The 57,671-nt window shown below is 33.9% G+C and carries 42 protein-coding genes (1 of these 42 running past the window's edge); 19 read left to right on the top strand and 23 right to left on the bottom strand.

Annotation, left to right across the window (positions count from 1 at the left end; genetic code table 11):
- The 5 genes in view from AAC069_RS16185 to AAC069_RS16165 are tightly spaced (at most 59 nt apart) and all read left to right on the top strand, a layout consistent with a single transcriptional unit that may run on beyond the window.
- On the top strand, window positions 1-2,576 hold the 3' portion of the coding sequence (locus tag AAC069_RS16185; protein ID WP_339921478.1) for a gliding motility-associated C-terminal domain-containing protein. It extends 2,509 nt beyond the left edge of the window; the window shows 2,576 of its 5,085 coding nt (coding positions 2,510-5,085); its start codon lies beyond the left edge, outside the window; the stop codon is at window positions 2,574-2,576.
- 59 nt (window positions 2,577-2,635) lie between these two features.
- Window positions 2,636-3,544 carry a type IX secretion system membrane protein PorP/SprF gene (locus tag AAC069_RS16180; protein WP_339921477.1) on the top strand — a complete coding sequence of 303 codons (909 nt, stop codon included), beginning with the start codon at window positions 2,636-2,638 and terminating at the stop codon, window positions 3,542-3,544.
- Window positions 3,545-3,554: 10 nt separating this feature from the next.
- On the top strand, window positions 3,555-3,947 hold the full coding sequence (locus AAC069_RS16175) for a flagellar motor protein MotB (protein WP_339921476.1): 393 nt from the start codon (window positions 3,555-3,557) through the stop codon (window positions 3,945-3,947).
- Between the two features lie 31 nt (window positions 3,948-3,978).
- Entirely contained in the window at window positions 3,979-4,653 is a 675-nt protein-coding gene (locus AAC069_RS16170) for a hypothetical protein (RefSeq protein WP_339921475.1), read from the top strand.
- 54 nt (window positions 4,654-4,707) lie between these two features.
- The gene (locus AAC069_RS16165) at window positions 4,708-6,645 is read left to right on the top strand and encodes an OmpA family protein (RefSeq protein ID WP_339921474.1); all 1,938 of its coding nucleotides are present in this window, start codon (window positions 4,708-4,710) and stop codon (window positions 6,643-6,645) included.
- Window positions 6,646-6,707: 62 nt separating this feature from the next.
- Here AAC069_RS16165 and AAC069_RS16160 read toward each other — a convergent pair whose 3' ends face one another.
- From AAC069_RS16160 to AAC069_RS16130, 7 genes are all read right to left on the bottom strand, one after another.
- Window positions 6,708-7,211 (bottom strand): CAP domain-containing protein, encoded by a 504-nt coding sequence (locus AAC069_RS16160; protein ID WP_339920058.1) that lies wholly within the window; start codon window positions 7,209-7,211, stop codon window positions 6,708-6,710.
- A gap of 505 nt (window positions 7,212-7,716) precedes the next feature.
- Window positions 7,717-8,220 carry a CAP domain-containing protein gene (locus AAC069_RS16155; protein WP_339921473.1) on the bottom strand — a complete coding sequence of 168 codons (504 nt, stop codon included), beginning with the start codon at window positions 8,218-8,220 and terminating at the stop codon, window positions 7,717-7,719.
- 345 nt (window positions 8,221-8,565) lie between these two features.
- Window positions 8,566-9,219: a Yip1 family protein gene (locus tag AAC069_RS16150; protein ID WP_339921472.1), complete on the bottom strand. Its 654-nt coding sequence runs from the start codon at window positions 9,217-9,219 to the stop codon at window positions 8,566-8,568.
- 40 nt (window positions 9,220-9,259) lie between these two features.
- Window positions 9,260-9,970 (bottom strand): DUF3307 domain-containing protein, encoded by a 711-nt coding sequence (locus AAC069_RS16145; protein WP_339921471.1) that lies wholly within the window; start codon window positions 9,968-9,970, stop codon window positions 9,260-9,262.
- A complete protein-coding gene (locus tag AAC069_RS16140) occupies window positions 9,964-10,569 on the bottom strand; it encodes a transcriptional regulator (RefSeq protein ID WP_339921470.1) in 606 nt (201 codons plus the stop codon). Before AAC069_RS16140 ends, AAC069_RS16145 begins: the two co-directional genes overlap by 7 nt.
- Before the next feature lie 154 nt (window positions 10,570-10,723).
- Window positions 10,724-11,170, bottom strand: a complete 447-nt coding sequence (locus AAC069_RS16135) for a YhcH/YjgK/YiaL family protein (protein WP_339921468.1) — start codon at window positions 11,168-11,170, stop codon at window positions 10,724-10,726.
- A gap of 117 nt (window positions 11,171-11,287) precedes the next feature.
- A complete protein-coding gene (locus tag AAC069_RS16130) occupies window positions 11,288-12,484 on the bottom strand; it encodes a hypothetical protein (RefSeq protein WP_339921467.1) in 1,197 nt (398 codons plus the stop codon).
- A gap of 194 nt (window positions 12,485-12,678) precedes the next feature.
- Here AAC069_RS16130 and recG point away from each other — a divergent pair, with 194 nt between their 5' ends.
- The 8 genes from recG to AAC069_RS16090 all read left to right on the top strand — a co-directional run bounded on the left by recG (window position 12,679) and on the right by AAC069_RS16090 (window position 25,208).
- Window positions 12,679-14,784 carry an ATP-dependent DNA helicase RecG gene (recG, locus tag AAC069_RS16125; protein ID WP_339921466.1) on the top strand — a complete coding sequence of 702 codons (2,106 nt, stop codon included), beginning with the start codon at window positions 12,679-12,681 and terminating at the stop codon, window positions 14,782-14,784.
- Window positions 14,785-15,089: 305 nt separating this feature from the next.
- Window positions 15,090-16,148: an efflux RND transporter periplasmic adaptor subunit gene (locus tag AAC069_RS16120; protein ID WP_339921465.1), complete on the top strand. Its 1,059-nt coding sequence runs from the start codon at window positions 15,090-15,092 to the stop codon at window positions 16,146-16,148.
- Between the two features lie 76 nt (window positions 16,149-16,224).
- Window positions 16,225-19,320 (top strand): efflux RND transporter permease subunit, encoded by a 3,096-nt coding sequence (locus AAC069_RS16115; protein ID WP_339921464.1) that lies wholly within the window; start codon window positions 16,225-16,227, stop codon window positions 19,318-19,320.
- Window positions 19,321-19,324: 4 nt separating this feature from the next.
- Window positions 19,325-20,635 carry a TolC family protein gene (locus AAC069_RS16110; RefSeq protein ID WP_339921486.1) on the top strand — a complete coding sequence of 437 codons (1,311 nt, stop codon included), beginning with the start codon at window positions 19,325-19,327 and terminating at the stop codon, window positions 20,633-20,635.
- 416 nt (window positions 20,636-21,051) lie between these two features.
- The gene (locus tag AAC069_RS16105) at window positions 21,052-21,945 is read left to right on the top strand and encodes a hypothetical protein (RefSeq protein ID WP_339921463.1); all 894 of its coding nucleotides are present in this window, start codon (window positions 21,052-21,054) and stop codon (window positions 21,943-21,945) included.
- A gap of 500 nt (window positions 21,946-22,445) precedes the next feature.
- Window positions 22,446-23,303, top strand: a complete 858-nt coding sequence (locus tag AAC069_RS16100; protein ID WP_339921462.1) for a bestrophin family ion channel — start codon at window positions 22,446-22,448, stop codon at window positions 23,301-23,303.
- Between the two features lie 502 nt (window positions 23,304-23,805).
- Window positions 23,806-24,048 (top strand): DUF1059 domain-containing protein, encoded by a 243-nt coding sequence (locus tag AAC069_RS16095; RefSeq protein ID WP_339921461.1) that lies wholly within the window; start codon window positions 23,806-23,808, stop codon window positions 24,046-24,048.
- Between the two features lie 242 nt (window positions 24,049-24,290).
- A complete protein-coding gene (locus AAC069_RS16090; RefSeq protein ID WP_339921460.1) occupies window positions 24,291-25,208 on the top strand; it encodes an AraC family transcriptional regulator in 918 nt (305 codons plus the stop codon).
- A 1-nt stretch (window position 25,209) separates the two neighbouring features.
- Here the strand turns inward: AAC069_RS16090 and AAC069_RS16085 are convergent, their stop codons facing one another.
- Both AAC069_RS16085 and AAC069_RS16080 read right to left on the bottom strand, forming a co-directional pair.
- On the bottom strand, window positions 25,210-25,584 hold the full coding sequence (locus AAC069_RS16085) for a DUF779 domain-containing protein (RefSeq protein ID WP_339921458.1): 375 nt from the start codon (window positions 25,582-25,584) through the stop codon (window positions 25,210-25,212).
- Between the two features lie 107 nt (window positions 25,585-25,691).
- Entirely contained in the window at window positions 25,692-27,197 is a 1,506-nt protein-coding gene (locus tag AAC069_RS16080; RefSeq protein ID WP_339921457.1) for an aldehyde dehydrogenase family protein, read from the bottom strand.
- 264 nt (window positions 27,198-27,461) lie between these two features.
- Between AAC069_RS16080 and pheT the strand changes: the two genes are divergently transcribed.
- Entirely contained in the window at window positions 27,462-29,882 is a 2,421-nt protein-coding gene (gene pheT, locus AAC069_RS16075) for a phenylalanine--tRNA ligase subunit beta (RefSeq protein ID WP_339921455.1), read from the top strand.
- Between the two features lie 123 nt (window positions 29,883-30,005).
- Here the strand turns inward: pheT and AAC069_RS16070 are convergent, their stop codons facing one another.
- The 12 genes from AAC069_RS16070 to AAC069_RS16015 form a co-directional block, all read right to left on the bottom strand.
- Window positions 30,006-30,560 (bottom strand): fasciclin domain-containing protein, encoded by a 555-nt coding sequence (locus tag AAC069_RS16070; RefSeq protein WP_339921453.1) that lies wholly within the window; start codon window positions 30,558-30,560, stop codon window positions 30,006-30,008.
- A 429-nt stretch (window positions 30,561-30,989) separates the two neighbouring features.
- On the bottom strand, window positions 30,990-32,771 hold the full coding sequence (gene rpsA, locus AAC069_RS16065; protein WP_091093673.1) for a 30S ribosomal protein S1: 1,782 nt from the start codon (window positions 32,769-32,771) through the stop codon (window positions 30,990-30,992).
- 406 nt (window positions 32,772-33,177) lie between these two features.
- Window positions 33,178-34,431: a nucleoside permease gene (locus AAC069_RS16060; RefSeq protein WP_339921452.1), complete on the bottom strand. Its 1,254-nt coding sequence runs from the start codon at window positions 34,429-34,431 to the stop codon at window positions 33,178-33,180.
- Window positions 34,432-34,502: 71 nt separating this feature from the next.
- Window positions 34,503-35,198 (bottom strand): (d)CMP kinase, encoded by a 696-nt coding sequence (gene cmk / locus AAC069_RS16055; protein ID WP_339921451.1) that lies wholly within the window; start codon window positions 35,196-35,198, stop codon window positions 34,503-34,505.
- Between the two features lie 7 nt (window positions 35,199-35,205).
- Window positions 35,206-36,225, bottom strand: a complete 1,020-nt coding sequence (porQ, locus tag AAC069_RS16050) for a type IX secretion system protein PorQ (protein ID WP_339921450.1) — start codon at window positions 36,223-36,225, stop codon at window positions 35,206-35,208.
- Between the two features lie 172 nt (window positions 36,226-36,397).
- Window positions 36,398-38,848, bottom strand: coding sequence for an endopeptidase La (gene lon / locus AAC069_RS16045; RefSeq protein ID WP_339921449.1), 2,451 nt, complete (start codon window positions 38,846-38,848; stop codon window positions 36,398-36,400).
- A gap of 237 nt (window positions 38,849-39,085) precedes the next feature.
- Window positions 39,086-40,393 (bottom strand): MFS transporter, encoded by a 1,308-nt coding sequence (locus AAC069_RS16040; RefSeq protein ID WP_339921448.1) that lies wholly within the window; start codon window positions 40,391-40,393, stop codon window positions 39,086-39,088.
- Between the two features lie 139 nt (window positions 40,394-40,532).
- Window positions 40,533-41,351: a M48 family metallopeptidase gene (locus tag AAC069_RS16035; protein WP_339921447.1), complete on the bottom strand. Its 819-nt coding sequence runs from the start codon at window positions 41,349-41,351 to the stop codon at window positions 40,533-40,535.
- 90 nt (window positions 41,352-41,441) lie between these two features.
- Window positions 41,442-43,841, bottom strand: coding sequence for a glycoside hydrolase family 31 protein (locus AAC069_RS16030; protein ID WP_339921446.1), 2,400 nt, complete (start codon window positions 43,839-43,841; stop codon window positions 41,442-41,444).
- A gap of 202 nt (window positions 43,842-44,043) precedes the next feature.
- A complete protein-coding gene (glgB, locus tag AAC069_RS16025) occupies window positions 44,044-45,951 on the bottom strand; it encodes a 1,4-alpha-glucan branching protein GlgB (RefSeq protein WP_339921445.1) in 1,908 nt (635 codons plus the stop codon).
- A 67-nt stretch (window positions 45,952-46,018) separates the two neighbouring features.
- Window positions 46,019-47,299, bottom strand: a complete 1,281-nt coding sequence (locus AAC069_RS16020) for a glucose-1-phosphate adenylyltransferase (RefSeq protein WP_339921444.1) — start codon at window positions 47,297-47,299, stop codon at window positions 46,019-46,021.
- Complete coding sequence (locus AAC069_RS16015) at window positions 47,296-48,717, bottom strand: glycogen synthase (RefSeq protein ID WP_339921443.1); 1,422 nt, start codon at window positions 48,715-48,717, stop codon at window positions 47,296-47,298. The genes AAC069_RS16020 and AAC069_RS16015 overlap by 4 nt, the downstream gene beginning before the upstream one ends.
- 188 nt (window positions 48,718-48,905) lie before the next feature.
- Here AAC069_RS16015 and AAC069_RS16010 point away from each other — a divergent pair, with 188 nt between their 5' ends.
- The 3 genes from AAC069_RS16010 to AAC069_RS16000 are packed head-to-tail and all read left to right on the top strand — an operon-like array spanning window position 48,906 to window position 50,838.
- Window positions 48,906-49,772: an alpha/beta hydrolase gene (locus AAC069_RS16010; RefSeq protein WP_339921442.1), complete on the top strand. Its 867-nt coding sequence runs from the start codon at window positions 48,906-48,908 to the stop codon at window positions 49,770-49,772.
- A gap of 28 nt (window positions 49,773-49,800) precedes the next feature.
- Window positions 49,801-50,190 carry a peptide-methionine (R)-S-oxide reductase MsrB gene (msrB, locus tag AAC069_RS16005; RefSeq protein WP_339921441.1) on the top strand — a complete coding sequence of 130 codons (390 nt, stop codon included), beginning with the start codon at window positions 49,801-49,803 and terminating at the stop codon, window positions 50,188-50,190.
- Between the two features lie 6 nt (window positions 50,191-50,196).
- Window positions 50,197-50,838 (top strand): endonuclease III, encoded by a 642-nt coding sequence (locus tag AAC069_RS16000; RefSeq protein ID WP_339921440.1) that lies wholly within the window; start codon window positions 50,197-50,199, stop codon window positions 50,836-50,838.
- 260 nt (window positions 50,839-51,098) lie between these two features.
- On the opposite strand, the gene AAC069_RS15995 is transcribed toward AAC069_RS16000, so the two are convergent.
- Complete coding sequence (locus AAC069_RS15995) at window positions 51,099-52,718, bottom strand: amidase (RefSeq protein WP_339921439.1); 1,620 nt, start codon at window positions 52,716-52,718, stop codon at window positions 51,099-51,101.
- Window positions 52,719-52,858: 140 nt separating this feature from the next.
- Window positions 52,859-55,852: a histidine kinase gene (locus tag AAC069_RS15990; protein ID WP_339921438.1), complete on the bottom strand. Its 2,994-nt coding sequence runs from the start codon at window positions 55,850-55,852 to the stop codon at window positions 52,859-52,861.
- 342 nt (window positions 55,853-56,194) lie between these two features.
- On the opposite strand from AAC069_RS15990, the gene AAC069_RS15985 reads away from it, so the two are divergent.
- Together AAC069_RS15985 and AAC069_RS15980 are read left to right on the top strand one after the other, a co-directional pair.
- The gene (locus tag AAC069_RS15985) at window positions 56,195-56,542 is read left to right on the top strand and encodes a transposase (protein ID WP_339921437.1); all 348 of its coding nucleotides are present in this window, start codon (window positions 56,195-56,197) and stop codon (window positions 56,540-56,542) included.
- Window positions 56,543-56,564: 22 nt separating this feature from the next.
- On the top strand, window positions 56,565-57,518 hold the full coding sequence (locus tag AAC069_RS15980; RefSeq protein ID WP_339921485.1) for a transposase: 954 nt from the start codon (window positions 56,565-56,567) through the stop codon (window positions 57,516-57,518).
- The last annotated feature ends 153 nt before the right edge of the window (window positions 57,519-57,671 follow it).

The following is a 57,671-nucleotide window of genomic DNA, read 5'->3' as shown; positions in this document are numbered from 1 at the left end:
CATATACATTCACCGTAACTAATCCGGGTAATGTAAGTTTACATAATGTAATGGTTGCTGACCCTCATGTAGGCTTATCTGCTATTGCTCTTCAAAGTGGTGGTGATGCCAATACTAACAATATTTTAGAGGTTACTGAAACTTGGACTTATACTGCAACTTACACAGTAACTCAAGCTGATATCGATACAGGGAAAATAACCAATCAAGCTTCGGTTGATGGTTTTGCTCCTGATGAAACGAAAGTGACTGACTTATCTGGTAATGGATCTACTACTAATGAAGAAAATATAATACCTATTTGTACTACACCTAAAATTGCCATTGTAAAAACCAATGACATTCAAATTGGAGAAAACGGATGTGCCAACCTAGTCGTAGGTAGCATCGTAACATATACATTCACCGTAACTAATCCGGGTAATGTAAGTTTACATAATGTAATGGTTGCTGACCCTCATGTAGGCTTATCTGCTATTGCTCTTCAAAGTGGTGGTGATGCCAATACTAACAATATTTTAGAGGTTACTGAAACTTGGACTTATACTGCAACTTACACAGTAACTCAAGCTGATATCGATACAGGGAAAATAACCAATCAAGCTTCGGTTGATGGTTTTGCTCCTGATGAAACGAAAGTGACTGACTTATCTGGTAATGGATCTACTACTAATGAAGAAAATATAATACCTATTTGTACTACACCGAAAATTGCCATTGTAAAAACCAATGACATTCAAATTGGAGAAGACGGATGTGCCAACCTAGTCGTAGGTAGTATTGTGACCTATACATTCACCGTAACTAATCCGGGTAATGTAAGTTTACATAATGTAATGGTTACTGACCCTCATGTAGGCTTGTCTGCTGTTGCTCTTCTAAGTGGTGGTGATGCGAATACTAACAATATATTAGAGGTTACTGAAACTTGGATTTATACTGCAACTTACACAGTAACTCAAGCTGATATTGATGCGGGAAAAATAACCAACCAAGCTTCTGTTGATGGTTTTGCTCCTGATGAAACGAAAGTGACTGACTTATCCGGTGATGGAGCAAATACTAATGAAGAAAATGTAATACCAATTTGTTCTACACCTAAAATTGCCATTGTGAAAACCAATGACATTGTAGTTGGAGAAAACGGCTGTGTAACTCTAGCCTTAGGTGATATCATTACTTATACCTTCACCGTGACTAACCCTGGTAATGTGAGCTTACATAATGTAGCCGTTCAAGATCTTCATCCTGGTTTATCCTCTATTGCTCTTATTAGTGGTGATGCCAACACTAATAACATATTAGAGGTTACTGAAACTTGGATTTATAGAGCGACATACGCGGTAACTCAAGCTGATATAGATGCTGGAAAAATAACCAATCAAGCTTCCGTTGATGGCTTTGCTCCTGACGAAACAAAAGTATCTGACTTATCTGGTAGTTCTGAAACTAACAATGATGCAGATGTACTGGTTATATGTACGACACCATCTATTACTATAACTAAAGACGGAATGTTCAATGATTCAACATCACCTAAAGGCATAACAAATCCGGGGGATACAATCACTTATACTTTTGTTATAAAAAACACAGGTAATGTAACCCTTACTAATGTAACTATTACTGATCCATTACCTGGAATAGTAATCACTGGAGGGCCTTTAACATCACTAGCTGCCGGTGCTTCTAATAGTACTACTTTTATCGGTACTTATACAATCACACAAGCGGATATTAATGCGGGTGTTGTTTACAATCTAGCAACAGTTAGTGGTACTCAACCTTCTGGAACGGTTGTGACCGCCACTTCAACTGACCCTACGCTATGTACTATTTGTCCGCCTAAACCAGACTGTACAGGTCCTGATTGTGCAAACTACACCGTGACGCCGTTACCAAATCTAAAAGTTACTAAAACGGCCACTGTTACTACTCGAGGTAATATTGATGAAGTATATAGCTTTGTTGGAGATGTGATTAATTACAACATACGAGTTGAAAACACAGGCTACATGACGATTCTTAACATTGTTGTAAAAGATCCTTTGACAGGACTTAATAATACGATTGCAACATTGGCTCCCGGAGAATACAAAGATTTTAGTGAAAGTCACACCGTAACTACAGCAGACTTAAAAGCAGATTCAGTGCTTAATATAGCCACAGCAGATGGATTGACGCCAACGGGTTCTCCAATCCATGCCGAAGATTCGCTAACTGTTGAAAAAGCTTCTGTATTAGGTTGTGAAAGTATTCTCGTCCATAATGCCTTCTCTCCAAATGGAGATGGAATTAATGAAATGTTTGTCATTGATGGCCTTGAGGATACTATATGTTACCCTGAAAATACAGTTGAAATCTATAATCGTTGGGGAGTATTAGTTTTTGAAACTCAAAACTATAATAATCAAACTAATGCTTTTGATGGATACTCAAGAGGTAGAACCACAATTGATAAATCATCTGGCTTACCAACAGGAACCTATTTCTATATTTTGAAATACACTTCCGTTGATCTAAATGGTAATATTCAAGCAAATCAAAAAGACGGGTATTTATACCTTACAAAATAAATATAACTTAACATAATTCCTGAGGCTTAGCACCCCTCAGGTATAAAAAAGGAAACCAAATGAAGACAAGAATAATATTATTCGCTTTGCTGTTTACTGGAGTTGTAAGTTATGGCCAACAAGACGCTCAATTTACACAATACATGTATAACACAATAAATATTAATCCAGCTTATGCTGGATCAAGAGGAGCTTTGAGTATTTTTGCGTTGCATCGAACCCAATGGGTTGGGTTAGACGGTGCGCCAGTTACAAATGCAGTATCTGTAAATACCCCTTTTAACAACAGTAGGTTAGGTCTTGGTGTGTCTGTTATTAATGATAAGATAGGTCCAACGCATGAAAATACCATTTCTGCCGATCTATCCTACACTATCCCAACCTCTGAAAAAGTTAAACTATCTTTTGGTATTAAAGCAACAGCCAACTTATTTGATTTGGATGTAACCCGGCTAAACCCTGTAGATGATGACCCTAGTTTGCATGACTATAATAATAAGTTCTCCCCTAATATTGGGGCAGGGGTTTATTTGCATTCGGATAAAGCTTATGTTGGATTATCAATACCGAATTTTATAGAAACAAACCGATACGATGACAACGAAGTAGCTATTTTTAAAGAAAAAATAAATTACTATTTGATAGCTGGTTATATACTTGATTTGAATAACTCCATAAAATTCAAACCTGCTTTATTAACTAAAATGGTAAAAGGAGCACCACTCCAAGTAGATGTGTCAGGAAACTTTATGTTTAATGAAAAATTCGTGGTTGGAATAGCTTACAGATGGAGCGCTGCTGTAACTGCCATGGTAGGCTTTCAAGTATCAGAAGCCCTATATTTGGGTTATGGATATGATTTGGAAACCACTAATTTAGACAACTACAACTCTGGCTCACATGAAATTTTCTTACGCTACGAATTATTTAGAAACAATAATAAGATGACTACTCAACGATTTTTTTAAAATAATTATTATGAGGAAAAAATTAATTTTTTGCACAACAATAAGCCTTGTTTCATTTAAGATTCATTCACAAAATGAAAAGGTTTACATAACCGACAAAATAAATGCTAAATATGCATACATAGATGCTACACAAACATATGAAAGAGTGGCTGCAAAAGGCTACAAATCTGTAGATCTATTTCAAAAATTGGGAAACTCCTATTATTCAAATTCTAGGTTAGACAAAGCGGCCAAATGGTATGGAGAATTATTTGCCATAACTTCTGATTTAGACCCGGAATATTACTCCCGCTATGCTAAGTGTTTGATATTTATCGAAAAAAATGAGCAAGCAAATGAAGTCCTATATAGATTAAAGCAAAAAATAGCATTAGAAGAACTCATAAAACTGAAAAAATAATAATGAAGTAAAATCTCAAAAAATTATTATCATGAAAGGCTGCCAATTATATTTAATTTTAATATGCTTTTTTTCTTACAGTAGTTTTTCACAAAAAGTGAAATTAAATGAATCTGCAAAGAAAATGGAAGGTATAAAAATTAATGCTGATAAACATTCAGAAATCGAAGCCCATACTATAAATGCAGCCAGTTCCTACCATGTGGTTGAAAAAATAAATATGACTTTTGGTGGTTATACTACGACCTATACAGTATCAGATCTAAGTCAAGTTAACACCAATGATTTGGGGCCAAACAATACGAGAGTTGTTACCCCTCACTTTTCAGAAGATAAACATCTCACAGATAACCAAATCGAAAAGCTTACTGACTCAATAAAACAAGCCTTTATCCCTATTGATCCAATTGTAAAGAAAGATTTAAAAACAAATACGGACTTTGTTTATGTTAATCCTTTACAAACTTATGAAAGAGTAGCAGAAAAAGGATATAAATCTATAGACATGTTTAAAAAATTAGGGAATGCCTATTTCTTCAATGAAAAACTAAAGGAAGCTGCTAGGTGGTATGGAGAATTATTTGCCATGACAACAGATCTAGAACCAGTCTATTATTATCGTTATGCCCAATCGCTTAGATTCACTGGTGAAAAAGAAAAAGGTGATGAAATGATGGCTATATTCGATGAAATGTTAGAAAAATAATACAGATAAAAAAAAATAAAATTACAACCAACGATTCTTCTAAAAACAATTATTATGAAAAATAACATACTCTTTTACATAACTATAATAAGTGTTTTTTCATTAAACATTTATTCCCAAAAAGCCAGAGTAGCCGCTGCTGATAAAAAATATGACAACTATGCTTTTGTAGATGCCATAAAAACCTATGAAAGAGTCGCAGAGAAAGGCTATAAATCCGCTGATATGTTCCAAAAACTGGGAAATGCCTATTACTTTAATGGGGAACTTGAAAAAGCAGCACAGTGGTATGGAGAATTATTTGCAATGACTACTGAGGTCGAACCAGCTTACTATTATCGCTATGCACAATCTCTTCGTTCTATTGACGAAAATGACAAAGCGGATCAGATTATGGAAAAGTTTGATAAAATGTCTGGAAACGACAGTAGAGGAGAGCTTTTTGCAAAAAACGAAAACTATATGGACGCCATTAAGGCTAATTCTGGAAGGTATAAAGTAGAAAATGCGGGGATTAATTCTCCCTATTCAGATTATGGAACTACTATTTATAACAATAAAATCGTATTTGCCTCTGCAAGAGATACTGGAAGCTTAGGTCATAGAAAACATACTTGGACCGGACAATTCTTTACAAAATTATATGTGGCAGATGTTGGAGAAGAAATGAGTTTGGGAAGCCCTGCCAAGTTTGAAAAGTCAATAAACTCTAAGTTTAACGAATCAACTCCAGTCTTTACTAAAGATGGAAAAACTATCTACTTCACGAGAAATAACTATCTCGACGGTAAAAAAGGAAAAGACGGAAATGACAACACCTTAGTAAAAATATACAAAGCTAGTTTAGAAAATGAAAAATGGGTAAATATTACTGAACTTCCATTCGACAGTGATAATTACAGTACGGCCCATCCTGTTTTAAGTCCTGATGAAAAAACAATGTATTTCGTTTCTGATATGCCGGGAACTATAGGACTTTCTGATCTATTTAAAATACAAATAAATGAGGACGGAACTTTTGGTAACCCTGTAAATTTAGGTCGCCCAATCAATACTGAAGGAAGAGAAACATTCCCATTTGTAAATGCCGACAATGAAATTTATTTTGCTTCTGACGGCCATCCGGGTCTAGGAGGACTAGATATTTTTGTGTCTAAAATTAATGCAGACGGTACTTTTGGAAAGGTTCAAAATGTTGGTATGGATGCCAACTCTCCTAAAGATGATTTCGGATATTGGATTGATACCAAGTCCAGAAGAGGGTTTTTCTCATCAAACAGAAGCGGCGGACAAGGTTATGATGATATTTATAAATTCCTAGAAACTAAAAAACTCCTTTGTGAACAGGAACTATTTGGAAAAGTGACAGACACAATCACTTCTGAAATTCTTGTTGGGGCTAAAATCAGTTTGTTTGACAAAAGATTCAATCCAATGGGAACTGTAAAAACAGATGATAAAGGAGTTTATACTTTTACTGTTGAATGCGGAAAAACATATAATGTAAGAGCTGAAAAAGAAGATTATACAACCAAAGAAGAAAGTGTAACTATTGCCGACGAAAATGGAAAAACAAATTTCGATATCGCATTAAAAAAAGCGCAATGTAAAGTTACTGTAGGCGATGATTTAGGTAAATGCTTTGGTATTAAAATGATCTACTTTGATTTTGACAAATCAAATATTCGACAAGAGGCAGCTATAGATCTGGAAAAAATATTAGATGTTCTGAATCAATATCCAAAAATGAAACTTGATATCCGTTCCCATACAGACAGTCGTGGCTCATACAAATATAACGAAGCGTTATCAGATAGAAGAGCTAAGTCAACCATTAACTGGTTAATTACAAACGGAGTGAATAAAAATAGATTAGTAGGGAAAGGCTACGGTGAAAATCAACTTGTAAACAAATGTTCTGACGGCGTAGAATGTACTGAAGAAGAACACCAACTCAACAGACGTAGTGAGTTTCTTATAACGGAGTTATAAAAAAATAGCCAGAATGTCAATCTCAATTGACATTCTGGTTATCTAAAACTAAACAAACATATTTATATTTTTGCGAAAATGTTGGTGTAATATTTTTTACCTGTTACAGGATTTTCTCTTATTGAAATTCCAAAGTGAGTAAAATTACCAACTATATTTTCTTTGTGACCTGGGCTATTCAACCAAGCATTGATGGCTGCTTGAGGAGTATTATAATTATAAGCTATATTCTCTCCTACTGTTTTAGCTCCTAGTGCTTTTATTATATTTTCAGAACGATCTACAAAACCATCGTGATTTACCACATTATTAGAGATCATATAATTATCGTGTCCTTCTGATTTAACAGAGATAAAATTAATTGGTTCTAATGCGCTAAGACCAACACTTACTCTATAGTCATTGATCAGTTTCATTGTTTCTAATTCGCTAGCAGTATACGTATAGTTTACAACAACTTGTGATTTTGCTTCTACTGTAGATGCTTCAGAAGCATCTGAAGAACATGAATTTAAAGTAAAAATAACTGCTGTTAAAAGTATTGCTTTAAGTAAATTTCTTTTCATAATTCAGTAGTTTAAGTTTAAAGTAGATTGTGGGGCAAACTTCTTTAATGTTGTATTTAGTATGTGTTCTAATTCTTTTCAAACATACATACAATTCCGTTAAACAGACTAAAATAATCGACAAAATACACGTTTTAATTTAAAATATAGTATTTAACTTACTTTTATGACAATTAAAAGTTAAAAGTATACAACCTTAAAAGGAATTGCTTTTAAAATGGAACCCACGAATTAAATTTAAATGAAGAAGATAATTTTTCAATCTATAAATTAAATTCGATGAGATAGTGTTTACCACATCTAATTTAAAGTAACATTATATGTAGCGCTTTGATATTGTAGAAGCTCTTAGTATTTCTGCGTATACTTAGTAAATACCAGCATAACAGCTGCTGCAATAAATATTAAAAGCTGATATTTAAATAAATAGTCTCTTACTTTGTTAAAACAAAAAAAGAGGCTGCGACTTGGGGAAGACAACCTCTAATTTAAAAAAATAATCGAATTATATTTTTGCAAAAATGTTAGTGTAATATTTTTTACCTGTTACAGGATTTTCTCTTATTGCAATTCCAAAATGAGTAAAATTACCAACTATATTTTCTTTGTGACCTGGGCTATTCAACCAAGCATTGATGGCTGCTTGAGGAGTATTATAATTATAAGCTATATTCTCTCCTACTGTTTTAGCTCCTAGTGCTTTTATTATATTTTCAGAACGATCTACAAAACCATCGTGATTTACCACATTATTAGAGATCATATAATTATCGTGTCCTTCTGATTTAACAGAGATAAAATTAATTGGTTCTAATGCGCTAAGACCAACACTTACTCTATAGTCATTGATCAGTTTCATTGTTTCTAATTCGCTAGCAGTATACGTATAGTTTACAACAACTTGTGATTTTGCTTCTACTGTAGATGCTTCAGAAGCATCTGAAGAACATGAATTTAAAGTAAAAATAACTGCTGTTAAAAGTATTGCTTTAAGTAAATTTCTTTTCATAATTCAGTAGTTTAAGTTTAAAGTAGATTGTGGGGCAAACTTCTTTAATGTTGTATTTAGTATGTGTTCTAATTCTTTTCAAACATACATACAATTCCGTTAAACAGACTAAAATAATCGATAAACTACACGTTTTAATTTATAACATAATATTTAACTTACTTTTACGACAATTAAAAGTTAAAAATATAGAACCTTAAAAGGATTTGATTTCAAAATGAAAGCAACGAATTAAATAAAATAGTATCGTTCTGTTTTTTGAACAAAAATAAGAAACCGAAGTCAGAAGACTTCGGCTCGCTAGTTTACTTAAAATTCAAGCATTTTATAGAAGGATAATCACTTTTAATTGAAAAGTTGAAACGGTAAAAATAAAATCAACATCAAAAATATTACTAAAATTACGGGTAAAATAAGATTTAAAATAGATTTACTAATAGATAGTTTCTGCACTTCTGATATTCCAATCACACATAATACTACTGACCAAATCCCGAAAATAATCTCGATAAAAGTAAAGCTATAATAAATAATACTATCAACTAATCCTGAGCTATAAAAACCATTTTCAGATTTAAATATATCGTTACCATAAATTGCTATATGAGGAATAAGTATAATTAAACTTAGGATTGAAGGAAACAATGCATAAGCTAGAATTCTTAATATGGATTCCGTATTCCCTTTTCCATTCATCCACTTACCAGACCAACTTATTAATGCTGCATAAATATAATAGCTAATCCACCCAAAAAGTCCTCCAGCAATTACACCTATTGCAATTATAGCCCAAATAGAATAATTATCTCCCATGTTTTTACTAGAAGCTCTATCGAAAGATCGAACTATTCCAGCAAGAAATAATAGTATATATAAATGCTTTTCATATTTGTAGTCATTAATAAATCTAAAAGCTTCTCTTGGAGCTAAAATTATTTTCTTAAAGAGATCTTTTTCCGAAATAGTCTTTCTATCAGGTCCCTTATCAAAATCATTCATACTTTATAATTTTATTAGTTGTAACGTTTCTCTGTTTAGGTTACGTAAAATATTTATAAACCATAGCGCACAAAATGCCCAGCCCAAAACTCAATAAAGTTCCTATCAAGATGTATTCAGTAAGCTTGACATCCTTAGATTCTTTAAGATCTCCAAACCTAAAAATGGATTTTGCTGCCAATAAAAATCCGATACCTTCCCAAAAATTAATCACTACGAAAAAGAAAATAAATAGTCGTTCTAGAATCCCAATATATTTTCCAGCATTATTTGTATCGTCATTATTATTTTTACTGATTTGATCACTCCATTTAGATAACATCATTTTCAACACGATCGCACTCACATAAGTTACGGTAACAATTGCTGTTAGTAATGCGAGGCTTTTAGTCGAATACACTGCTTCAAAATCGATTTTAAAAGGATAATAGTACCGTACTACGGCGGCAATTACGGCTAAGTGCAATAACTGGTCTGTGAAGAACCAGATTTTCACCGTTTTCTTTTTTTCGAAATATAATTTGGCACAATCAATGACAAAATGACTGCCAACAATCACAATTAGCGCCAACAAGTATTCGGTATTAAATTTTGTGATCAATAGCAAGAGTATAAAATGCACTAACAGATGAAGATACAGGTATTTTGATTTGATTTTATATTTTCTCTTATCCTTGACCCAAGCAGCGGGCTGCAATAAAAAGTCGCCGATTAAATGAGCTAAAACAAGCATTAAAGATAGTTCTACCATTGTTTCTTAATTTCTTGTTTATAATACTCAATCACATTTTTTAACTCCTCATACCCTGCTCTATTTAGAGAAGCACTAATCGAACTTTGGCTTTTTCTGTTTAAAGCGAGAGCCAGTTCCTTTTGATTAATACCTGGGTTTTCTAAAGCTTTTTTTATAATTTCGGCGGAGGTAGTCGTCCAATTATCTGCAAACAAAACCACTAATTGAAAGATAATCCTAAAGGTTTCGTTGAACCCAGACCAAGGCGTTTGTATTCCCAATGTCTGTTTTTTTAACCCTTCAAAAGATTCTCCTGAATTTACAAAAGCAGTACCATTCGATTCCGTTACCTTGTTAGCAGTATAATCGACAGTACCTACTCCTATTGCCAGACGAACATCGAGCGTTTTGTGTTGTTTGATAGCGGCCTTGATTAACAAGGCAATTTCGAGTGCATCAACAGGATTGATTATTAGCTGAAAACTGTCGCCCCTATAGATTTCCCAGTCCTTAGGTTCGTTTCCATAGTCCTTCAAAATATCCTTTAAATCCCCCATCCATAATGCCGAAGCAACTTTTCTGGAGTTAATAATATCACCTGTGATAACTGCCTTCATATCCTAAAATTTTAAGCAAGATAATAAAAATATCGTTAAATATGACGATATATTAAATTATCGTTAAATTAAGCGATAGCAAACATAATCGGTTAAAGAGACGATTATATCTAAATACTAAGTTTAATAGTCCTGCAAAAAATTACTTAACACATTAAATCAGTACTTTCACAACCACTTTTTTAACTCTTGAACTTTCGCCTGCTTGTATGCAGGGCATATGTAAATCATCAGGAAAAAATATAGTAAACATCCCCTCCTCTACCCTCACGAAGGAAGTTATTCCCTCATAGAACGTATAATCTTTGTCTAAATCGCTGCTAATTGCTTTCTGATCTTTCTTGATTACAACTCCCATCAATTCGGTTCCCTGAACTATATATTGAATGTCGATATATTTAGTATGACCTTCTAGTACACAATCTTTTATTTCTTTTGTATCATAGTCCTGAACAATAGCAAAAACAGCCTTATTTTCAATTTCATAAGTCCCAGGTTCTATTTGGACTAAATCTGTATTTATAATAAATTCAAATCCTTTTGCTAATCTTTCTGTCAAATTTGCATAAAGGGTATAGTTTTCAATTTTATCGATAACCATTTTTCTCTATTTAATTACTAAAACAACTTTCAAAAATAGGTAAATTGTTCCCATATTTCTTTTAAAAAATTACCGTTTTAACTGATGCTAAAACTATTTCATAAGAAATTGTATTTTCTATTTAATTTGTTTTTGATAATCTAAAATAGTTTCATAATTTCTATTTTTTATAATTATTCGATGCATTCCCTTATGTAAAATCATATTTGCAACTTGCTCTTTATTTTCTATTTCGATGACATCAGCAGGTATCCCTTCATTTTCAAATTCATTAATCCGATAGGCTAAAGCCAATACAGGGAATTCAGTAATAGAATCTTTTTTAATGGTATATACTTTTCTTCTTCCTTCTAAAGTTAACCAACTTGGCCTTCCATTTTCATAAAGCGTAACAGGATGAATAACCCTGCAATCAGCTCTAGCACTACTGGCAGGCCCATTAAACGCTTCGCCCTTTGCATTGACCATAATTACACTTGTTTTAGCATTAGCGAGTTTTATGTATGAATTATTCCAAGCTGCGTTTCCTCTCTCTGAACAAATAATCTGATCAATTGTAAATGGATTAACTCCGGTCATTTCAGTTACTCTTGCGGCCATAGCTTTCTCCCAACTTTTAATACCTGGAGTTCCTTCATTTAGATGATCATAACCACAATGTATCAAAAACTTAGCTTTAGGATTTTCCTTCATCATTTTAGCAATATTTTGGGCTTGCTCCATTTCTCTGTCTTTCGCAGTCTTCCCTTTTACATATTTATATTCATAGTTGAACAAGGTAAAACCAAGATCTAAGGCTTCTTTTAATAAATTTGCATATTGTGATTCTTGAATATAAATGCTTCCTCCATCCATAATAGGAAACTTTCTCTTATTTATCAACGTATCATCTAGGGCTTCAACACCTAGAAAACGATAGCCATTTTTATACAACCCTTTTAATAATGAAGTGGTAAAAACTCTATGGTTAGCATTATTATGTGCTTCATTAATAATTACAAGACGTTCTTTTTTAGCACGGTTAATAATGTAATCTTTAGCATCTTTAGGTTTGAATTGCATAAAATTCAAACTGTCTTTTTTTGAAAGTTCAGGAACACTTCCTCCCTGTTTATCCCACATTTCTAATGCTTTTTTATAATCACCAATAGTAGCGAGATTGGTTGCCGCTAGTTGATACTTCCATGGTACAGTATCTATTTCAACTTTTGCATTGATATCTTCAATAAATTTGTATGGTTCTTTATTTTTTCGAGCATACATTAAAGCGGTAACGCAAAAAAACAGAACAGAAATACCTGATAATTTAGCCATTGTGATTAAGGTTTAAATATAATGCATTAAATATACACTTTTTTCTTACACGACTTTAATCCACTCTCATTTTCTAAATTCCAAACAAAAAACTATCTTCGTCTTTTAAAAAGAAGAAAGCAATTAGAAGATAGAGTAAAGAGTTCTGAGGTCTATAATTCTATTCTATTTATTCTATTTTCTAAAAAATCCAAATGAACAACCTCCTACTTACTCCTATCGAATACCTAAAAGGCGTTGGTCCAAATCGGGGCGAATTGCTGCGCAAGGAATTAGGGATTCATAAGTATAAGGATTTAATCAATTTATACCCAAACCGCTATATTGACCGAACGCGTTATTACAAAATCAACGAGTTGCAAAACAATGTGGCCGAAGTACAAATTATTGGTAAAATCATAAATATCAAAACTGTCGAATTTGCCAAAGGCAGGAAGCGCCTCGTCGCTACTTTTGTAGATGATACTGGACAAATGGAATTGGTGTGGTTTCAGGGACAAAAATGGATTAGGGAATCGTTGAAGCTAAACGAAATTAGCGTGATTTTCGGGAAATGCACTTCGTTTAACGGCGCCTACAATATGGCCCATCCCGAAATTGAAGCGATGAGCGAGCACGAACAAAGTTTGCGTTCTGCGATGCAGCCAGTCTATCCTTCGACCGAAACCCTGACAAATCGAGGAATCTCAAACCGGGTGATCAATAAATTAATGCAACAGCTTTTTATGGAAACTCAAGCGTTGTTTACTGAAACCCTGCCGGATTATCTAATGCAGGAATTACAACTGATTCCTAAAAAAGCAGCTTTATTCAACATTCATTTTCCCAAAAGCGCAGAAGCTTTGGCGAAAGCTCAATTCCGATTAAAATTTGAAGAATTATTCTTTATCCAGTTACAATTAATCACCAAAAATCTGGTTCAAAAACACAAAATAAAGGGACATCCTTTTTCTATTGTAGGTGATAACTTCAATGATTTCTACCAAAACCATCTGCCTTTTGAGCTCACCGGAGCACAAAAAAGGGTGATCAGAGAAATCAGAACAGACATGGGAACCAATGCCCAAATGAATCGTTTATTGCAGGGCGATGTAGGTTCTGGAAAAACGATTGTGGCTTTTATGAGCATGCTGCTGGCACTCGACAATGGCTTTCAGGCGTGCTTGATGGCGCCAACAGAAATACTAGCAAATCAGCACTTTATAGGGTTATCAGAATTGGCTGAAAAGCTGAATCTGAATATAAAACTACTCACAGGATCGAGTAAAACTGCTGCTAGAAGAATCATTCACGAAGAACTAGAAAACGGAAGTTTACAAATATTGATTGGTACACATGCATTATTAGAAGACAAAGTGAAATTTCAAAATTTAGGCTTGGCTGTAATTGATGAGCAACACCGTTTTGGGGTAGAGCAGCGTTCTAAATTATGGAAGAAAAACGAAATTCCGCCACATATTTTGGTAATGACCGCCACTCCTATTCCGAGAACGCTGGCGATGAGTTTGTATGGCGATCTGGATATTTCAGTTATTGACGAATTGCCTCCGGGACGAAAACCCATTCAAACCGTGCATCGCTTTGACAGCAATCGCTTAAAAGTTTGGAAATTTATTCGAGATGAAATTGGTTTAGGCCGACAAATATATATTGTCTATCCGCTAATACAAGAATCGGAGAAAATGGATTTCAAAGACTTAATGGATGGTTATGAAAGCATTTCCCGTGATTTCCCTTTGCCTGATTATTCCATTTCTATTTTGCACGGAAAGATGAAACCAGCCGATAAAGATGCTGAAATGAAACGCTTTTCTGATGGGAAAACTAACATTATGGTTGCTACAACTGTTATTGAAGTTGGGGTAAATGTTCCTAATGCTTCGGTAATGATTATCGAAAGTGCGGAACGTTTTGGGCTTTCACAACTACACCAGTTGCGCGGTCGTGTGGGTCGTGGTGCTGACCAGAGCTATTGCATCCTGATGACCAGCCACAAATTAAGCTCTGACAGCAAAACACGAATGGAAACTATGGTAAGTACCAATGACGGTTTTGAAATTGCCGAAGTCGATTTAAAACTCCGCGGTCCAGGAAACCTTATGGGAACGCAGCAAAGTGGCGTTTTAAACCTTCAAATTGCCGACATTGTTCGGGACAGAGATATTTTGGCTTTAGCCAGAGAAAAAGCCATAAAAATCCTAACTGATGATGCCCCTTTGCAAAAACCAGAACACGCTACTTTAAGAAGTGTTTACATTGAGTTGACTAAAAAGAAAAACATCTGGAATTACATCAGTTGATATTTTTTCATGAAATTTAGTTTTTTTTTAACATCGCATTAAACCTTTGGCTTTTTTTGACGTCTAATTCAGAGACAATAGGTCTCTGAATTAGAAATTTCTCTCGGCTTTACGTTTTATTATTTAAAAGAAACTCCCTAATCGTCATTAACTGAAGGATTAGGCTTTTTTATATACTATTTTAGAAATAGTTGTATGTACAAGTGTTAAATTAAAACAAACCTATTATGTATTCCAATTGTAAAACTTAAATTTGTTTTTTTAACAAAAAAAATTGAAACCTAATCCTACTTTACTACATAACCATGAAAATAAAATACTTAGTTTACGGCTTACTCATTGTTGGTTTTGGTGCTTTCATCAGCTACCGAATTATCGAAAATAAAGGAGATTCAAAACTAGACAATAGCAAATCAGGAAAACCAAAAGCGATGCGTTTATCTGGAATTGTAGTACAGCCGGAAACTTTTGATAATAATCTGTCCCTTTCGGGTTCTATTGAAGCCAATGAGCAAGTAGAAATCCGCTCTGAGGTTTCAGGTATTGTAGAAAGCATCAATTTTCAAGAAGGAAGCAATGTTAGTAAAGGACAATTACTTTTTAAAGTTAACGACAGAGAGTTAAGAGCCCAGTTGAGTCAAGCAAATACTAAAGAAAGCTTAGCATCCGAAAATGAAAGAAGAGCCAAGCTTTTATTGCAAAAAGAAGCCATCAGCCAGGAAGAATATGATGTCGCCAGAGCCGAATACGCTTCAATGAAGGCACAAAGCCAATTGATTAAGGCACAAATAGCCAAAACAGCAGTTAGAGCACCATTCTCTGGAAGAATTGGATTGCGTTCTATTTCAGTGGGAACCTATATTACTCCCGCTATTTTAGTAGCTAACTTGGTTAATATTGGAAAGTTAAAAATCACTTTTTCAATACCTGAAAAATATGCAAATCAAATAAAAAACAATACGATACTAAGTTTTAAAGTGAGTGGATCTACTGAAAAATATACCGCTACCATCTATGCCATCGAACCTTCGGTTGAAGTTTCAACGAGAACCCTACAAGTTCGTGCCATTGCCGAGAATAAAGATGGAAAGTTATTACCTGGTACTTTTGCAGATGTTGAGTTGCCACTTGCTGTCATTAAAGATGCGATTGTGGTTCCCACACAAGCCGTAATTCCAGTGCAAAACGGAAAAAAAGTATTTATTTCTGATTTTGGCAAAGCCAAGGAAGTTATGGTTGAAACTGCTACAAGAACAGATGCTTCTCTCTTGATTTTGTCTGGGTTAAAAGCAGGTGATACCGTAATTACAAGTGGTGTTATGTCTTTAAAAAATGAAACTCCCGTAAAAGTAATCATCAAATAATTTAAAGTTATTCGGAATAAGTATACTATTAGTCTACTTCTAGTCCAGTAACGATATGTTATTAATCCCATAAAAAATGAGTTTATCTACATTAAGCATAAAAAGACCAGTGATGACCATTGTTATGAATTTAACAATCGTATTATTTGGTATAATAGGATACACCTACCTTGGCGTTCGTGAATTTCCCTCGATAGATCCGGCACAAGTTTCCATCAGAACAAATTATACGGGAGCCAACTCAGATATTATTGAGTCCCAAATCACGGAACCGCTTGAAAAAGCGATTAATTCCATTGACGGAATTAGGAATATTACCTCTTCCAGTTCTCAGGGAAGCAGTTCGATTACGGTAGAATTCAACTTGGATAAAGATCTTGAAGAAGCGGCAAACGATGTTCGTGACAAAGTATCACAAGCTATTCGAAGCTTACCGCAGGATATTGACGCACCGCCTGTGGTTTCTAAAGCTGATGCCAATAGTGATGCGATTATCTCCATGACGGTACAAAGTGACACCAGAAGTCAACTCGAATTGAGTGATTATGCTGAGAATGTGATTTCGCAACGTCTGGAAACGATTCCTGGTGTGAGTGGTGTTCAAATTTGGGGACAAAAAAGATACGCCATGCGTTTGTGGATTGACCCAATAAAACTAGCTTCTTATGGACTAACAGTAGCTGAGGTCAGAACTGCCCTAGGAAAACAGAACGTCGAATTACCTTCTGGAAAATTGACGGGTGCCAATACTGAATTGACCGTAAAAACCGTTGGAAACTTATCTACAGCCGAAGAATTTAATAATATCATCATTCTTTCTGAAGGAGAAAAAATTGTGCGTTTAAGCGATATTGGCTCTGCCGTTCTTGGGCCAGAAAATATTGAAACTAAATTAAGTCAGTCAGGATTACCTTTGGTTGGTCTAGCTATTGTTCCTCGTCCCGGAGCCAATTATCTCGACATTTCTAAATCTTTTTACGAGCAATTTGAAGCCTTAAAAAAAGACCTGCCAAAAGACATCAAATTAAATATCGCACTAGACAATACCATTTTTGTAAAAAAATCAGTACTTGAAGTAGCAGAAACATTGGGAATATCAATATTATTAGTAATTCTAATCATCTATTTATTCTTTAGAGACTGGGCAATCGCTTTTAGACCATTGATTGACATTCCCGTTTCCTTAATCGCTACCTTTTTTATCATGTGGTTGTTTGGTTTTTCGATTAATGTATTAACCCTATTGGCGATTGTTCTAGCTACTGGTTTAGTTGTCGATGACGGAATTGTGGTAACTGAAAACATCTTTAAAAAAGTAGAAGAAGGCATGACGCCTATTGAAGCGGCTATCAAAGGATCAAACGAAATATTTTTTGCTGTAATCTCTATTTCGATTACGCTGGCCGCCGTATTTCTACCCGTTATATTTCTCGAAGGATTTGTGGGACGTTTATTTAGGGAATTTGGAGTCGTCATAGGTGCTGCCGTTTTAATTTCGGCTTTTGTATCGTTGACATTAACACCAATGTTGAATGCCTATTTGATGAAAGGAGGCGAACAAAAAAAATCTAAATTTTACAATTTAACCGAACCTTATTTCAAAAAATTAAACAGCAATTATGCCGATGCATTAGGGAGATTTATGGCTAAAAAATGGTGGAGTTTCCCCATTCTATTCGCTTGTTTTGCATTAATTTTTGTTTTTTATAATTTAATTCAAAAAGAAACGGCTCCCTATGACGACCGTAGCTCTTTAATACTAAGAATAACTGCTCCAGAAGGATCCAGCTACGAATATACAGATCGTTTCATGCAAGAAATCTCTAAGTTAGTAGATGACTCTATACCTGAAAAAAAAGTAAGTTTAGTGGTTACCTCACCTGGATTTGGATCTTCTTCCGTAAATAGTGGTTTTGTACGTCTGTCGCTAAAAGAACCTGGCGAAAGAAAGTTGTCTCAAGAAGAAATTGCAGACAATCTGACCAAATGGACCAAACAATATCCAAATGCCAAAACATCTGTCACGCAACAACCTACTATTTCTGTAAACAGACGTGGCGGTTTACCAATACAATACATTATACAAACTCAAAACTTTAGTAAGCTAGAAGAGAAAATTCCCGTGTTTATGGACGAAGTGGATAACGATCCTACTTTTTCAATGTCTGATGTGAATCTAAAGTTTAATAAGCCTGAACTTAACGTTACTATTGATCGTGAAAAAGCAGAAAGTTTAGGGATATCGGTTATTGATATTGCACAAACATTACAGCTTTCCTTAAGTGGACAACGTTTTGGTTATTTCATGAAAAAAGGGAAACAATACCAAGTAATTGGACAATTTGATCAACAAGATCGTTCAAAACCATTGGATTTAACCTCAATGTATGTTAAAAATAACAAAGGGGATTTAATTCAAATGGATAACATTGTAAGTATTGAAGAGCAAAGCAAGCCACCTCAGTTGTATCATAATAACCGATTCATGTCAGCAACGGTTTCTGCGGGTCTAGCTCCAGGCAAAAGTATCAATGACGGAATTGAAGCAATGGAAAAAATTAAAGCCAAAGTCCTTGATGATACGTTTACAACCGATTTAGGGGGTGAATCCAGAGATTTTGTCGAAAGTAGTTCTAATACTTCTTTTGCTTTTGGATTGGCTTTATTATTAATCTTTTTAATTCTGGCAGCTCAGTTTGAAAGTTTTATCGATCCGTTTATCATCATTCTAACCGTTCCTATGGCCGTTGCAGGTGCTTTATTCTCCTTGTGGCTATTTGATCAAACGTGGAATATCTTTAGTCAAATTGGAACCGTAATGTTGATTGGATTAGTAACTAAAAACGGAATTTTAATTGTAGAATTTGCCAACCAACTGCGAGAACAGGGAAAACCGAAACTAGAAGCCATTCTAGAAGCTTCAGAAGCACGTTTAAGACCTATTTTAATGACCAGTTTAGCGATTTCACTTGGTGCTTTGCCTATTGCCATGTCACTTGGCGCAGCGTCTACCAGTAGAATTGGTATGGGAGTTGTTATTGTAGGAGGAACTATCTTTTCTTTAGTTCTAACCTTATTTGTAATTCCAGCACTCTATTTTATGTGGTCTAAAGCCAAAAAGCACTATCCTGAATTTGAACACATCGAAGAATATGAAAATGAAAGTAAATAACATTATGTCTACTAAAATACTACTTCAAAGTCTGTTGATCTTCTTTTTGTGTGTTCTACAAGGAAATGCACAGGAACTATTAACGCTGAAAGACGCGGTACAAATAGCTTTGCAAAACAATTACGAAATTAAGATTGCCCAAAACGATTTGAAAATTGATGAAAGTAACGTCGCTCCAGGAAATGCGGGAATGTTACCAAGTGCAACCGCGTCAATTGTCAAAAATAACAATATCCAAAATCTTTCACAAACACGTGCTGACGGAACAACAAACAGCCTTGATAACGCTAAAAATAATAGATTGGATTATGGTGTAAGTTTAGATTGGACTATTTTTGATGGCTTAAGAATGTTTGCGATGCGTGACCAACTTAGAGAGTTGCAAAAACTGGGAGAGAATCAATTAAAGCTTACGATAATTACAAAAATCAGTGATATCCAAGCCGCTTATTTTGATTTGGTACAACAACAACAACAATTATCCGCGCTAGACAGTACGTTAGTTATTTCAAATCAACGAGTAAATTTGGCACAAAACAGATTTACCATTGGAAAAGCATCAAAATTAGAAGTTCTGAATGCCCAAGTAGACATCAATACAGACAAGGTAAGCTTGTTGAGACAAAAAGAAATGTATGCTAACGCTAAAGTTTTACTAAATCAAATTTTAGCAAGAGACCTTACTATTGATTTTAAAGTAGCTGAAGTCTTCACCATGGAAAAACAATTGGATTTTGCCGAGTTAAAAGCTTTCGCAGAAAAACAAAACCCACAAGTTGAAGCGCTTATTATTAGTAAAAAAGTAGCTGAATTAGAACTAAAAAAAATAAAATCGGGGCGCTACCCTACCGTAAAAGTCAACACGGGTTATAATTTTTCTGATACTGAATCTAGTCTCGGTTTTACAACACAATCCTCCGCTAGAGGCCTCAACTATGGTTTCAGCGCTTCTTTAAATCTGTTTGACGGTTTTGCACAAAAGCGTAATGAGAAAATAGCATCCCTTCAAATTGACAATTCTAGTATCCAAATTGAGCAACAAAGCCTGGCACTTCATGCACAATTAACAACCGCATATCAAACTTATGTAACCAACTTAGAATTGATCGAACTAGAAGAAAAAAACGAGGCTATTGCCAAACAAAATCTAGATATTACCTTAGATAAATTCCGTATTGGAACAATAACCACCTTAGAGTTTAGAACCGCACAGTTGAATTACGTGAATGCCACAGTACGATACAGCAACGCACAATTTCAGGCAAAGCTGTCAGAAATTGCTTTACGAGAATTAGCCGGGAATATTAATTTTTAAATTTCCCCATCTTATTCAACAACGCATATTAATTTTTCTTTCAATTGGTAGCGATAACTTCGTAGAATACAATACAATATTTCACAACTTATATTTCCATAACATCTCAAGTCAGCTTATATCACATCAAATGATATAAGCTGACTTTTTTTATAATCATAGTTTGAACAATACTCGTTATAATTATTAAAACACGCCTAATATTCATACACATTTACAACTATCACTATAAAATACTGAAATATTTGCATAAACATGTACTTTATCGTTAAAATTAAGATTTCAACGACTATATTATTTTTCTGACTAATTATATTTTAATATTTGCCAAAATTAAAATAATAAAACATTTTAATTTCATTTATAAATAGTACAAATCGCTTTTAATTTTTTAACAACCCCAAATTTCATCTATTATGAAAAAAATTATCTTAACACTAGCAATGGGCATCCTCTTAATGAGCTGTAGTAATGAACCTATTGCATTAGAAACAAGTACAACTGCCAAGGTCGCACTAACTTCTAAAACTTTGATTGCCGCAAGTACTACAATGCCAAACTCAGGTTACTCATTATCTACTTATGACAGCTGTACTACCGATTGTATTGCTGCAGGAACTAATACCTTTTTCGAAAAAACAAGTTCCAAAATTGTTTCTTGGGGAGGTCTTAATGATGACAAATTTTCAAAAACAATTTATATCAAATATTTTAACACTAGAACTGAATTCAAATTATTGGTTCTTAGCACAGAAAAGTTTGCTGACCTTGTAATCAATGGAACTTCTGTAGGAATAGGTGCTGCTGCAAATACATGGGGAGAGTATTCTATTCCACTTGAAAGCGGCTGGAAAGCATGTGATACGAAAAGTATTCACCTACAAGTTACCGGAGATGGCCCACAAGGTGTATTTGATATTAATTATGGTCTTGTAGGAATGTGTGCTAGCGGTTGTGAAACTGTATTTTCTGGAAAGGCAATTTCCTGTACTAGCTCTCGTGAAGCTGAATATACATTCACTTCTAAAGAAGCGATTTCTAATTTAAAAATTCAAGGTGGCTTAACAAATTTTACTGGTGCTAATGCTACTGTAACTGTAACTGGTGGTACTTTAATTGCGTCACAAAGCACTCCGGGAGGAAGCTCTAACCGTATAATCAAAGTTGAAGGAAGTGTAGCTGCATGTGAAAAAATCACAATCAACGTCAAATGGAATTCAAGTAATTCAGGCGCAGTTATCACCGGAGCTTGGTCTGCTAGCGGAACAGGGATTACAGTTGATGAAATTTTAGGATTAGAGTGTCGATAATAAAACCATATTATAAAAAAATAAAAAGAGAGCAATTGCTCTCTTTTTTTATGATGTATTTTGAGAAAAAAAAAACATGCAAACTTGAAACCTAAAATTCATTAAAACAATTCAAATACAGCGACTTAAATGCATTTTCAGGGATACAAATTTACCAATTCCAACATCTTAGAAGCAAAATAACCAAATTAGTCCTCTTAAAAAAATCATTCTGAGTTATTATTTACTGTAAAACTTATGAGGCTATCTTCCCCTATAATATAGTCGATTCTTAGTGTGATTGCACCATCCTCCATTAGGGTAACGCAATTACAGCTTTAGAACTTCTTTGAATCTGTTTTTAAGATTACACTAGGTTTATGTCCATACAAATGAATTACAACATCCATAATAAGGCACTGCAGTACCCAACGTCCGGCAAAGTTATCAGGAATTGCTTTACGAGAATTAATAGAAATTATTAATTTTTAAATTAAATTTGCCGAAATACTTTACTCTAGATGATTTCATACAACCCAAAAGATTGGATTACTTTTATTTTTCGATTTCATAAAGCCGATACTTTCCGTCAACTGATTCCTATGATGATTTTCATCGGAACATATTCGGCCTGTATTGCCTATTTAGAAATAGAATATTGGGATTTACCCGAAGACAGTCACGTGAAAAACATTTCTATCATGCATGGAATGCTGGGTTTTGTGATCTCTTTATTACTAGTTTTCAGGACTAATACTGCCTATGATCGTTGGTGGGAAGGCCGAAAGATTTGGGGGGGTTTAGTTAACAACAGCCGAAATCTAGCAATTAAGCTTTCGGTTATTTTAAAAGAAGATAAAGACAGAGTTTTTTTCCGAAAAATAATACCTACTTATGCATCAATTTTAAATAAACATTTAAAAGATGAGGAAACCGGCAAACAATTATTTGATGATATTGTATTAGAGCATCATAAACACAGGCCTAACCAAGTCGCTAAAATGTTATTTCAAAGAGTCAATGAACTTTACAGCACAAACAAAATAACTGGAGACCAACTTATAATACTCAATCATGAAGTGCAATCCTTCACTGATATTTGTGGTGCTTGTGAACGAATTAAAAACACTCCTATCCCCTATTCTTACAGTGCTTTTATCAAGAAGTTCATCTTTTTTTATGTGATGACTTTGCCTTTTGGATATGTATTTAATTTGGGCTATTATGTAATTCCCGTAGTTGTATTTATCTTTTATGTTCTGGCCAGTTTAGAATTGATTGCAGAGGAAATCGAAGATCCATTTGGGAATGACGCTAATGATTTACCTACAAAAAAAATAGCAGAAAATATCAAAAGACATGTCGAGGAATTACTTTAAAATTTATTCAATTTAACTTTATTTACTGATTTTTAAAAGAATGTTTTTAATCTAATAGTAATACCGTAAATTTTTCATTTGAATATTTTTATCTTTTGTCAACATTATAGCTTCGCTTATTTCATCAAGTAAGTTCCTTCTGTTCATAAACTAATTCTATGAATCAAAGCTACAGCAAATCTCCAAATATATTGGGCAAGTACATAATTTCATCACGATCATCAGACATGAAATTCTATTAGATACCTACTAAAAATATATAAATTAATCAACGTATTTAAAATACGATGCGTAAAAAAAAACACCATTTACTAAGCGTTTTTTAAGCTTTCTATAGCCTAGCGTTTTTAAATACTTTTCTTCAAAAACGACCAAATTGTTATTTAATTCTATTATATTTACGATATAACACTGTTAAACGGCTAAAACACGTACTGAATTTCACATTTATTTAAATATCAATTCTACGTATTTAGTTCTATATTAATTAAAACCAACAATTATGAAAACAATGACTTGTAAACAACTTGGAGGAGCATGTGAAGAAAAATTCCATGGTAATACTTTTGAGGAAATAGCAGAATTGAGTAAAAACCACGCTCTGGAAATGATTCAAAAAAAGGACGATGCCCACAGTAAAGCAATGAGAGAAATGCAAGAGTTAATGCATTTTCCAGAGGGTATGAATGCATGGTACGAAAACAAAAGAAAAACTTTTGAAACCTTACCAAAATCTGAAAATTAGAAAATTCCTTTTTGTCGCGAAGAATTAGCCAAAAAAATGGTTGCCTAATTTACTTTGTAAATTTGTGGTACTATTTGTAATTACTTTTGCAAAAAACGTTCAACCACTAGCAAAATATTTGAGTTTAAACTTTGTGCAATGATATTCATCAGATGAAAATTATATCCTTTTTAACAAAGTAAGATTTAACTAATTGGTTTATTTTCATTACGTTTATAACTCTTTCTTTATAAACTACTTCTATGAATCGCAACTACATCCATCCTCCTAATTTATCGAGTGAAAAATCGTTAAAAACATTAGTTGAAAATAGAACTGTTTACAATTTGAATCATTGTGAATTAAACCTGTTTGAAACTTACAAAGAATCACAATTAGTGCCTTTGAAATTTAATGATTTGGTAGTAACCAGTATGTTACGAGGAAAGAAAGTAATGCATCTTTTTGACGAGCCAAGTTTTGAATACTTGCCTGGTGAAACTGTAGTTATTCCTTCTAATGTTGAAATGAAAATTGATTTCCCTGAAGCCACAAAAAATAATCCTACCCAATGTTTAGCTTTGGCGATAGACCAACAAAAAATAAATGATACACTGCATTTTTTAAATGACCGTTACCCTAAAGAAGGTAACAGTCAATTTTGGCATTTAAACTACCAAAACTACTATTTCTACAACAATGTCGAATTAGCGACAACCATCAATAAATTGATAAAAGAATGTATGAGTACATCTATTACAAAAGATGTATTGGCTGATTTGACGTTGCAAGAATTACTCATTAGAATTGTGCAGACACAAACAGCCAAATCTATCGAGGATGGACTTTATTCAGACCCAAATAGTCCTATAACTCAAGTATTGGAGTACATTCGACAAAATATAAGAGAAAACATAAGCCTTAAAAACTTGAGTGAGAAAGCTTGTATGAGTACAACATCTTTTTATCGTTTTTTCAAGAGAGAATTAGGCATGACGCCAATAGAATTTGTTATTAGAGAAAAAATAAAATGCGCAAAGCAGTTACTAAAAAATCCGGCAATCCAAATTAATGAAGTGTGTCATTTATCTGGATTTGAAGACAGTAATTACTTCATTCGTTTGTTTAAAAAGCACGAAGGCATTACACCGAAGCAATACCAATTGTTATACGTGAATTAGATCATTCTATATATTTGACAGGCTCTAAGTCTTTTTCTTCCTCAGGAGTAAAGATTCTATATTCAATTCGGAATGTCTTTTTTAATGGGGTTTCCAAAGAAAATCCTCCCACTCCAAAAGCATCAATTACATCCAAAGTAAAATGCGTATGTTTCCAATATTCGAATAAATCCTTATCTACCCAAAACTCAGTATCTTCTATGACACCAATGCAAACATCACCCAATCTTTGATAAAAGCCACCTTTTTCAAAACATTGTGGCTGCGTACCTTCACAGCATCCTCCGGCCTGATAAAACATCAAGTCACCATGTTTTTCCTGCAATATTTTTATTAATTCTACTGCCTTTTCGGTTGCGTCAATTCTTCTTGTCATCTTTTGTTCTATAAAACGTGAATATTAATTCGGTCTTTATTTGTTGTTGCTAAAATTAAAAAAAGGCAAGTCTTTCAACTTACCTTTTCTATCTCTAATTTTGCATTCTAAAAGAATCCTAATTTCTTTTTATCGTACGAAATCAACATGTTTTTTGTTTGTTGATAGTGTGCAAGCATCATTTTATGATTTTCACGTCCAATTCCAGACTGTTTATACCCTCCGAAAGGAGCTCCCGCAGGATAAGAATGGTATTGATTTATCCAAACACGACCCGCTTGAATTGCTCTTGGAACCTGATAAATCTCATGTGCATCACGTGTCCAGAGTCCAGCACCCAAACCATACATAGTATCATTTGCAATAGCGATGGCTTCTTCAGTTGTTTTAAAAGTGGTAACTGCCAAAACAGGTCCGAAGATTTCTTCCTGAAAAATACGCATTTTATTGTTCCCTTTAAAAAGGGTAGGCTTGATATAATATCCTGTAGAAAGATCTCCTTGCAAAAGGTTCTCCTCTCCACCTGTCAAGACTTCAGCTCCTTCTTCTTTTCCTAGTTTAATATAGTTAAGAATTTTTTGTTGTTGAACCAATGAAGTCTGCGCTCCCATCATCGTTGTTTTATCTAATGGATTGCCCAACTTGATGGCCTCAGTTCTTTCAATTACTCTAGCTATAAATTTATCATATATATCTTCATGCACTAATAGTCGTGACGGACACGTACATATTTCTCCTTGATTCAAAGCAAACATTACTGCTCCTTCGATCGCCTTATCAAAGAAATCATCATCGGCATCACCAACAGATTTCATAAAAATATTCGGTGATTTACCTCCTAATTCTAATGTTACTGGAATAATATTTTCAGTGGCATATTGCATTACTAGACGTCCTGTAGGTGTCGATCCTGTAAACGCCGCTTTTGAGACTTTTTTGTTTGTTACCAAAGCTCTTCCCAACTCTGCTCCAAAACCATTCACAATATTAATTACTCCTGGGGGAAGAAGATCCCCTATCAATTCCATTAAAACTAATATGGAAATAGGAGTACTTTCTGCCGGTTTTAGTACCACAGTATTACCTGCTGCTAAAGCTGGCGCCAGTTTCCAAACCGCCATTAATATTGGAAAATTCCAAGGAATAATTTGAGCAATTACACCTAACGGCTCGCTCAAAGCTATAGATACCGTTTGTGAATCTAATTCAGCGATCGAGCTCTCTTCAGCACGAATAACTCCTGCAAAATATCTGAAATGGTCAATTGCCAATGGAATATCAGCTGCCATTGTTTCTCGAATGGCTTTCCCGTTATCTATCGTTTCTACTGTAGCGATATACTCCAAGTTATCCTCAATTCTCTGCGCAATTTTATTCAATAAATTACTTCTTTCTGTAGCTGAAGTTTTCCCCCAAGTTTGAAAGGCTTCATAAGCTTTATCTACAGCAAGTTCTAAATCTTCTTTCGTCGAATGTGCGGCTTGTGTAAACACCTTTCCGTCAATTGGACAAATCACATCAAAATATTCACCTTTAACGGGTGCTACGAACTTCCCACCTATATAATTATCGTATTTTGCCTTAAACTCAGGTCTTGAAACTATGTTACTCATATCTTACTAATTTAAATTTTATCAAATATAGTTTGATAAAGCAGATTAGTATAGCACTATTCCCCCAATCAATAGCATTAAATTTTCATATGTATTTTTTTATAGTTATTATTTTGTATTATTCACAAATCCTTAGAAGTTCGAGTATTAATTCCCTAGTAGGGATACTTTTAAAATATGTCATTTCTATGCTAAAAAACCAAAAAAATAGTTTCTTACTACAACCTGCAATCCTTATATTTGCAACCTTATTAAAATTGACAGATGAAAATATCTTATAATTGGTTAAAACAATTCATAAAAATAGACTGGAACTCCGAAGAAACAGCAGCATTGCTTACAGATCTAGGTCTAGAAGTAGAAGTTGTTGAAAAATACCAGTCCGTAAAAGGTGGTTTAGAAGGAATAGTAGTAGGACATGTCCTGACTTGCGTTCCTCATCCGGATGCCGACAGACTAAAAATAACAACTGTTGATTTAGGCGATGGCGTACCGTTACAAATTGTATGTGGAGCAAATAATGTAGATGCTGGACAAAAGGTTCCAGTAGCAACAATAGGCACTGTATTATATGATGCAACAGGAGTTGCTTTTACCATAAAAAAAGGGAAAATTCGCGGACAGGAAAGTCACGGAATGATTTGTGCCGAAGACGAGTTAGGTCTTGGGACTGGTCATGACGGGATTATGATATTAGATGATTCCATTGCTGCAGGTACAAAAGCAGCAGAGGTATTTAAAATAGAAAATGATGAAGTATTCGAAATCGGACTTACGCCTAATCGCGCCGATGCGATGAGTCATTTAGGAACAGCTCGTGACTTAAGAGCCGGTTTACTGCAAAGTGGAGTAAATGTTGAATTAATCACTCCTTCTGTTAGCAATTTTAGAGTCGACATGAGAACGCTTAAAATTGATGTAAACGTAGAAGAAATTCTATTAGCACCGCGTTATTGTGGTGTTACCATTTCAGGAATTACGGTAAAACCGTCTCCTAACTGGTTGCAAGATCGATTAAAAGCAATAGGAATTACTCCTAAAAATAATGTAGTTGATGTAACTAATTATGTTTTACATGAATTAGGTCAACCGCTACATGCCTTTGACGCTGCAAAAGTCAACGGAAAAATAATTGTTAAAACATTGCCTTCTGGAACGAAGTTCACAACATTAGACGATGTTGAAAGAACACTTCATGAAGAAGATCTAATGATTTGTGACGAAAAAGGACCATTATGTATTGCCGGAGTTTTTGGCGGTAAAAATTCAGGTGTGTCAGAGCATACTACTTCTATTTTCCTTGAAAGTGCTTATTTTAATCCAGTGAGCATTCGTAAAACAGCCAAAAGACACCAATTGAATACCGACGCTTCTTTCCGTTTCGAAAGAGGAATCGACCCTACAATTACTGCCTATGCACTAAAGCGTGCAGCTTTGTTAATTCAAGAGGTAGCTGGTGGCGAAATCACATCTGATCTAATTGACGTTTACCAAAAGAAAATGGAAGATTTCTCCGTATTCTTAAACTTTGGGAATGTTGCTAAAATTATTGGACAAGAAATACCAAAAGATACTATTAAACAAATTTTAGTTTCATTAGACATTAAAGTGAATAGCTTTTCAGAAACTGGACTAGGTTTAACAATCCCTGCTTACCGTGTTGATGTACAAAGAGAAATTGACGTAATAGAAGAAATATTAAGAGTATACGGATACAACAACATCAGTTTTTCTAAGAAACTGAATGCGACCGTGTCTAATTCTCCTAGAAATGAAGATTATAAATTACAAAATATAGTTGCCACACAATTAAATTCTCAAGGATTTAATGAAATGATGGCCAATTCACTTACAACAGCCTCTTACATTGAACTTTCAGATATGCTGAAAGAAGAACACAATGTAACGATGTTGAATCCATTAAGTAATGATTTAGCAACATTGCGACAATCTTTATTGTTTTCTGGACTAGAAGCCATATCCTATAATATCAATCGCAGAAATAGTGATTTGAAATTATTTGAATTTGGAAAAACCTACCATAAATTTTTATCAGGTTTTGAAGAGCACAAACACCTAACATTATTTCTAACAGGAAATAGAAGTAAAGAAAGTTGGACTACAACACAAAAATCGTCTGATTTCTTTTTATTCAAAGGTTATGTAGATGCAGTTCTAGCTAGATTTGGAATTCAAAAAACACAAAATAGCCCCGCAACATCTGACGTATTTTCAGAAGGAATTGCAATTGGAGCTGGTCATAACGCGCTAGTTGAATTTGGAGTTGTAAAGAAATCAATCCTAAAACATTTTGGAATCAAGCAAGAAGTGTTTTATGCCGACTTTAATTGGGCTGTCATTATTAAAATGATATCCAATAAAATAAAATTTACGGAAATCCCAAAATACCCTGAAGTAAGAAGAGATTTAGCCTTGTTAGTAGACGAAAGCGTGACATACGACAGTATTTACACCATTGCAAAACAGAGTGAAAAAAACCTTTTAAAAGACGTTAATTTATTTGATGTTTATGAAGGAAGCAATTTACCTGAAGGTAAAAAGTCATATGCATTAAGTTTTATCATACAGGACAATGCAAAAACTTTGACCGATGCTCAAATTGATAAAATCATGGGGAAACTGCAAAAGAATTTTGAATCAGAACTAGGAGCTACTCTACGATAAACTGTTCTAATCAGCATAAGAAAAAGCCCAATTCTAACTTTTAGAATTGGGCTTTTTTATACAAAAAAAGTCCTGTAAAACACAGGACTTTTCAACTAACAAAAACCAACCTCTTAATTGAAATTATTGTTTTGGTAATACAACCGTATCTACCACGTGAATCACACCATTTGATTGATTTACATCAGCAATTGTTATTTGTGACATTGTACCATTTTCATCTGTAATGTATAATTTCTTAGCTTTCATCCAAGCCGTTAAAGTTCCACCGCTAACTGTTTTCAATTTAGCTTTTCCGTTTCCTGCTTTTATTGCTTTAGCTATATCAGCAGCATTCATTTTTCCTGCTACCACATGGTAGGTAAGAATCGTTTGCAACATTTTTATATTTTCAGGTTTTAATAACGTTTCTACTGTTCCCATAGGTAATTTAGCAAAAGCCGCATTTGTAGGTGCAAAAACTGTAAAAGGACCTTTTCCTTGTAGTGTTTCTACTAATCCAGCTGCTTTTACTGCAGCTACTAATGTGGTGTGGTCTTTTGAATTAACTGCATTTTCGATAATGTTTTTTGAAGGATACATCGCTGCTCCACCAACCATTACTGTTTTTTGAGCGAATGATGTTGCTCCAAATACTAATGCCATAAAGGCTACTGATAAAAATTTTCTAGTTCTCATAAATCTATTTATTAAGTTATATAAAAGCATTTACGCCACAAAAGCGGTTATGGTTTTAAAAAAAATAAACTATTACAGAAAATTTTCATAAACCTATGTTTTTCAAGTACTTAAAAAATAATAAAAATATACTTTAAACATAGACCATGTAGTTAACTAAAACCTGAATTTCATCTAGCTACATTTCATCTATCAATGCGTCATGCTAATTATCCAACGCAGCTAAAGTCCAATTGAAAATCAACTCGAAAGTGCAGAACCACACATTTATAAAAGCACAGTCCTAGCCCTGATAGCAATGAAAATCCTTTATGATTTTTCTTTAAAATCATAAAGATTGTAATGGATAGCAGGAAATAGCTCTAAAAAAAGGCATAAAAAAAGCCTCACATTACTGTGAGGCTCTCTTATTATAAGAAATAGTGAGAATTATTTTTTCTCAGACTTTTCCATTTTAGCTTTCAATGCAGCTAATACATCATTGCTATCTCCTAAAGTAGAAGCAGGTGCATTAGTTGAGTTTGAAGCTGAAGAATTATTTTCAGTAACTGCTTTCACATTTTTCTCTTCTTCTTCACGGAAGATAGCAGTGTGAGATGCAACTACTCTTTTGAATTCTTTGTTGAATTCGATTACTTTGAAATCAGCAGATTCACCTTTTTTCAATTTCTTACCATCTTCTTTTTCAAGGTGACGAGTAGGAATGAAAGCAACGATATCATCTCCAAATTCTACAGTAGCTCCTTTGTCAACAATCTCAGCGATTTCACCTGTGTGGACAGTTCCAACAGCAAATGAACCTTCGTATTGATCCCAAGGATTAGGAGTAGTTTGTTTGTGACCTAAAGATAATTTACGTCCGTCAACATCTAATTCTAATACTACTACATCAAGTTTCTCTCCAACATTTACAAATTCAGATGGATGTTTGATTTTCTTAGTCCAAGATAAGTCAGAGATGTAAATTAATCCATCAATTCCTTCTTCAAGTTCTACGAAAATACCAAAGTTTGTAAAGTTTCTAACGATACCAGAATGTTTAGAACCTACTGGGTATTTAGAAGTAATGTCAGTCCAAGGATCTTGAGACAATTGTTTGATACCTAATGACATTTTACGGTCATCTCTATCTAATGTTAAGATAACAGCTTCAACAACATCACCTACTTTTACGAAATCTTGAGCAGAACGTAAATGAGTAGACCAAGACATTTCAGAAACGTGGATTAAACCTTCAACACCTTCAGCAACTTCTATGAAAGCACCGTAATCAGCGATTACAACTACTTTACCTTTTACTTTGTCTCCAATTGCTAATTTAGCATCTAGAGCATCCCAAGGGTGAGCGTTTAATTGTTTCAATCCTAATTGAATTCTTGTTTTCTCATCATCGAAATCAAGGATTACAACATTTAATTTTTGATCTAATTCAAGAACTTCAGATGGGTGGTTGATTCTTGACCAAGAAAGGTCAGTAATGTGAATCAATCCATCAACACCACCTAAATCAATAAAGACACCATAAGAAGTAATGTTTTTAACAACACCTTCTAATACTTGTCCTTTTTGTAATTGACCGATGATCTCTTTTTTCTGTACTTCAATATCCGCTTCAATAAGCGCTTTGTGAGATACAACAACGTTTTTAAATTCGTGGTTGATTTTCACAACTTTGAATTCCATTGTTTTATTTACGTAAACATCGTAATCTCTAATTGGTTTAACATCAATTTGAGATCCTGGTAAAAACGCTTCAATTCCGAAAACGTCAACGATCATACCACCTTTAGTTCTGCATTTTACAAAACCATTAACGATTTCTCCTGTTTCGTTAGCCGAAATAACTCTATCCCATGATTTGATAGTACGTGCTTTTCTGTGAGATAAAACTAGTTGTCCAGTTTTGTCTTCACGGATGTCAATTAATACTTCAACAGTATCACCTACTTTTAATGCTGGGTTGTAACGGAATTCGTTTAAAGAAATAACACCTTCCGATTTTGCGTTGATATCAACGATAACGTCTCTATCTGTAATTCTAACAACAGTTCCATCAACTACTTCTTCTTGATCAGTAGAAATAAATGTTTTTGTAACTAATTCTTCGAATTCTTTTAAGTTTTCTTGATTAACTGGATCAATACCTTCTTCGAAGTTATGCCAGTTAAAATTTGCTAAAAACTCTTCTTGTGATTGTACTTGTTCAGACATGCTGATAAAAATTTGTATTCTGTATTCTCTCGAGTTTCTTAATGCGACAGAAAACAACAGAAGTTGTTTGTATAATTTATTGATACCCAAAGGAAACTCTTACTCACCAAAAGGTGTGCAAAATTAATACTTTTTTATTTAACTACAAAATAAATTACACCCTGATAATTAATTAAGAACAGACAAATACTAATTTAACATTAAATTAGCATAAACAGCTATTTTTCAGGAGCATAAACACATTTCATTCTAATCAAGTTTCCTCCTGCTCTCGCCTTTATCTCTCCATTTCATTGCGAGGATATCGGCTCCATCAGGGCTATTTACAACTTATAGAACTTCTAATATACAAATAACCCGATGCTTTTGAGACATCGGGTCATAAATTTTAAAAATTATTTACTTGTTAATGACTTACAGCAGCCACATCCTCTGGATGATGTTTGTGTTTAAACAACACCGCAAAAGCAATTGCAATAATTAAGGCATAGCCTGCAAACGAAAGCCAAATGTTATGCCATTCTCTAACACCGTTATTAGTAAAAAAGTTATCGATAACTATTCCGCTGACAATCCCTCCAAAGAAGGCGCCAAAACCGTTAGACATCATCATAAACAATCCCTGCGCACTGGAACGAATTCTAAAGTCGGTAGTAGTTTCAATAAACAACGATCCTGAAATGTTAAAAAAGTCAAACGCCATACCGTATACAACACAAGACATAATAATCATCCATAATCCATCTCCAGGATTACCATAAGCAAATAATCCAAAACGTAAAACCCAGGCAAACATCGATATAAGCATCACTTGCTTAATCCCAAATCGCTTTAAGAAAAAAGGAATTGCTAAAATAAATAAGGTTTCAGATATTTGAGAAATCGACATGATAATTGTTGAATACTTCGACACAAAAGAGTCGGCGTATTTAGGTGTATTTGCAAAATCTGATAAATAAGTATCTCCATACATATTCGTCAATTGCAATGCGCCACCTAGAAACATAGAAAAAATAAAAAACAATGCCATTTTATAGGTGCCAAATAACTTGAAGGCATCTAACCCCAATTTTTCGGTCCAAGTCGCATTTTTAACAACTGATTTTTGTGCAGGACATTTGGGTAATGTAAATGAATAAATTCCTAAAACTAAAGAAGCAACTCCAGAAATGTAAAACATATTAACTGACGCCTTGTTTCCCGATAAATTAGTCATCCACATGGCAGCAATAAAACCAATAGTTCCCCATACTCTGATAGGAGGAAAAACCTTTACAACATCAAAGTTATTGTTTTTCAAAATATTATAAGCCACTGAATTTGATAGCGAAATTGTAGGCATATAAAACATCATAGCCAGAAATATAACCCAATAAAAAACGGTAGGGCTATCAACTTGTGGTATATAAAAAATAGCAAAGCCACTTAAAATATGTAATATCCCGTATAATTTTTCAGCATTAATCCATCTATCGGCAATAATCCCTATTAGTGCAGGCATTATAATTGACGCAATTCCAAGAGTTGAAAACACAGCCCCAAATTCGGCACCACTCCATCCTTTAGTCCCAAACCAGTAATTCCCAACAGTAATCAACCACGCTCCCCAAACAAAGAACTGAAGAAAACTCATTACCGTCAATCTATTTTTAATTCCCATAAAATGAATTCTTATATTTTAAATAACAAAAGCCCGTAAATCTAATATTAAAAATGATATCTACAAAAAAATTACTCTGTTTTAGTAACTTCATCGACTAACCCTAATACAATCTCAAATTGTTCTTCGCGCGTAAGATGAGAATTGTCAATCTCGATAGCATCTTCTGCCAGTACCAACGGTGAATTATCCCTGTGCGTGTCAATATAATCTCTTTCTTCTACATTTTTAAGAACTTCTTCATAAGTAACATCATCCCCTTTCTGAATTAATTCATCGTAACGCCTTTGAGCTCGGGTACTTGCACTCGAAGTCATGAATATTTTAAGTTCGGCATCTGGAAAAACAACGGTACCTATATCTCTGCCATCCATAACAATTCCTTTGTCTTTTCCCATTTCTTGTTGCTGTTCCACTAATTTCGCACGTACTTCTGATATCGTAGCTACTTTACTTACGAAACTTGACACTTCAATGGTTCTAATTTCTTTTTCAACATTAACATCGTTCAAATACATTTCAGCAAAACCCAACTCTGGATTGTATCTGAATTGTAGTCGAATTTTAGCAAGGCTATTTATTAAGGATTCTTTGTCAAAATTTTCAGCGGTTATATATCCGTTTTGCATTGCAAATAATGCGATAGCACGATACATAGCACCGGTATCTACATAAACGTAGCCTAAATGATTAGCTAATTGTTTGGCTAAAGTACTTTTTCCTGTAGATGAAAATCCATCTATTGCAATTGTAATTTTTTTATTCAAAATAGTATTATTGAAAGTTAATTGTTAAACCAAAAAGACTCGTATTTCCTGCTAAAGTATATCTTGAGTAGGAGTAATTAAATTTTAATTTATTGAATTTTAATCCAAATCCCAGTGAAACACCTGAGAAATTTCTTTGTTCCAGAATTCGCAATTCTTCGGCTCTTCTAAAATTATAGCCTAATCTCAGATTAAAGGATTTTTGAGGAAAAAGCTCCACTCCAAAAATAACATGTCGCAAAGCATTATTTACAAATGATACTTTTTCTTCGGTAGAAGTGCCATCAAGAGACGATTGCGCTCGAACAGGATTAGAAAAAGCAATATTCCATTGTTGCAAATTCTCTAATGTAAGATGCCATCGAAGAGGAACATGTTCTAACTCTTGAGAAACACCCACAATTACTTCAAGAGGTAATTTTTCTCGCACCTCAGAATAAGTTGTAAATTGAGTACCTATATTTCTAATAACCAAACCCCAGTTTACGTCATTTCTTTCGTCAATAAAAATAGCCCCTATATCAATCGCCCCTCCTAATGAATTATAACTTTCGAGTGTTGAAGAAATTAATTTTGCATTGGCCCCAATATGCATCGTCGTGTTCGGAATATTATAGGCATATCCCGCCGAAAGCGCAATCTCACTACCAGTGAATGAAGCTGTAGGCTCACCAGCTTCGTCATAGCCATCAAAACTACCGTAATTCACGTAATTCACACCCATTTGAAATGTTTGTAAATGACGGTCATAAGTATAGGCATAAGAAGCTGTACCATAAGTAACCTCCCCATAATAACTACCATAATTTAATGCCAAATGGTTGTCCATTTCTACATTTATTGTTGAAGGATTAAAATTAACCTGATTCACATCGTCATCATAAATCGTAATGGTTTTTCCACCGAGCGCTGCCTGCCTTGGAGAAGTCACCAAATTTAAAAACTGATAGGTATACTTGCCTCCTATTTGACTGTAACTTACAGTGCAAACGAGGAACAAAACGTATAATAAAAGTTTTTTGAACATGCTTTATAGCTGTATTTCTGTAAAATAAAACGCAATTGCGAAGATAAAATTATAATAGTAATAAACACGGGTTTTACATCTTCAAATTCCAAACAAATAAAATTCCAAAATCATCGCTTAATTATATTAGGCTTTGATTTTGGAATTAACTCTTTTAATGAAACTCTTTTACTTACAAGACTTTGGCATTTTTAACCTTCTGATCTGTAATTGCAATTTTTAAAACCTCACTCATTTCTTTTACATAATGAAACGTAAGACCCTGAATATATTCTGGTTTTATTTCGTCAATATCACTTTTATTTTCATGACATAAAATAATCTCTTTGATATTGGCACGTTTAGCCGCTAAGATTTTTTCTTTTATTCCACCTACAGGCAATACCTTCCCTCTTAAAGTAATCTCACCCGTCATCGCCATATTTTTCTTTACTCTTTTTTGAGTAAATACAGAAACTAAAGAAGTCAACATAGCAATACCTGCACTTGGTCCGTCCTTAGGCGTTGCACCTTCGGGTACATGTAAATGAATATTATATTTAGAGATGATCTCAGGGTTTAACCCCATAAGTTCCGCATTCGCTTTAATATATTCTAAAGCAATTGTAGCCGACTCTTTCATTACTGTACCTAAATTTCCAGTAATAGTCATCGTTCCTTTACCCGGAGAAATCAAAGACTCTATAAAAAGAATATCACCACCTACACTTGTCCAAGCTAACCCCGTCACTACACCAGCAACATCATTGCTTTCGTATTTGTCACGTTCTAATCTTGGAACACCTAGCACTTTTAAGATATCCTCATCAGTTACTTTTTTATTGTATTCTTCCTCCATTGCTACTGATTTAGCAGCATTTCGGATCACTTGCGCAATTTTTGCTTCTAATCCACGAACACCAGATTCACGAGTATATCCTTCAACAATTTTTTCCAATTGTTTTTTTCCAATCGTTAACTCTTTGGAAGTCAAACCATGTTCTTTTAACTGTCTTGGAAACAAATGTTGTTTCGCAATTTCTACTTTCTCTTCGATAGTATACCCAGACATCTTTATGATCTCCATACGGTCTCTTAATGCCGGTTGAATAGATGACATCGTATTTGAAGTAGCAATGAACATCACTTTAGACAAGTCATAACCCATTTCCAGGAAATTATCATAAAAAGAATTGTTTTGCTCGGGATCTAAAACTTCTAGTAAAGCAGACGATGGATCACCTTGACTACTTACTGACAATTTATCGATTTCATCTAAAACAAATACTGGATTTGATGTTCCAGCCTTTTTTAAACTTTGAATAATTCTTCCCGGCATTGCACCTATATACGTTTTTCTATGTCCTCTAATTTCAGACTCATCGCGCAAACCACCAAGTGAAATACGTACATATTCTCTACCTAATGCTTCTGCCACTGAACGTCCAATAGAAGTTTTACCCACTCCCGGAGGTCCTGTCAAACAAATAATTGGAGATTTCATATCATTTCGCAATTTTAAAACTGCTAAATGTTCTATCATTCTTTTCTTTACATCTTCTAATCCAAAATGATCGCGATCTAGTATTTTCTGAGCACGTTTCAAATCAAAATTATCTTTCGAAAATTCGTTCCAAGGTAACTCTAAAAACAAATCCAAATAATTTCTTTGAATTCCAAAATCAGGAGCCTGAGGATTCATTCGACGCATCTTAGACACTTCTTTTTCGAAATGTTTTTTGGTTTTATCATCCCATTTCTTAGACTTGGCCTTAACCAACATTTCATCTATTTCCTCTTCCTGTGTAGAACCACCCAACTCTTCCTGGATTGTTTTCATTTGTTGGTGCAAGAAATATTCTCTTTGTTGTTGATCTAGGTCAAAACGAACTTTTGATTGGATATCGTTTTTTAACTCCAGTTTTTGCAACTCAATGTTCATATAACGAAGCGTCTCTAAAGCTCTTTCTTTCAAATCATTGATCGCTAACAAATCTTGCTTTTCTTTAACAGACAAGTTCATATTTGAAGTAACGAAATTGATTAGGAAAGATTGGCTTTCAATATTCTTAATAGCAAATGTTGCTTCAGTTGGAATATTCGGACTTTCCTTTATAATTTGGATTGCTAATTCTTTTATTGATTCAAGAATAGCTAAAAATTCAGTATCTGTTTTATCAGGTCTATTTTCAGGAAAATCTTTAATACTTGCAGTAAGATAAGGATCCTCTGAAGTAACAGTATCAATTTCAAAACGTTTTTTACCTTGAAGAATAACGGTTGTATTACCATCAGGCATTTTTAAAACGCGTAAAATTCTGGCTACAGTTCCAATAGTATGAATATCCTCTTTAGTAGGATCTTCGTCTGACTCATCTTTTTGAGCTACAACACCAATGATTTTCCCTGCTGCATTTGCGTCATTAATTAGCTTAATCGATTTATCTCGACCGGCAGTAATAGGGATTACAACTCCCGGAAATAAAACCATATTACGTAGTGGTAAAATGGGTAAAGAATCTGGTAATTCTTCATTAATCATCTCCTCCTCATCTTCGGGAGTCAATAATGGTATTAATTCGGCTTCTGAGTCATATTCCTGTAGTGACAGATTGTCAATAGTAAGTATTTTATGATTTGACATATTATTTTTAAGTCTTTTTGTCATTAAAAAATTTCGTGTAGATAACAAATATAAGGTATCAGCAGTTTAAATTTGAATAAAACGTACATTAAACCCCATTATTCATTACTTGCATTAAAAATGCAATCTTTGTGCCATTTTAGAAAATATTTTGGGGGTTGACGCTACTTTCCATCAGATAATTCTAATTAAAAAGGCTGTAATTCCTTTCTTCGGCAATTCTATTTGTAGTATAACCTACTTTATTTCTTCTGTCTTTTTTATAAAACTAAGGACTATAAAACCCAACAAAAAGAAAACCGCCAGAATAAAAAATGAATTTCTCATCGAGTTTGTAATTGCTGCGACAAATCCAAAAACAAATGTCCCCACTACAATCGATATTTTTTCAGTAACGTCAAAAAAGCTAAAATAAGTAGCGTGATCTTCAGTCTCTGGTAATAATTTTGAGTAAGTAGAACGGGATAAAGACTGAATTGCCCCCAAAACCATTCCTATCGTGCCTCCAAGAACATAAAATTGGATATCAATATATTCACTTTTAGCATCAAGTAAATAAGCCGCAAGGCATATAAAGCCCCAAATTACTATGGTAATTTTCAACGTTGCTATATTACCTATTTTCTCTGATAATCTTGAAAACAAATAAGCTCCAAGAATAGCGACTACATTTATTAATAAAATTATAATTATCAACTTACTGGTGTCAATACCTAATTCTTTCTTTCCAAAAAGTCCTGCCAATAATATCACCGTTTGCACTCCAATACTATAAAGAAAAAAAGCAGTTAGGAATTGTTTTAAATTTTTCATGTCCTTTAAGCTATCTAATACAGCTCTAAGCTCCCTAAGTCCTTTGAAGATATAGTCCTTTTCTGGTTTTTTATGAAAGACATTATTGGGTAAATAATGAAATGTAACTTGTGCAAAGCCCATCCACCAGATACCTACCGATAAAAAAGAAATACGCGCCGGTAAAGAACCATCTGATATTCCATACCATTCTGGTATCATGACCATAGTTAGATTAAAAGCTAATAAAATTAAAGAACCTGCATAGCCAAACATAAATCCTTTGGCACTTACTCTATCATGCTGCTCAGGAAAAGCAATTTCTGGTAAATAGGAATTATAAAAAACGATACTTCCCCAAAAGCCAATACTAGCGAAGATTGTACCTAAAACTCCAATCCATAAGGTATCTTGGCCCTTAAAAAAGAACAAGCTCATCACAGATACTGATCCCAAATAACAAAAGAATTGCAGGAATCGTTTCTTATTTCCCGTATAATCTGCAATACCAGATAAAATGGGAGACATTAAAGCCACTATCAAAAATGAAAAGGATAAGGAATAGGATAAAAGAGATGAATTATTAAATTCATAACCTAAAAATTGAACTATTCCGTTATTGTCACTAGTTACCGTTTCATAGTAAATTGGGAAAACCGCAGTAGCGATAACTAAACTATAAACTGAATTAGCCCAATCATAAAAAGCCCAAGCATTTATTAACTTTTTATCTCCTTTTTGTAATGCTACCATAGAATTATTTTTATACGAATTTATCTATTTTTTCATAGTAAACATATAAAATATAAGGAATTTTCAAAACCTGATCTTTTGTTAACGCAAAAAAGCCAATTCAAATGAATTGGCTTTTTTTTATATCAATTATAAATTATTATTTATAAATCATTCCGAATTTTGCTGCAATAGCTTTAGCTTCCGGAACCATCGCTTGTAAATTTGCTATTCTGGTAGCATCAGATGGATGCGAACTTAAAAATTCAGGTGGAGCTTGACCGTTTGAACTTGCCGCCATTCTAGTCCAGAAAGAAATTGCTTGATCAGGATTGTATCCTGCAATAGCCATTAATACAAGTCCTATTTTATCAGCTTCAGTTTCGTGATTTCTACTGTAAGGCAACATTACTCCTACTTGTGAACCAACACCATAAATTTGCTGCCATGTTTGTTGAGTTTCTGCACTTTTCCCTCCTGTTGCAACAGCCACTCCTACAGCACCTAGACCTTGAAGTTGAGCAGCACTCATACGTTGCGCTCCATGATTAGCAAGAGCGTGAGAAACTTCATGTCCCATTACTGTAGCTAATCCTGCATCATCTTTTGTTACCGGCAAAATCCCTGAATAAACAACAATTTTACCACCAGGCATACACCAAGCATTAATTTGTTTATCATCAATTAATTTATATTCCCATTGGTATCCGTTTAAATATTCTTTTTGCCCTAAAGAATTTAAATATTTTTCGGCTGCCAATTTTATTTTTGTTCCTACAGCTTCAACTCTTCTCGCGTCAGCAGTACCTGTAATAACTTTATTAGCATTTAGGAAAGTTCCATACTCCGCAAATGAGGAAGGAAAGAGTTCGCTATTGGAAACAAAATTTAAAGTTTTCTTTCCTGTTAGCGGATTCGTTGCGCATGAGACCAATAATCCCAATGTACAAATACCTATTAATATTGAATGTTTTTTCATGATCCTATTTTTATTTTAACAAAAATACAATAATTATAGATATGCTATTTGCAAAATTAAAATCAAATGTTTCAACATTTTTGGTTTTTCTTATTCTCCAATGATATGTAAAACATTAAATTCCTTACCTACAATAAGATAATTATCTTCTTCAAATTTGACTCTGTCAAATAAAACCTCTTCATTATCAATCTCTATGCCTTTCACCTTAAAAGGAAATCCGATTAGATTTATCTTATACTTAGAATAATTAGTATCATATTTACCTTCTTTATGCAATTGGATATTAAGCTCTTTTTCCTTTCCTGTTACTCTAAAAGTCAAGAAACTATATCTTCCTTTTTTATAATCATAGCCATCTTGTGCATCTTCATACACTACCGATTTCTCTTTTCCTTCTTTATAGTATAAATCTAAAGTCAATTCATCAAACTCTAACTCTCCCACATATTGTTGAACAGGATATTTTGGAATAATAGCACCCGCTTTTACAAAAACTGGAATTTCATCAAATTTAGTATCTACCCAAATTTCTTTCCCTCCAGTCACTAAACTATTAGTCCAGTAATTATACCATTGTCCACGAGGAATATACATTCTTCTACCTAATGAATTCGGTTCCAAAATAGGACATACTAAAATTTGATTTCCAAAAACAAATTCGTCATTTCGATAGTGCGTTTGTATATCACTTTGGTCGTAGTAAACTAATGGTTTAAGCATAGGGATACCCTCTTCAATATATTGCCAAAACATGGTATACAAGTATGGCAACAATTGGTAGCGAAGATTAACAAACTTTCTAGTAATATCAATAACCTCGACATCAAATGCCCAAGGCTCCTGATCTCCATGATCACCAGACGAATGTGTTCTACAAAAAGGATGGAAAACACCCAATTGTATCCAACGTGCATACAATTCACCCGAAGGTTGCTCTGCAAATCCACCGATATCTGACCCAGTGAAACCCATTCCTGAAATTGACATTCTTTGCACTTGTATGTTTGCTATCCATAAATGCTCCCAAGTTGCTACATTATCGCCAGTCCAAGAGGATGTGTAGCGTTGTGCTCCCGCATAAGCCGATCTCGTGATTATAAAAGGTCTTTTAGGATAAGCAAATCTTTTTACTCCATGATAGGTGGCTCTTGCCATCTGTGTACCATAAATATTATGTGCTTTTCTATGACTACAAGGGTTTCCGTCATAATCATGACGAACATCCATCGGGAACGTTTTATTTGGCACTTCCATCACGGCAGGCTCATTCATATCGTTCCAAACTCCTTTGACTCCAATATCAGATATTAATTCTTTAAACAATCCTGCCCACCATTCTCTGACTTCGGGATTTGTATAGTCTGGAAAATTGCATTCTCCCGGCCAAACTTTTCCTTTCATATAAGGACCATCAGCACGTTTACAAAAATAATCTTTTTCCAAAGCCTCTTTATATACCGCGTATTCCTTGTCAATTTTAATTCCTGGATCAATAATCACAACGGTTTTAAAACCATCTTCTGCTAATTCTGCAACCATTCTCTTGGGATCAGGAAAATATTCCTTGTTCCAAGTAAAACATCGAAACCCTTCCATGTAATCAATATCCAAATAAATGGCATCACATGGTATTTTTAATTCCCTGAATTTTGATGTAATTTCTTTTACATTACTCTCCGGAAAATAACTCCACTTACATTGGTGGTAACCCAAAGCCCACAACGGCGGTAATTCTGGTTTTCCCGTTAAATCAGTATAGCTAGTGACAACGTCCTCCATTTGAGGACCGTGGATAAAATAATAATTCATCTCCCCTCCTTCTGCCCAAAAACTGGTAACATTTCTTCTCTCGTGACAAAAATCAAAGAAAGTTCTAAATGTATTATCGAAGAAAATACCGTAGGCTTGTTTATTTTGCAACCCAATAAAAAAGGGAACTACTTTGTATAAAGGTTCTTGATCTTTCTGAAAAGCATATTGATCAGTGGCAAAATTCTCCAACCTTTTCCCTTTCAAATTCATTTGGGTCGCTTTATCGCCAAGGCCATAAAAACATTCTCCATCTTTTGAAGCCTTACTCATTTTAACGATATTACCGCCATATTCGTAACTTTCCTCCCAGTGGAAACCCAATTCGTCTTCAAGTAAAACATTTCCGTTTAAATCATAAATAGATACTCTCATATCTATTTTTTGAACTACGCATTTTACTTTACTAGTTTGTATTTGATAATATTGAGCTTCTTCGGTAACTTCAAGAAAGTTATATCCATGCGAATGGCTCTTATCAATAGCATAGGAAAAGTCATTACTAAAATATCCCTTAGTTGTATATCTAAACCGGATGAGGCTATCTCTCACCACAGTGATTTTTAAAACTACACTATTGTCTGTATTGAAAAAAACTGAATCGACATCATGTTCAAAAGAAACTATTTTTGATGGATATAAATCCCCTTTGAATTCTAATTCTGTATTTGTAATCATGTTATACTTTATTACTATTAAGCCCTTTATTTGTTTCCAAAAATACAAAAAAGTACATTCGCCTTTCTAAAAAGAAATTTTATTAAAGAAGTCTTTGTAACTGTTTTATTAAAAAACAAACTCTATTAATTCCAGGAATCAATAGAGTTTGCCGAATTAATAATTTTATTTAAAAAAGTCGTACGCCTATTATTATAAATACTTACACGATTTTAAAAACGATTACTCCTAAAGGAGCTAATGTTAGTTCTACTGAATAATCGCGTCCGTCATATGGTGCCGCTTCTATCGCTAATTTAGCACCATTTTTTATGCCGCTACCACCATAAATCGCAGCGTCACTATTAAAAATCTCCTTCAGTTTCCCTTTCCTTGGAATACCTATTCGATAATTTTCACGAATTACTTGGGTAAAATTACAAACCACGATTACATCGTCTTTTAACTTGACTCCTTTTCGAATATAGGAAATAACTGCATTTTGATGGTCTGAATAGTTAATCCATTCGAATCCTTCGGGACTAAATTGCTTTTCATATAATGCCGGCTCCGCCTTATACAACCCATTTAGATCAGTTATCAGCTTTCTTACCCCGTCATGATATGGATATTCATTCAAATGCCAATCAAGACTACCTTCAAAATTCCATTCAGCACTTTGCCCAAATTCACATCCCATAAACAGTAATTTTGTTCCTGGATGTGTAAACATATAGCCATATAGAAGTCGTAAATTTGCAAACTTTTGCCATTCATCACCAGGCATTCTGCCAAGAATAGATTTTTTACCATACACCACTTCATCATGAGAAAGTGGCAACATGAAATTTTCTGAAAAAGCGTAAGTTGACGAGAAAGTCAAATCATTTTGATGGTACTTTCTATATACAGTGTCTTTTTGAAAATATTCTAAAGTATCGTGCATCCAACCCATCATCCATTTCATTCCAAATCCTAATCCTCCAATGGACGTTGGTCTTGAAACCATAGGAAACGAAGTACTTTCTTCTGCAATAGTTTGGACACCTTCAAAATTAGAATACACCGCTTCATTGAATTCTTTCAAAAAACTTATGGTATCTAGGTTTTCACGCCCACCATAAATATTAGGTTCCCATTCGCCATCATTTCTTGAATAATCTAAGTATAACATCGAAGCTACTGCATCCACACGAAGTCCGTCTGCATGGTAATACTGCAACCAAAACAAGGCATTACTGATTAAAAAGGAACGCACTTCATTACGCCCATAATTAAAAACTAAACTTTTCCAGTCTGGATGATATCCTTTTTTACGATCTGGATGTTCAAAAAGATTAGAGCCGTCAAAGAAGCCTAATCCATGTGCGTCATCTGGAAAGTGAGAAGGAACCCAGTCCAGAATAACCCCAATTCCGGCCTGATGCAATCGATCTACCAGAACCATAAATTCTTGCGGATTCCCAAAACGGGATGTCGGTGCAAAATAACCCACGAGTTGATATCCCCATGAAGGATCATAAGGATACTCCATGATAGGCATAAACTCAACATGAGTAAATCCAGTTTCTTTTACATAAGTAACTAAATCTTCTGCAAATTCAATATATGTCAGAAATCGATTGTCTTCCCCATGACGTTTCCAGGATCCTAAATGAACTTCATACACCGAGTACGGTTTGTCTAGCGCATTGTGATCTTGACGATTCTTCATCCATTTGCTATCATCCCATTTGTAATCGAGATCCCAAACTACAGATGCAGTATGCGGTGGTTTTTCACAATAAAAAGCAAAAGGATCAGCTTTTTCAGTAACAATTCCGCCGTTATTTGATTGTATCTTATACTTATAGGTAGCCCCTTTTTCGACATATGGTATAAACCCTTCCCAGATACCAGAGGAATCCCATCTAACCTGAAGCAGATGTTCTCCCTGAGTCCAGAAATTAAAATCTCCTACAACAGATACAGAATGAGCAGTGGGAGCCCAAACGGCAAAATACACCCCTTTTACACCATCTAATTCAATTAGATGTGCTCCAAGTTTCTCATATAATCTGTAATGCTTTCCAGCTTTAAATAAGTCAATATCAAAATCAGTAAAAAGGGAATGTGTGAGAACTTTGCTCATATATATTGGTATGTTTCTAATCGTATGGAATAAATTAGAATATTAACTTTAAAAAATACTTTTGATCTTAATTTATCTTATAACCATCTGGAATAACAGAACCTTTTTTAATTACTACAATTCCTTCCTTAATAGCATATAATTCATGTAAAACATCTTCTAAATGCTTACCACCATTTATATAAACGTTATTACCAATTCTACAATTTTTATCTACTAATGCGTTATTGATAAAACAATTATCACCGATACCCATCAAAATATTGTTATTAGCTTTATCTTCATTCATATCATCGATACTTTGATAATAGTCATTCCCCATAACATAAGTATTTTGAATAACAGTTTCATCTCCTATTCGAGAACGAATACCAATAACTGATTTCTTGATTTCTTTAGCATGAATAATACAACCTTCAGAAATTAATGATTGCTCCACTAAGGTATGGTGAAATTTTGACGGAGGTAACAATCTCGGACGAGTGTAAATCTTATTATCGTTATCGAATAAGTTAAATTTAGGAATATCATCTGTCAAACCAATATTAGCCTCAAAAAACGAATCTATATTACCTATATCAGTCCAATACCCTTCATATTGATAGCTTAATATTTTTTGTTTTCCTACCGCTTGTGGAATAATTTCTTTTCCAAAATCCTTTGTATCTGGATTTTTCATTAATTCAACTAACAGCTCTTTATTGAATATATATATTCCCATGGAAGCTAGGTAATGTTTACCTTCACTTTTCATTTGCTCACTTACATCAGACTCCCATTCCGGTAGCAACTCTTTAGCTGGTTTTTCAATAAATGACTCTATACAACTGTCAGCATTTGTTTTTAAAATTCCAAATTCCGGTGCATCTTTAGCATTTACAGGCAACGTGGCAATTGTTATATCAGCTTCATGTTTAATATGTTCTTCAATCATTTCATTGAAGTCCATTTGGTATAATTGATCTCCAGAAAGGATTAAAGCATAATCAAAATCATGATTCAAAAAGTGAGGCATGCATTGTCGCACTGCATCTGATGTCCCTTGAAACCACGTTGGATTATCAGGTGTTTGTTCGGCAGCAAGAATGTCCACAAAAGCTTGACTAAAAGCATTAAAAGTATAAGTGTTTTTTATATGAGCATTTAAAGAAGCTGAATTAAACTGCGTCAATACAAACATTCTTTTAATGTCTGAATTCATACAATTTGAAATTGGAATATCAACTAATCTATATTTCCCAGCAATTGGCACTGCAGGCTTAGATCTACTTTCTGTCAATGGATATAACCTAGATCCTTGTCCTCCTCCTAAAATAATTGCAATAACATTTTTCTTCTTAGCTTTCATACTTTATTAATTATTAAATTATAAACCTCTATATATTCTTGACATGCTTTTTCCCAGGAATGATCTGTATTCATCCCTAATTGCCTAATTTCATTTAAATGTTTTTTATCTTTATACAAGCTTACTGCCCTTTGAATGGAGTAACAAATATCCCCTACAGAAGCTTGATCATGCGCAATACCATTCCCGTTATCTCCAAAATCAATTACTGTATCTTTTAGCCCTCCTGTTCTTCGTACAATTGGAATTGTACCATATCGAAGGGAATACATCTGATTTAATCCGCATGGCTCGACCCTTGATGGCATCAATAAAAAATCAGCTCCTGCATAAATTAAATGCGCTAATTCTTCGTTGTACCCTATAAACGTGTTGTAATTCCCTTTATAATCTACCAATAAACTATTTAAATGGTTTTCTATCTCTTGATTTCCAGAACCTAAAATAAGAATGTTGATTTCTTTATAATTTTCTGATAACGCCAAAGCCGATGCCTGTGGCAATAAATCGCCTCCTTTTTCTTCTAATAATCGTCCTATAAAACTAAAAAGTGGTTTTTTGGGATCTAAGTTAAATAAAGTACATAATGTCTCTTTGTTCTGCTGTTTACCCTTTTCAAAATTTTCAACTGAATAGTTTTTTTCCAACATTTTATCTTTGGCAGGATCCCAAACTTCAGTATCGATTCCGTTTAATATCCCTCTTGATTTATAACGCACAATATTAAATAGTGATTCTAATCCATTTGCTGAGTAATTAATCTCATTCAAATAATTTGGAGAAACCGTTGTCACTGCCCAAGCACATTTTACAGCTACAGCCAATGAATTGATACAGTGATCCCACTCTAAAACATTCACATGAGCTAAATCAAATTCCGGTAAATAATGTAGTTTATCAAATCCAAATTGCCCCTGATACAATCCATTATGGATCGTAATCATTGAAGGTGTGTTTTGTATTTTTTTATATTTATCACAATACAACATCATAAACGGAATCAAACCTGTATGATGATCATGGCAATTGATTACATCCGGCATTTCATTACGACCTATTATCCAATCTAAGGCGGCTATTTGAAAAGATAAAAATCTTTCAATATCATCCTCATATCCATATACTTCCTTTCTATCGAATAATTCGGGAATTTCAATGAGATATAACTCAAATCCTAACTTATCTGTTGTTTCCTTGAGTACATTAAATGAAAAATTGAATTTTCCCAATTTCACAAAACCCCAGTGAACACATTCAAATTTATTTTCTTTTTTAAATTTTGTGTCATAACAAGGAATCACAACTCTTGCAAGATGGCCGGCTTTATTCTGGTATTTTGGCAAAGCCCCTACGACATCCGCTAAACCTCCTACTTTTGCTACAGGATAACATTCTGCGCTTATATGAAATATTTCCATTTATTAAATTTTGTTATTCTTCAAATTATGTAGTTGAATTGAAAATCTTTTTTTTTTATTAGGACCATTCTTTCTTTAATGTTAAAGGTTAATTTGATATTAAAACTTTATTAAATATACTACTTTTATGTTTTTCTAAATTTAGTAAAAATTTTATAAAATAAAAGCGGTCTCAAAAATTTATCGATATGACAAAAAAATCTTCTATTCACACTCAATCATTACAAATTCCTAAGCCTATTCTACTTGCAAGTAAATTTATCTCTTTTATTTCACCTAAAATTACCATATTATTTGCCGCTAAATTATTTACAACACCAATAAAACATAAGATTCCTAAAAGGGAGCTTGAAATGGACGAAAAAAGCGAACAAACAACACTTCATATTCCTGCAATAAACAAAGCGGTTGTTGTTTACAAATATGGACAAAGTGACAAGAAAATTTTATTGGTTCATGGATGGTCAGGACGAGGAACTCAATTGGTAAAAATAGCAGATGCATTAGTAAATTGTGGTTATTCTACCGTTAGTTTTGACGCTCCTGCACATGGCAAATCACCTGGAAATCAATCTATAATGACTGAGTTTATAGCTTCAATTTTAGAAATTGACAAACAGTATGGTCCTTTTGAATCCGCTGTTGGACATTCTTTGGGTGGAATGTCGGTGCTTAATGCTATAAAACAAGGTCTCAAATTAAATACTGCCGTAGTTATAGGAAGTGGTGATATTGTTCAAGATATTATTGAAGATTTTATTGCTAAATTACAGCTAAAACCAAGTTATGCTAACTCTTTAAGACTTCATTTCGAGAAAAAATATGGAGGAAAAATGAATGACTACTCTGCTTATCAAGCAGCTAAAAATATTACAATACCTGTTTTAGTAATTCATGATAAAGATGATCCCGAAGTTCCAGTAAAAGCTGGGTTACACATTTATGATCATTTAAAAAATGGAGAACTCTTTTTAACAGAAGGGTTAGGACACCGAAAAGTTTTAGGTGATTCTGAGGTAGTCAAAAGAACGGTGCAATTTGTGACCAAATACTAATTATTAATCCAAAAATCAATTCTAAACAATGAAATATCCTATAGAGAAATCCGAAGCCCAATGGAAACAAGAACTGGGAGAAGAAAAATACCGTGTTCTACGTGAGAAAGGAACAGAACGTCCACATACAGGAACTTACAATTTGCACTACGAAGAAGGAACTTATTGCTGTGGCGCTTGCTCAGAACCATTATTTGAAAGTGACTCAAAGTTTGATGCACACTGTGGCTGGCCGTCATTTGATGACTCAATTCCCGGAAAAGTCAAATATGTTTTAGATAAAACGCACGGAATGATTCGTACTGAAATAGTTTGTGCAAACTGTGGCAGTCATTTGGGACATTTATTTAATGATGGGCCAACAAGTACTGGACAGCGCTATTGCGTAAATTCGGTTTCAATAGATTTCAAAAAATAAAAACGAATGGATTTATTTGGATACTCAAATGATTGGGAACAAAAATTAGAACCTATTCTAATAAAGTATAAAGGAAGAAAACATCCATTAGAGTACGCTAATTTATATCAGCTTTTAGTAATGGTAGTTTTATCAGCTCAGGATTCTGATGCCAATATAAATAAAATAGCTCCAGTCCTTTTTGAAGTATATCCAAATATGCAAAGTTTGGCGGTTTCGAATGTAGAAAGGCTAATACCCTATATCTCGACAGTCAAAAATTTTGAAACCAAAGCCATATGGTTAATAGAAATCGCAAAAACCATTGAAAAAGACGAGAACATCCCCCTAACAATGGATGCTTTGACAGCTCTAAAAGGTATTGGCCGTAAATCTGCGAATGTTATTATGCGCGATGCCAAAGCTCCTGCAGCAGGTATCATTGCAGATCTACATGTTATACGTGTGACACCCAGAATCGGATTAATTTTAGAAACTAAAGACGGTATCAAAGTCGAAAAACAATTGATACAAGTATTACCAAAAACTATTTGGGAAGAAATAGGAATGGCAATCTCTTTTTTAGGCAGAGAAATTTGTCGCCCAACTCCTAAATGTAACGAATGTCCGATTAATGGAATATGTAAACATTATAGAGAGAATTTCTAAAATCGCATCGTGTTAACGCATTGGAAAGATGTGGTACGATTGCTTATTTAGTACAATTCACTAAATACATACAAAAACAATAGTATCATAAATCAAACCCCAGTCCATCATTCCTTACTGTAGTGAACTTTCTATTATGATTTTTTTAAGCTCCCAAATTAAAATATAAGCATAGAACCGTTACCTTATTTCTCTTATATACGATAACAAATAACGGCTATTCATCCCGTTATTTATTATCGTAATTTTTCCAATTCTTTTTATAAAAATGACTTCTTGAAACTTGGTTTAATCCTACTATTAGAAGCTTGTTCGTAAGCATAGGCGATTCCTATTAATTCAGGTTCTGAATAAGGTTTCCCGAAGAAAGAAAATCCTATTGGTAATTCATAAACCATACCGCAAGGTACTGTGATATGAGGATATCCACTTGCCGCTGCTGGAGTTGTCAAGAAAACATCTCCCCAACGGTCACCATATATATTGTCGATACTACATGCAGGTCCCATTGTTAATCCGCAAATTGCATCAAGCTTATTCGCCTTGATTACATCATCTAAAATTTTCTTAGAACCAAAATGGCTTTTATTTAATGCTTCAATATATATTTTATCATCAAGTCCTTTCTTCTCGTTTGAACTTATTAGCGTCTCTTGTTTAAAATAAGGCATTGCTTTATCCTCATTGACACTATTGAAATCGATAACCTCTTTTAATGTTTTTACCTTCGCATTTGAAGTAGCTAAATACTTATTGACTCCAGCTTTAAATTCATATTGCATCGCTTCAAACTCGGCGGATCCTAATTCGTTTATTTTATCTAAATAATCTATTTCAATAACGGTTGCACCTTGTTTTTTAATCAGATCAATCGCTTTGTTTTGCAAGGCATGCATAAACTGATTTTGACCCTGTGGTTTTCTCTCTACCCCAATTCTTTTCCCTTGCAATGCCTTTGCATCTAGGAATTTAGTATAGTCTGTTTCTCCCTTTCCTTGACTTTCATTAGTGACGGGGTCTTTAGAATCAATTCCTGCTAATACTCCAAGTAATATAGCTGCGTCTTTAACTGTTCTCGCCATTGGTCCGGCCGTATCTTGGGTATGTGATATGGGAATAATTCCAGATCTACTGACTAATCCTACTGTGGGTTTAATACCAACGATACCACTAACTGCTGAAGGGCAAACTACAGAACCATCCGTTTCAGTACCCACAGCCACGACGCAAAGATTTGCCGCTACGGCCACAGCAGAACCTGCACTGGAACCACATGGATTATGATCTAAAATATAAGGGTTTTTTGTTTGTCCGCCTCTACTACTCCATCCGGAGCATGACTGTGTGGAACGAAAATTTGCCCATTCACTCAAATTTGTTTTACCAATAATGATGGCGCCTGCTTCCCTGAGCCTGTTAACGACAAAAGCATCATTTGAAGCATAATTGCCTTCCAAAGCAAGTGATCCTGCTGTAGTTTGCATTTTGTCAGCCGTGTCGATATTATCTTTTAGGACAACAGGGATACCATGTAAAGGTCCTCGTAATTTACCCGCTTTCATCTCGACATCCATCGCCTTTGCTATAGATATCGCTTCAGGATTAATTTCTATAACCGAATTTAAATTAAGTCCGTTTTTGTCTATTGCGTCAATACGCCTTAGATACAATTGCACTAATTGTTCTGAAGTATATTTTCCGGAAGCTAATTTTTCACGCAGGCTACTAATCGTTTCTTCCTCAAGTTCAAATATAGTTGTAGTATCGTCGACAACCTCCGACTCTTCATTCTTTTTTACATTAGTACAACCCGAAATTAAAAAAGCACTAAGACTCATAGAGGCCATCGTCGTTGATGTTAAGAAAGTTCTTCTTTTCATAGATGAAATTATTTAAGCAATTAATTCTAAAAAATTGGCTAGCCTAAAGTACTACATAATTTTTAATTTAAATTAACTGTCATAAAATAATTATTACAATAACAAATAGATATCATCTTTCAACCGAAACTGGCTACTTTTCAAATAATTAGTTGGATTGTAACCGTTGTGCCGTCATTCTCCGTAAAATGAATTTGAATGGGATTCAAATTAGATCGCTGCAATAAAAAAATACGCTCTTTGGCTAATGCAATACCCCTCGAAACATGAAATTTAGATTGTTTATGGGCCTTCAAGCCTTTTCCATTATCGCTAATTTTACACTCTAAAAGATGAGTGGAGACCATTTCGAAAGATAATTTCAGTTTTGGAGAAGGATGAAATTCATCAAAGGCGTGAACAAAAATATTTTCTATAAAAGGCTGAATCAACATAGGCGGAATTTCTAGCACCTTCTTATCTATCGCGGGGTCTACATAAATATCAGACACAACACGGTCTTTAAATCGCATGTTTTCAATAAATATGTAGCTCTCTAAATACGCTACTTCTTCTTCGATTGTAATCGTTTGCTTTGGTGAATTTTTTAGAGTTTTTCTCATCAACCCTGCAAACTCACTGATGTATAAAGAAGAATTGTGTTCGTCATTTGCGCCTACATAGTCTTGAATGGAATTTAACGCATTATAAATAAAATGTGGATTCATCTGGTTAGATAACGCTTCAAATTTAGCCTCCGTTATTTGTTTCTCCTTCTTCTCTTTTTCTTTTGCTATATTTCTTCTATGCATAATTACATAAAATATAATACAACAAACAATTAAAAGGATAAGAGAAATGAACCACCAAGTCAACCAAAACGGAGGCATAATATCAATCGCTAATACTTTAAAAATACGTGAAGATCCAGTATTAAAATCATACGCTTCAATTTCTACTTCATAATTTCCATACGGCAAATAAGGCAAAAATAAGTTGCTTTTATCACTATAAGGGCTCCATCTATTATTAGACTTTAATCTATATCTGAACTTTAATTTCTCAGGAAAGGAACTCCCATTAGGAACAAAATCAATTAAAAACGAATTTTGTTGATAATCACAAACTATCTTTTTGGAAGAATACCTAAACCAACTATAATTAGATGTATTTACAGGAATGTTATTAACTGCTACCTTAGTTATATCTATACCTGAAATAGCAATCTGATCTTTTAAAAGTATATCTAAATCTATAGTATAAAAGCCTTTTTTTGTTCCCAACCACAACTGATTATCCTTAATTTGGGAAGCAGTGAAATTACAGTCCTTCAAACCTTGCTCTTTATCTATAAAGCGAAAGATACCATTTTGATAAATATTGATTCCCTTTTCAGTTCCTATGAAAATACAATCTTTATAACTTTCTAAAAAAAGAATTGTTTTACCTATTAAATCATCTTTATCGATTGTTTGTAAGACTTTAAATTCAGCCCTATCGTCAACAATAAATACATTTCCAAACTCTGCAGCTAATATAAGTTGGCCTTTATCATTTATAGTAATATGCTTAAACTTATTTTCCCTCCATATACCATCAGCTAAATAAGATTGAAACTCATCGTTATGATAGACATACAAACCATTAAAAACAGACAAAAGATAGGTCTTGTCCTTGTTATTAAATATTTGTACAATATACTGTGGCGTGTTTTTTTCAAATTTAGAATAATGAGTACTTTTAAGAGAATAGATATCATCATATACCCTAACTCCTGCATAAGTAATCGTTTCAATAAATTTATCGTTTGAAGAAAAGCCAAATTTAAGACTGTGCTTAGGTACATAATTGATAATTTTACCTTCTGAATTCATTTCGAAAATACCAATATTGCTGCCAATCCAAAATGAGGTTTTATGTTCCACCATTTCATAGAACACAATTCCTTCCGCTTTAATATTGAAATTAAGTTCAAAATCTCTCGACTCCTCTCCTTGCTTCTTTACTATACGATTTCCATTATCTAAATAACTCTGTTCAACCTTCTTAAAATCCGAAAGTGTAATCGTTTTTAAAATTTCCTTGTCAGAATTCAAAATAGAAATACCCTTGGTATGTAAAACAATTTTATTCTTCCCACTATTCGAAAAACCCAGTATTGAGTATCCTACAAACGGTGAATAATCAATCATCTTGTCCAACCGAATTTCATAGATTCCTTTATCATTGGAACCCACATATAAAATATCTTTAGATTTACTATATACTACATTAAGTAGCACATTCGAATCTATACCATACAAAGTAGAAACAGATATCATTTGATCATTATCAATACGATATAACCCACCATCGGGATTATAAATACCCCAAGCTGCCGCAAAAACAGTATTTCTTTTATCTTTGGCGAACTGCCACACTGTTGACTTTCCAAACTTAGAAGAAGTAAATCTCTTTTTTTTAATCTCTAAAATATCAAATTTATTAATGTAGCCATTATTTGCACTATACAAAACAGAACCATAAAGCCCCAAAGAATAGGTGTTTTTATGCATAAGCACCTGTATAACTTTCGGAGAATGACCGGATTCCTCTATTTTATATAAACCATCAAAAATCGAGGTAAAATACACTTCACCATCATACTCAAAGAAAGAAATACATATAAAATCCTCTTTATGAACTGGCACAGTTGGCGTAATAACTTTATTGGTATTAATGTCAATTATCGAAATGCCCTGCTCTGTTCCAACATACATTTTGTTTTTATAAGGAAAAACTTTCCTTGTCTTATTAGAAAGTAAACCTTGTTTAGTGGTGAAAACACTAAACTTTTGACCGTCAAATTTACTGATACCTCCACCATAACTAGCAAACCACATATTTCCATAAGTATCTTGTGAAATATCCCAACAACTGTTATGTCCCAATCCATCTGACTCATCTATTGTGGAAAAAGAACCATTTAGCATTCTCGAAACTCCATTTTCGGTACCAATCCACAACACATTTTTATTGTCTAAAAATAAAGATCGCACCGCATTATTAGGCAAACCATCTGCAGTTGTATAATTTTTAGAGGGAAAATATTGTCCAAATAATGAAAAAGAGCATATAAATAAGAAAAATAGCTGAAAACCATTTTGTAATTTCATTCAAAAATATTTTGTTTTTGATTTAATACACGAATATATTTTTATACACATCAATATAAAGGTCTAAAAAGGAAAGAAAGAATAAGCAGTTAGCTATATAGACCCTCTACAGACAAGCTATACAACTGTAATCACATAAGCGAAAATACACTATTAAAACCTATAAAATTGCAAATTAAGATAAAGGTATTAACAATTGCTTAATGAATAAATATCGTTGATGATCTTTTACTTTTCTTCTACGAAACACTCGTTCGTTAGAACAGGATTTTATGGATCAGGAACAAAACCTGGGGAGAGTTTTTAGAAAAAAGAATATTTTTGCATCATTAACTTTGAGATATGACTTCTATAGACCTTTTAAAATTTATGCTCCCCGATTTTTTAATAGATAACTTTGAAATAGTTTCTGCAACTAATTCTGAAGAAAACTTACATCTATATTTTGAAGAAAAAACAAACCCTCCAAAAGAGTTTAATGCTGTAGAATTAGTATCCAAAGGTTTTTTAGATGAAATAACAATCCAAGATTTTCCTCTTAGAGGCAAGTTTGTGTATTTACACATTAAACGCCGTCGTTGGACAAATAAAACTACTGGCGAAATCATTAAAAGAGATTGGCTGTTAGTTGCCAAAGGAACACGTATGACGCAAGAATTTGCGGCTTTTTTAAAAGAAATTAATAGATAATACAGCAGTTAATTGCCATACTATTGGTAGTTTCTTTGGGGTTAATGGGAAAAATCTTCAAAGACAGTACAAAAGACACCTCAGTACATTTAGTACTTGGGAGCCTAAAGAACACGCACATCAATGGATTATCTATCCCGAAAACATAGGAACTCACTTAGCCATTGACGAAGTTGCTTTATCACAAGGAGAACTTTATACCATTGTTACTAATAAAAAAGCAAAAGGCAAAAAAGGATCATTGCTTGCTATAGTTGCTGGTACTAAAACAGAACAAGTAATAGAGCAAGTCAGCAAAATCAATTTAAAAGATAGACAAGCCGTTATAGAAATAACATTAGACATGGCTAACTCGATGAAATTAATAGCTAAAAAATGTTTCCCTAAAGCAATACAAGTAACCGATCGCTTCCACGTACAAAAACTAGCCTTAGAAGCGTTACAAGAAATTAGGATTAAACACCGATGGGAAGCTATGGACAAGGAGAACCAATCCATATTGAAGGCTAAGACCCAAAACAAAACTCATATTCCCCAACTTTTAATCAACGGCGATACTGTAAAACAATTATTAGCCAGAAGTCGCTATTTACTTTATAAATCCAGACAAAAATGGACCAACAACCAAGAAGAAAGAGCGAAGTTATTATTTGAATTGTATCCTGATATTAAAAAAGCATATGATTTATCACAGCAATTACGAACCATCTACAACAGTAAAAATGATAAGAATGTTGCTATGTTAAAATTAGCGCATTGGTATAGAAAAGTCGAGGAATCAGGTTTTAAAAACTTTAATATCGTTCTCAATACCATAACCGTCAATTACAATTCAATATTAAATTACTTTGATAATCGAAGTACAAATGCTTCAGCGGAATCTTTCAATGCCAAAATAAAAGCTTTTAGATCTCAGTTTAGAGGTGTTCGTAAAATTGACTTTTTTCTATTTAGATTATCTAACCTTTTTGGATAACCCCCAACTTTTGAACTTGATCCGATTTTATAAATCCTAAAATAGAATCAGGATAAAGAAAGGTGACAAGCCGAGCCCGAAGGGCCAACAGCATTGTACCGTAAAACAAAAAACCCCGTTCGTTAGAACGGGGTTTTCAAAGAAAGGCGACGA

The organism is uncultured Flavobacterium sp. (genome assembly GCF_963974175.1).
Classification (GTDB): domain Bacteria; phylum Bacteroidota; class Bacteroidia; order Flavobacteriales; family Flavobacteriaceae; genus Flavobacterium.
Note: the sequence above shows the minus strand (reverse complement) of the source record. Positions and strands in the feature narration are given on the sequence as shown.

What these genes read in the sequence shown, in the direction of transcription:
- AAC069_RS16180 (WP_339921477.1), top strand. Translation starts at nt 2,636, where the DNA reads ATGAAGACAAGAATAATATTATTCGCTTTGCTGTTTACTGGAGTTGTA.
- recG (WP_339921466.1), top strand. Translation starts at nt 12,679, where the DNA reads ATGAACAACCTCCTACTTACTCCTATCGAATACCTAAAAGGCGTTGGT.
- AAC069_RS16175 (WP_339921476.1), top strand. Translation starts at nt 3,555, where the DNA reads ATGAGGAAAAAATTAATTTTTTGCACAACAATAAGCCTTGTTTCATTT.
- AAC069_RS15990 (WP_339921438.1), bottom strand. Translation starts at nt 55,852, where the DNA reads ATGAAATTACAAAATGGTTTTCAGCTATTTTTCTTATTTATATGCTCT.
- AAC069_RS16040 (WP_339921448.1), bottom strand. Translation starts at nt 40,393, where the DNA reads ATGGTAGCATTACAAAAAGGAGATAAAAAGTTAATAAATGCTTGGGCT.
- msrB (WP_339921441.1), top strand. Translation starts at nt 49,801, where the DNA reads ATGAAATATCCTATAGAGAAATCCGAAGCCCAATGGAAACAAGAACTG.
- AAC069_RS16105 (WP_339921463.1), top strand. Translation starts at nt 21,052, where the DNA reads ATGAAAAAAATTATCTTAACACTAGCAATGGGCATCCTCTTAATGAGC.
- porQ (WP_339921450.1), bottom strand. Translation starts at nt 36,225, where the DNA reads ATGTTCAAAAAACTTTTATTATACGTTTTGTTCCTCGTTTGCACTGTA.
- AAC069_RS16100 (WP_339921462.1), top strand. Translation starts at nt 22,446, where the DNA reads ATGATTTCATACAACCCAAAAGATTGGATTACTTTTATTTTTCGATTT.
- AAC069_RS16165 (WP_339921474.1), top strand. Translation starts at nt 4,708, where the DNA reads ATGAAAAATAACATACTCTTTTACATAACTATAATAAGTGTTTTTTCA.
- AAC069_RS15985 (WP_339921437.1), top strand. Translation starts at nt 56,195, where the DNA reads ATGACTTCTATAGACCTTTTAAAATTTATGCTCCCCGATTTTTTAATA.
- AAC069_RS16015 (WP_339921443.1), bottom strand. Translation starts at nt 48,717, where the DNA reads ATGGAAATATTTCATATAAGCGCAGAATGTTATCCTGTAGCAAAAGTA.
- AAC069_RS16130 (WP_339921467.1), bottom strand. Translation starts at nt 12,484, where the DNA reads ATGGCTAAATTATCAGGTATTTCTGTTCTGTTTTTTTGCGTTACCGCT.
- AAC069_RS16160 (WP_339920058.1), bottom strand. Translation starts at nt 7,211, where the DNA reads ATGAAAAGAAATTTACTTAAAGCAATACTTTTAACAGCAGTTATTTTT.
- AAC069_RS16030 (WP_339921446.1), bottom strand. Translation starts at nt 43,841, where the DNA reads ATGATTACAAATACAGAATTAGAATTCAAAGGGGATTTATATCCATCA.
- glgB (WP_339921445.1), bottom strand. Translation starts at nt 45,951, where the DNA reads ATGAGCAAAGTTCTCACACATTCCCTTTTTACTGATTTTGATATTGAC.
- AAC069_RS15995 (WP_339921439.1), bottom strand. Translation starts at nt 52,718, where the DNA reads ATGAAAAGAAGAACTTTCTTAACATCAACGACGATGGCCTCTATGAGT.
- AAC069_RS16170 (WP_339921475.1), top strand. Translation starts at nt 3,979, where the DNA reads ATGAAAGGCTGCCAATTATATTTAATTTTAATATGCTTTTTTTCTTAC.
- AAC069_RS16145 (WP_339921471.1), bottom strand. Translation starts at nt 9,970, where the DNA reads ATGGTAGAACTATCTTTAATGCTTGTTTTAGCTCATTTAATCGGCGAC.
- AAC069_RS16135 (WP_339921468.1), bottom strand. Translation starts at nt 11,170, where the DNA reads ATGGTTATCGATAAAATTGAAAACTATACCCTTTATGCAAATTTGACA.
- AAC069_RS16080 (WP_339921457.1), bottom strand. Translation starts at nt 27,197, where the DNA reads ATGAGTAACATAGTTTCAAGACCTGAGTTTAAGGCAAAATACGATAAT.
- AAC069_RS16155 (WP_339921473.1), bottom strand. Translation starts at nt 8,220, where the DNA reads ATGAAAAGAAATTTACTTAAAGCAATACTTTTAACAGCAGTTATTTTT.
- AAC069_RS16070 (WP_339921453.1), bottom strand. Translation starts at nt 30,560, where the DNA reads ATGAGAACTAGAAAATTTTTATCAGTAGCCTTTATGGCATTAGTATTT.
- AAC069_RS16140 (WP_339921470.1), bottom strand. Translation starts at nt 10,569, where the DNA reads ATGAAGGCAGTTATCACAGGTGATATTATTAACTCCAGAAAAGTTGCT.
- AAC069_RS16095 (WP_339921461.1), top strand. Translation starts at nt 23,806, where the DNA reads ATGAAAACAATGACTTGTAAACAACTTGGAGGAGCATGTGAAGAAAAA.
- AAC069_RS16020 (WP_339921444.1), bottom strand. Translation starts at nt 47,299, where the DNA reads ATGAAAGCTAAGAAGAAAAATGTTATTGCAATTATTTTAGGAGGAGGA.
- AAC069_RS16120 (WP_339921465.1), top strand. Translation starts at nt 15,090, where the DNA reads ATGAAAATAAAATACTTAGTTTACGGCTTACTCATTGTTGGTTTTGGT.
- pheT (WP_339921455.1), top strand. Translation starts at nt 27,462, where the DNA reads ATGAAAATATCTTATAATTGGTTAAAACAATTCATAAAAATAGACTGG.
- AAC069_RS16010 (WP_339921442.1), top strand. Translation starts at nt 48,906, where the DNA reads ATGACAAAAAAATCTTCTATTCACACTCAATCATTACAAATTCCTAAG.
- AAC069_RS16000 (WP_339921440.1), top strand. Translation starts at nt 50,197, where the DNA reads ATGGATTTATTTGGATACTCAAATGATTGGGAACAAAAATTAGAACCT.
- AAC069_RS16060 (WP_339921452.1), bottom strand. Translation starts at nt 34,431, where the DNA reads ATGGGAATTAAAAATAGATTGACGGTAATGAGTTTTCTTCAGTTCTTT.
- AAC069_RS16110 (WP_339921486.1), top strand. Translation starts at nt 19,325, where the DNA reads ATGTCTACTAAAATACTACTTCAAAGTCTGTTGATCTTCTTTTTGTGT.
- lon (WP_339921449.1), bottom strand. Translation starts at nt 38,848, where the DNA reads ATGTCAAATCATAAAATACTTACTATTGACAATCTGTCACTACAGGAA.
- AAC069_RS16115 (WP_339921464.1), top strand. Translation starts at nt 16,225, where the DNA reads ATGAGTTTATCTACATTAAGCATAAAAAGACCAGTGATGACCATTGTT.
- AAC069_RS16085 (WP_339921458.1), bottom strand. Translation starts at nt 25,584, where the DNA reads ATGACAAGAAGAATTGACGCAACCGAAAAGGCAGTAGAATTAATAAAA.
- rpsA (WP_091093673.1), bottom strand. Translation starts at nt 32,771, where the DNA reads ATGTCTGAACAAGTACAATCACAAGAAGAGTTTTTAGCAAATTTTAAC.
- AAC069_RS16090 (WP_339921460.1), top strand. Translation starts at nt 24,291, where the DNA reads ATGAATCGCAACTACATCCATCCTCCTAATTTATCGAGTGAAAAATCG.
- AAC069_RS16035 (WP_339921447.1), bottom strand. Translation starts at nt 41,351, where the DNA reads ATGAAAAAACATTCAATATTAATAGGTATTTGTACATTGGGATTATTG.
- AAC069_RS16150 (WP_339921472.1), bottom strand. Translation starts at nt 9,219, where the DNA reads ATGAATGATTTTGATAAGGGACCTGATAGAAAGACTATTTCGGAAAAA.